The following is a 55317-nucleotide window of genomic DNA, read 5'->3' on the forward strand; positions in this document are numbered from 1 at the left end:
CGATATCGTAGCACTCCACCTCGAAGCGGGTGCCGTTATTGGCGCAGGTCGTCAGGATATATTCGATATCGGCCAGCGTGTTCTTGAACATGCCGGAGCGCGAACCCTCGAGATAGGTGCGCTCCCAGTCATATTTGAAGTCCTTGTAGCGATCGAGCATCGGGTAGAGGCCGAAATTCATTGTGCCCATGTTGAGGCTCGCGACTTCCGGCGCGTAGTGGGCGGCAGGCTTCACCCGCTCCTCCACCGTCATGGTCATGGCGCCGCCCGACGTGATGTTCACCGCCACGTTGGAGCGCTGCTTGATCACCTTCAGGAACGGCTCATAGGCCTCGATCGACTGGTCGGGTCGGCCATCCTTGGGGTCGCGGGCGTGAAGATGGACAATCGCCGCACCGGCTTCCGCCGCCGCAATGGCGTTCTCGGCGATCTGCTGGGCGGTGATCGGCAGATATTCCGACATGGTGGGCGTATGGATCGAGCCCGTGATGGCGCAGGTGATGATGACTTTCTTCGACTTCGCCATGGGGCGTCTCCTTGGAGCGGTATGAAACGGCGATGCGGCAGCAGGCCTGATCGCTTGATCAGTCTGGCTTCTTCTTCGCCTTTTGCTTGTGAGCCTTCAAGGCCGCCAAACGGCCGTCACGCCATTTCGACAGGCGGGCTATGCGTTCCGGTGTCTGCTCGCCGGGCCACTCGGCCATGATCGCCTTCTGGTTCTTCTTCGTGAACACATCGCGGCCGGTGAGCTTGGTCAGGCTCGGGCCATAGCGCGTGTTGTAGTCGGGAATGCCGGCGGGCGCGTTGAGCTCGATGGTCTCGAACGGCCCCATGAACGACCAGCGGAGGCCAAGGCCATCGCGGATCGTCTTGTCGAGATCCTCCGGGCTGACCACGCCGGAGCCGACCAGATCGAAGGCTTCCGCCATCAACACCGCCTGCAGGCGGTTCAGCACGAAGCCATCGACCTCCTTCTTCACGGTGATCGGCACCTGGCCGACCTTCTCGTAGATCGCGCGCGCCTTCTCGACCATTTTCGGATCGGTCCAGGGCGAGGGGCAGAGTTCGACGATCGGCACGAGATGCGGCGGGTTGACCGGGTGGGCGACAAAAACCCGGTTGCGATGCTTCAGGCTCTTGGCCCAGAGCGAGGCGAACAGGAACGAGGTCGAGGACACGACGATGGCCGAGGGCGGGGCAAGCGTGTCGATCTCCGTATGGATGGCGATCTTCGCCTCCACCGTTTCCGGACCGTTTTCCTGCACGAAGGCGCAGCCCTTCAGGGCATCCGCCAGATCCTTCGGCACGATCAGATTGGCGGCAGAAGCCTTGGCATCCTTGACCAGGCCAAGCGCTGCCAGCTCCTTCAAGTTCTTCGTTATATGCGCCTTCGCTGCCTCGCCCTGGCCGGGGGCGGGGTCATAGAGCGCGGTCTTCCAGCCATGGCTTGCAAAGACGGTCGCCCAGGCGCGGCCGATCAGGCCCGATCCGACAATGGCAACTTTCGGCATGTCATTCCTCGCTCGGATTGAGGTCGTTGATCGTCACAGCCACAGCACCTTGCGCCGGAGATCCTGGTCGTCGCGCAGGTCCTTGGACGCTCCAGTCCAGGTCACCGTCCCGCGCTCCAGCGCGATCGTGCGGTCCGACAGAGCCAGCGCAAGATCGAGATGATGGTCGACCAGCACAATCGCCACCTCGTGGCGGAGCTTGTCGAAGGCCTCGAACAATTCCTCGGTAATCGCCGGCGACAGACCCTCGAAAGGCTCGTCGAGCAGCAGCACGCGGGTATCACCGACGAGAGCCCGGGCAACCGCCACCATCTGCTGTTCGCCGCCCGAGAGGAAGTCTGCCGGCGTCGACCAGCGCTCCTTCAGCCGCGGGAAGAAGTCGAGCACGCGATCTTCGTCCCAGTGCCGGCCAGCACCGGTCAGCCGCTTGAGACGGCCGAGCATCAGATTGTCCTTCACCGACATGCCGGCAAACAGGCCGCGGCCCTGCGGCACATAGCCGATGCCGAGCCGGGCGATGCGGTCCGGTGCCAGGCCCGACAAGGTTTCGCCGGCGAGCGTCACTGTGCCGGTGGCGGGCGGCGCGATGCCGGTGATGGTCTTGAGCACGGTCGACTTACCCGCGCCATTGCGCCCCAGGAGCGCTATGATCTCGCCCTCGCGCATGGCGATCGAGACATCGTTGAGGATGTGGCTCTTGCCGTAGAACGTGTTGACCTTGTCGAGGGTGAGCAGCGGTTCTTCGGTGGCGGCAGAGGCCCGCACCTTCGCGGTGATCGCGTGGGTGCCGGACCCGAGATAAACCGCCTGCACGCGATCGGACGAGCGCGCTTCCTCCACCGAGCCGTCAATCAGCACCTCGCCGTCATTCATCACGGTCACATGGTCGGCGAGCTGGAACACCCGGTCGATGTCGTGCTCGACCAGCAGGACCGGGATGTCGCCGGAGATCGTCTTGATGATGTCGCCGACGCGCTTGCGCTCGGCGGCCGCGAGGCCCGCCAGCGGCTCGTCGAGCAGCAGCACGCGCGGCCTCGTCGCCAGCGCCAGTGCCATGTCGACCAGCCGCTGGCCGCCATAGGACAGCGAACCCGCCTCCGCCTTCTCGATGCCGGCAAGGCCGAGATAGCGCATCAGCGTGGTGGTGTCGGCCTGGATGCCGGGAAGCGCCGTCGCCTCCGCCCAGATGCCGAACCGGCCGGAATGGCGCGCCTGGATCGCGAGGCGCACGTTTTCCTCGATGGTCAGCGCCGGGAACAGGTTGGTGATCTGGAACGAGCGCCCGATACCCGCCGCCGTGATCGCCTGGGGTGAGAGGCCGCCGACCTCACGGCCGTCGAGCCGCACCGAGCCCTTGTCGGGCGCGAACATGCCGGAGATCAGGTTAAACGCCGTGGTCTTGCCCGCGCCGTTCGGGCCGATCAGTGCGTGGAGCGTGCGGTCCTGCACCTGGAAGGAGACGCCGCGCACCGCGCGGATGCCGCCGAAGCTCTTGACGATGCCGTCGGACACCAGCACCGGCCCGTCCGCCTTGCCCTCGCGGATGAATTCCGGCGGCACGGGACCAACGGCTTCGACGCGCCTGGCCGACATGGCCGCGTCTGTCTCTTCAACCTTTCGGAACGGCCGCATCACGCGTTCCGCCACACCGACGAGGCCGGTCGGCGAGAACACGATGAAGCCGACGAACAGGAGGCCGAAGAACAGGAGCCAGCTTGAGGTGAACAGCGAGAGGTACTCGCGGAACAGCATGAAGAACAGCGCGCCCAGCGCCGGCCCGAGGAACGAGCGCATGCCGCCAATCACCACCATGGCCAGCAATTCCCCGGAGAACTGGATGGCGATCGGATCGGCCGAGGTGAAGCGGTGGTGGAAGGCCGACAGCACGCCGGCAAGGCCGGTCAGCGTCGCCGAAATGGTGAAGGCGATCAGCTTGTAGCGGTCGGTGTCATAACCGACGAAGCGGGCACGCACCTCGTTCTCGCGGATCGCCACCAGCACCGTGCCGATCGGCGAGCGGTGGAAGCGGGCAAGCACCAGCACGATGGCGAAGCCGATGATCGCAACCAGCGCGTAGAACAGCCAGCCATTGTTGAAGTCGAGCCCCGGCCAGACCGGGCGGACCACGCCGCCAAGACCGTTCTCGCCGCCGGTCAGCTCCGTCCAGCGGAACGACACGGTGTAGAGCATGGCGGTCAGCGCCAGCGTCAGCAGCGAGAAATAGACGCCGCGACGCCTGAGGATCAGCAGGCCCGCCAGCGCCGAGGTCACGGCGACGAATCCGACAGCGAACAGAGCCGGCAGCAGGAATTGCGCCGGGAAGAGATGACGTTGCGCCAGAACCATCGCATAGGCGCCAAGCCCGAAGAAGCAGCCATGGCCGAACGAGACGAGGCCGGTATGGCCGACCAGGATGTTCAGCGCCATGGCGGCGATGGCGTAGATCACCACGTCGGTGGCGGACGTCAGCGTCAGGCCGATCGCCAGCATCGCGAAGGGCAGGACGACCAGCGCTGCCAGGGCGGCGAGGAGGGGGCGGAGTTCCGCTGGCATCGGGATCACTCGAATTTCTGAATGCGCTCGCCGAACAGGCCGCGGGGCCTGAGCAAGAGGACGAGCACCATGAGCAGGTAGACGGAGGCCTCCGTCGCAGCCGGATAGAAATGGGCGGCAACGCCGCGCGTCATGCCGACGATGGCGGCTGCCGCCACCACGCCCCAGAACGAGCCGAGGCCGCCGATCACCACCACGACGAAGGCGAAGGTGATGACCTCCTGGCCCATGGCCGGATGGACGCCTGCAATGGGGGCCACCAGCACGCCTGCAAGGGCCGCAAGCCCCACACCGATCATCACGACCGCGGTCATATAGGGCTTCAGGGAAATGCCGAGCGCGCCGACCATGTCGGGGTTCTGCACGCCCGCCCGCACAACCTTGCCGAAAGCGGTCTTGGTCAGCAGCAGCCAGAGGCCGGCAACACAAGCTACCGCAATGGTGAGGATCATCAGCCGGTAGCGCGAATAGATGAAGTCGCCGATGAACACCTGGCCGCGCAGCGCCTGCGGTATGGAAAAGGGCACCGGGGCCGCGCCATAGAGGATGCGCAGGCTCTGTTCTGCCACCATGGCAAGGCCGAAGGTGAGCAGGAGGCCAAGGATCGGGTCGGCATTGTAGAAGCGCCGGAGCAGGTAGCGCTCCACCACCATGCCGATCAGGGCTACCGCGAGCGGCGAGACCACCATGGCGCCGCCAAAGCCGATCTGCGGGGCAAGCGTCACAGCAAGATAGGCGCCGATGGCATAGAAGGCGCCATGCGCCAGGTTCACGATGCCGCCGAGCGAGAAGATCATCGACAGCCCGAGCGCGATCATCAGGTAATACGCGCCGACCAGCAGGCCGTTGAGGATCTGGGACAGGAGCGGGATGAAATCGAACAAGGGGCGGGGCTTTCGGTGGGGAGGGTCAGTCCAAGCGGCCTTCGTCGATCAGAAGGCCGCTTCCGTCATGTGCGGAACTGTCACCCCCGGCGAGCCTGAAAGGCGAGGGAAGGGGGTCCAGGAATTCTACCGCTCGGCGAAACAAGGAAGTCTGGATCCCCTTCCCCTCCTTCGCTTGCGCTCAGTCGGCCGGGGATAACGCGATGTGCAGAGCGAGTTCCGGCAGCGCTGCGGAGCGCCGCCGGAGAGACGAGGCGGCGAGCCGGCGGAACGGCCTTTTCGACCATCCCGCCTGCTCGATCAGTACGTCACGCCTTGAACGTGCAGGAGTTCTCCGCCTCGGTGGCGGCGATCGCCTCCAGGCTCTCGTTCGGACCCGGCACTGCCGGCGACGACGAGAAGATGTCCCACTGGTTCTTCACCTGCGCCTGGGGCAGGGCGGTGATGGCATACATCTCCATCATCATCTGGTGGTCGCGGGCGCGGAAATAGCCCTCGCGGGTCTTCAGAAGGTCGAATTTCGCGCCCTTCTCGAAATGCTCGACGATCTTGGCCGGCTCGATCGACTTCGTTTCCGTCATCGACTGGGCGATCACCTTCAGCGAGCAATAGTCGCCCCACGCCTGGTTCTCCGGCGGGCGGCGGTACTTAGCGGTGAAGGCCTGCACGAACTTCTTGGTGTTCGGCGTGTCGATCAGGTGATGCCAGACCACCGGCCAGATGCCGCCGAAGTTGCCGGGACCGGCGCCCCAGGCGAGCGCGGTATCGAAGCCGAAACCGGCGACCGGGAAGTTCAGGCCGAATTCGGCATATTGCTTGAGGAAGTTGGTGATCTGGGTGCCCGCCAGATTGAGGATCACCACGTCCGGACGGGCCGCGCGGATCTTCAGCATGAAGGGCGAGAAGTCGTTGAGGTCGGTCGGGATCAGGTCGTCGCCGGCATGGTTGGCGTTGGCGCCGCTCATGAAGCGCTTGGCGACATTGAGCAGGTCATGGCCGAAAGCATAGTCGGCCGTCAGCGAATACCATTTCTTGCCAGTGACCAGGCCGTCGCGCACCAGCGAGCGACCCACGGCCTTCACATACATCGAGTTCTGCGCCTCGATGTGGAACATGAATTTCTGGCAGTCCGAGCCGCGGAGCGCATCGGAATTGGCGCCCGTGTTGATGAACAGCACCTTCTCGCGCTGAACCACCTGGGCAATGGCGAGGGCGGAGGCCGACGAGATCTCGCCGATGATGGCGGCGACCTTGTCACGCTGCACGAGGCGCTCGGCCTTGGCGGAGGCCTGCTGCGGGTTCGGGCTGTCGTCCATGACGAGCTCGACCTTGCGGCCATTGATGCCGCCGGCGGCATTGATTTCTTCCGCAGCGAGCTGGATCGCCTGCACGGCATATTCGCCGAGCGGGCCGAGGAACCCCGTGCGCGGCGTGATATGGCCGAACTTGATGGCTTCCGACTGCGCATAGCTGATGGCGGGTGCGCCCAGCGTGCCAAGCGCCGCCGCGCCTGCGGAGGCCTTCAGCAGGGTGCGGCGGTTCAGGCTCTGGTCGAACGGGAATTTGCCTTGCGACATGGCGACGTCTCCTTGGTCGGTCCCTAATGACGGCGGGAGCGTTGGCCGCTCCTCGCCCACGGCGCCTTTGGCTTGCCGTGATCTGTGATCACAGATATGGTTGATCAAAGGCGCGGCTTTGTCCAGCCCTTCCGTTGCGTGCCCTTTGCCATGAGCCTTGCCGAAGCCCTCACCACGATTGGCCCCATCGAGCGTTTGACGCTCGGCGACCGCGTTTACGGGCACATGCGCGAGCTTTTGATGTCCGGCCGGCTCGCGCCGGGCGAGAAGCTGTCGTTGCGCGCGACTGCTGAAATTCTGGGCGTCAGCATCATGCCGGTGCGCGAAGCCGTCAGCCGGCTGGTCGCCGACCGGGCGCTGGAAGTGACGCCGAACCGCGCCGTGCGGGTGCCGATCCTTGATGCCGCGCAGTTCCGCGAGCTCACCACGGTACGTGTCGAGATCGAGGGCTTCGCTGCGGAGCGCGCGGCCGCTTTGGCGGGCCCCGATGATATCGAGCGGATCGCGGCGGCCGAGCGTGCCTTCCGCGACCTGTCCCATGCGCCGGCGCCGGATCTCGCCGAGGCGGTCCGCCTCAACAAGGAATTCCATTTCGCCGTCTATGCCGCGACCGGCCTGTCGACCCTGATGGAGATCGTCGGCGGTCTCTGGCTGAAAGTCGGCCCGGTGATCAATCTCGACCTGCGCGCCAATCCCGAGCGCCTCGCGACCGGTGGCGCGGTCCGGTTCCATGCCGATGCGCTGGCCGCCATCCGGCGCGGCGATGGCCCGGCGACACGCGCGGCGATTGCCGGCGACATCGCTGGCGCGGCCGACTTCATCCTAGCCAAGGGCGGCCTGTCTGAAGGCGCCGCCGACAAGACCTGAGGGAGACGACCATGGATCTCGGCATCAAGGGCCTGCGCGTGCTGGTCACGGCTGGCGCCAACGGCATCGGCCTCGAAATCGCCCGCGCCTTCGTCGAGGAGGGCGCCAAGGTCCATGTCTGCGATGTCGACCGCGAGGCGATGTCGGAGCTTGCCCGCACCGACCCGGAGATCAGCTGCACGCCCTGCGACGTCTCCAACCGTGCCGAAGTGAAGGCGCTGTTCGACATCGCGCTGGAGCGGCTCGGCGGCCTCGATGTTCTCGTCAACAATGCCGGCATTGCCGGGCCGACCGGCCGGGTCGAGGAGATCAACCCGGAAGACTGGGACCGCTGCCTCGAGATCTGCATCACCAGCCAGTTCAACTGCGTCAGGCTTGCCGTGCCGCACCTGAAGCAGAGCGACAACGCCTCCATCATCAACCTGTCCTCGGTGGCTGGACGCTTCGGCTTCGCGCTGCGCTCGCCCTATTCGGCGGCGAAATGGGCGGTGGTCGGCTTCACCAAGTCGCTGGCCATCGAGCTTGGCGAGTTCGGCATCCGCTGCAACGCCATTCAGCCGGGCCTGGTCGAGGGCGACCGCATCCGCCGTGTGCTGGAGGCCAAAGCCCAGGCGCGCGGCATCTCGTTCCGCGAGATGTCGGACCAGGCCGTCACCTATACCTCGCTCAAGACCTTCGTCACCGCCCGCCAGCTCGCCGACCAGATCCTGTTCCTCTGTTCGCCGCGCGGCCGCACCATCTCGGGCCAGGCGCTGTCGATCTGCGGCGACATGCAGGTGCTGAGCTGAAGGGATCGGTTGCATCGCGAGGGTGGCGCGGCTTTCCTCCGATGATGCCGCTTGAGTCGTCGATGTGACCCTGATTGCCCATATCTCCGACCTGCATTTGGGGCCGGTACCCTTTCCGGTGCCCGGCCCTCTCGCGCTGAAGCCGGTGCTTGGCTGGATCAACTGGGCGCGCCAGCCAGGCCAGCACGACAATGCGCTCTGGCTCAAGGCGGCCGCCGAGGCGATGGCCGCGAAGCCCGACTTCACGCTGATGACCGGCGATCTCGTCGAGCTGGGGCTCGATAGCGAATGGCGTGTCGCCGCTGAGGCTCTGGCCCTGCTGGGGCCGGCCGATCGCGTCACCTGGGCGCCCGGCAACCACGACCTCTACACCCGAGACGGTGAGGTGCGGGCGCGAGCGCTCATGGCAGACTGGCTGCCGGCCGGCAGCGGGCGCGATCTCCGCGACAGCTTTCCCCGTCTGGACCTTGTCGGCGAAGCCGCCATCGTCACCTTGTGCTCGGGCACGCCGACCTGGCTGTTCTCGGCGGAGGGCGAACTCGGGGCCGCGCAGCTCGAGCGGCTGGATGTCCTGCTCGCCGGCATCGATCGCAGCCGCCACCTGCCGGTCATCGCCGTCCACCATCCGCCCCACACGCCGAAGTTGTCCTGGCTCAAGCGGCTGCGCGATGGTGAGGCGCTGATCGACCTGATGAGCCGGAGAGAGTGCTCTCTCCTGTTCCATGGGCATCTGCATGAGGCCTGCCGCGTGGAGATCGTCCGCGAGGGGCGGACGATCACGCAAATCGGCGCGCCGTCTGCCTCCGCGACCGGCCGACACGGCGACGGGCCCGCCGGGTTCAATCTTGTCGAGATCGCGCGGCAGGAGACCGGTCTCCGCTGGTCTTGCCGACATGTCCGCCTGCCGTGAGCGCCGCAAGGCCGCCCATTCCGAATGGCAGTTGTCGCTCGCCGCACTTGATGTCTTGATGCTCGCCCTTCCGTTCTGGAGCCTTGGTCGATGACTGCCGCAGCCTTTCCGCCCGCCCTGCTGGATGCCCTGAAGGCGCTTCTCGGCGACCGCGTCTCGACCTCTGAATCTGACCGCGCCCAGCATGGTCGCGACCAGTCGCGCCATGAAATGCACATGCCCGACGCGGTCTGCCGCGTGCTTTCGACCGAGGAAGTGGCCGGAATCGTCAAGCTGTGCGCCGCCCATTCGGTGCCCATCGTGCCGTTCGGGGCCGGCTCCTCGCTCGAAGGCGCGCTGATTCCGCTCCATGGCGGCGTGTCGGTCGACCTCACCGGCATGAACCAGATCCTCGACGTGCGCGCCGAGGATCTCGACGTCACGGTCCAGGCCGGCGTCACCCGCAAGCAGCTCAACGCCTATCTCCGCGACACCGGACTTTTTTTTCCTGTCGACCCCGGCGCCGATGCAACCATCGGTGGCATGGCCGCGACCAGGGCCTCCGGCACCAATGCGGTGCGCTACGGCACCATGCGCGAGAATGTCGTCAGCCTGACCGTGGTGTTGGCCGATGGTCGGATCATCAAGACCCGCTCGCGGGCCAAGAAGTCGTCGGCCGGCTATGACCTCACCGCCGTCTTCGTCGGCTCGGAGGGCACCCTTGGCATCATCACCGAGGTCACCGTGCGTCTCTATGGCATCCCCGAGGTGATGGCGGCGGCGATCTGCGCCTTCCCCTCCGTCGATGCGGCCGTCGACACCGTCATCCAGACCATTCAGATGGGCCTGCCGATTTCGCGCATGGAACTGCTCGACGACCGCACCATCGAGGCGGTCAACGCCTATTCCAAGCTCGACTTGCCGGTGACGCCGACCCTGTTCTTCGAATTCGCCGGCAGCCAGTCGAGTGTCGACGAACAGGCGGAAATCGTTGAGGAACTCGCCAAGGGCGAAGGCGCGACCAACTGGAAATGGTCCAAGGATGCCGACGAGCGCGCCAAGCTCTGGCAGGCCCGCCACGATGTCCATTGGGCAATCCGCGCGCAAAATCCCGGCAAGGTCGGCTTCGGCACCGATGTCTGCGTGCCGATCTCGGCGCTTGCCGACGTGTTGCGCGAGACCCGCAGGGACACCGCGCAGCACAGTTTCTCGACGACCCTTGTCGGCCATGTCGGGGATGGCAATTTCCACCTCGGCATGCAGATCGATCCGGAGGATCCGGACGAACTGAACCAGGCGCTGAAGGTCTATGACCGCATGGTCGAGCGCACTCTGGCGGCCGGCGGCACCTGCACCGGTGAGCACGGCGTCGGCATCGGCAAGATGAAATATATGCGTGCCGAGCACGGCGATGCGATCGACGTCATGCACCTGATCAAGAACGCGCTCGACCCCAAGAACATTTTGAATCCCGGCAAAGTCCTGCCGGCGTGACCGCAACGCAGATGAAGGAGCTGACCACCGAAGGCCTGCTGGAGGCCGTCCGCCAATGGGTGATGGTCGAAAGCCCGACGCAGGACGTCGCCGCCGTCAACCGGATGGCAGATCATGCCGAGGGGCTGCTGCGGGCGATCGGGGCCAGGATCGAGCGCATTCCGGGTGAGGGCGGCTATGCCGATATCCTGATCGGCCGGGTGCCCGGCGAGACCGGGGGACCGGGCATCCTGCTGCTTGGCCACATGGACACGGTCCATCCGGTCGGCACGTTGGCGGGCCACCTTCCCTGGCACGTCAACGGGGATAAGGTCTTCGGCCCGGGCATCTACGACATGAAGGGCGGCAACTCGATCGCCCTATCGGCGCTCGCCCATCTCCATGCCACCGGCCGCAAGCCGCGCATGCCGGTCTCGGTCATGTTCATTCCCGATGAAGAGGCGGGCAGCCCATCGTCGCGGGCGCGGATCGAGCAGGAGGCGCTGAACCATGCCATCGTGCTGGTGGCCGAGCCGTCGGGCGATGGCGGGCGGCTGACGGTCGCGCGCCACGGCATCGCGCGCTACTACCTCAAGACCACCGGCAAGCCCGCCCATGCCGGCGCCTATCACGCCAAGGGCCGCAGCGCGATCCGCGAGATGGCGCGCCAGGTTCTCACCGTCGAGGCGATGACCGATTACGACCGCACGATCACGCTGAATGTCGGCACGATCAGGGGCGGCACCCATGAGAACATGGTGCCGATCTCGTGTGAGGCCTGCGTCTATGTGCTCGTGCCCACCGCCGATGCGGAGGCCGAAGTGCGGGCGAAGCTGCTGGCGCTGAGGCCGCACGATCCCGATGTCCAGTTGGACGTGACGCTCGGGCTGTTCCGGCCGCCCTTCGTCAAGACGCCGGCGATCCAGAAGCTCTACGACCACGCGGCGGGGCTTGCCCGGGACCTCGGCTTCGAGGTGGCGGGCGAGCGCGTCGCCGGTGGCGGCAGCGACGGCAACTTCACCGGCGCCCTGGGCGTGCCGACCCTCGACGGCCTCGGCGTCATCGGTGACGGGCCGCATACCCACTACGAGCACCTGCTGGCTTCCTGCCTGGTGCCGCGCACGCAGCTCTATGTTAGCCTGTTCGAGACGCTGGGCTCCGATCTGATCGCCGGTTAGGCGGCGGGGGCCGACGCCTCGACCGACTGCCACCAGGCGTCAACGGCGGATCGCTGGCAAGCAACCTTGACGTCAAGTCCACCGGCAAAGGCGTTCCAGGCCTCCAGAAACCGCTGCGGCACGCCGATCACCAAGGGCTGTTCGGCGGCGACCACCTGACCGATCTCGCCCGCAAGCCCACCGCCATCCGCCTCCATGCGGCCGAACTTGTTGATCACGACCAGGTCCAGCGGCTTGTCGATGGCCGCGCGCAAGGCGCCGGCGGCTGCCGCAAGGCCGGTCGGGTCGAGCCGGCAGGCGCCGACACTGCCGGAGCCGAGGTCCTGACAGATGTTGATCCGTCGGCCCGTGTCGAGGTCCTCGAGCTCCATGTCCTGCGTCTCGCAGGAGGCGTTGATCCCGTTGATCTGGACGAGCCCCGCCACCGCCACACCGCCTGCGGCCAGCCGATGGGCAAAGTCCGCCAGCAGGGCATCGCAATCGTCATCCGGGCCGTAGACGACGGCCGCTAGCTTCACCATCGGGCTTGTCCGTTCATGTCGTGTCGCGTGTGGCAGGATGGGGCTGCAACGCCCCGGCGTAAAGTGGCGGCTGCACGCCGGAAGCTCTCGGCAGGAGCAGGGGACTCATGGCAGAGTGGCCGAAGTCCGGTCATGCGGGCGCGCCCAGGCCGCGCCCAGGAGCTTTGTCGATGTTGAAATGGGTCATGGTTGCCGCTCTTGCCACCGCCGCTCTCGGCCTCAGCCCTGATGCGGCCGAGGCGCGCCATCGCCGCCATCACATCTCCGCCGAGGGCTGGTGCCGCGCCGACGCAGCCCAGATGATGGGCATCAGCCGCCGCGCCATTCGGCTGGACCGGCTCGCGGCGACGCCCGGTGGCCGTTACGAGATCCGCGGTATTGCCAACCATGGCCGCCACGGGTTTCGCGCCTTCACCTGCCATTTCGACGAGCGCCGCGTGCTTCAGGGCGCGATCTGAGGGCTCGGGCCCTTCTTGCGGATGCGGAACACCAGAATCGTGTCATCACGATCCTGCGATTCCAGGCTGTCGCCGGTCTCCCGGATGAGATTGGGAATGTCGATCGCGGCCATCGGATCGGTGCAGGTCACCGTCAACAGCGCGCCCGGGGCGACGCGGGTCAGCGCCTTGCGGGTCTTCAGCGCGGGCAGGGGGCATTTCAGCCCCTTCAGGTCGAGATCGGTGTCGGACATTCTGGGCGCCTGACTGTCTGTCGCAGGAGATCTGGCTGCTGCGATCTCCGTATATCGTTCGGGTCCCTGGCTGTCTCGTCATGTCATTCCGTTCCGTTGTCGCACTGCTGGCCACCGTCCTGACGCTCGGCGCGCCGGCCTCCGCACAGGAACTGCGCGGCCACGGTGGACCCGTGCGGGCGCTGGCTGTCACGGCGGATGGCGCCGTCGCCCTGTCGGGCTCCTTCGACACCTCGGCCATTCTCTGGGGCATCGAGGCCGGTGCGGCGCTTGCCGTGCTCCGCTTCCACGATGGTCCGGTCAATGCGGTCGCCGTATTGCCCGAGGGTCGTTTCGCGACCGGCGGCGAGGAGGGCAGGGTTGCCATCTGGCGGCTGGGTCGCCCAGAGCCCGAGCGGGCGCTCGAAGGCCATGCTGGTGCCGTGTCCGGCCTTGCTGTGTCGCCCGACGGCCGCGTCCTGGCATCGAGTTCCTGGGACGCGACGGTGCGCCTGACGGCGCTTGCGGGCGGCGAGACTCAGGTGCTCTCCGGGCATCGCGGCCCGGTCTCGGCACTCGCTTTCTCGCCGGACGGCCGCACGCTCGTTACCGCAAGCCACGACATGAGCGTGCGGTTCACGCCGCTCGACGGGTCGCAGGCGCGCATGGTCGAGCTGGGCGTCGCGGTTGCCTCGCTGGCGATTGCGCCCGACGGCGAGATCCTGGCAGGCGCCGCCGATGGCAAGCTCTACATCATGGGTCCGGACGGCACGCGGCGCGGTGAGATGGCCCTCGGCGGACCGCCGCTGATCGCCGTCGCCGTTTCGGCCGATGGCGTGATGGTGGCCGCTGCCGCCATCAACGGCGCCGTCGCTCTGATCTCCCGGGCCAACCGGCGGGTCGAGCGCACCCTGGTCGGTCCCGGCCTGCCGGTCTGGTCGCTGGCCTTCCGGCCCGGCAGCGACGAAGTGCTCACCGGTGGCGGCGACCGGCTCATCCGGCGGTGGCGTGTCTCGACCGGCGAGCATCTGGGCCCGGTCATCATGGCGCGCCCGGCCGATCTGCCGTCGCGCTACGCCGGCGACCGCGGGGCGGAGGTCTTCAAGGCCTGCATCGCCTGCCACACGCTGGAGCCGGACGGTGGCAACCGCGCCGGGCCGACGCTCCATGGCGTGATCGGTCGCAGGATCGCGACAGCCCCCGGCTATGTCTATTCCGAAGCGCTGCGCGGCATGGACATCGTCTGGACGAAGGACACGATCGCCCGCCTGTTCGAAATCGGTCCGAATGCCTATACGCCCGGCACCAAGATGCCCGAACAGACCCTCGGCGATGACGAAGACCGGCAGGCGCTGGTCGACTTCATCGCACGCGCAAGTGCGCCCTAGTTCAGCGTGTCCTTGCCCTCGGACGCCTCGCGCAGATAGTCCTCCGCGGTCCTGACCTTCGGCCGGCTGGGGCCGCCATAGGGGTCGAAGCTCTCGTTGACGACCTTCTCCACCCGGCAATCCTCGCACATGAACAGCGCCTCGCGCCGATGCGCATTGGCGCCGGTGAACATCCAGTGGCCCTCAAGCTTGGCGGCGATCCGGTCGATGGTCGACTTGGTGCCGAAGGCCTTGCCGCACGACGTGCAATGGAACGGCTCTTCCTGCTTCACCACCCGCTTCGGCTCATTCCAGGCGATGAAATCGACCTGCGGCTTCAGGCTGATCGCGTCCTCGGGGCAGGTCTGTTCGCACAAGCCGCACTGGACGCAGAGGCTCTCGGTGAACCGTAGCATCGGCAGGTCGGGGTTGTCCGAGAGAGCACCGGTCGGGCAGGCCGAGACGCAGGCGAGACACAGCGTGCAGGCATCCCCATTGACGTCGGCCTTGCCGAAGGGCGCCCCCTTGGCGAGCGCCACCACATCGACGGGGGAGGGCGCTGCCCGGTGCAACTCGCGGAATGACAGCTCCAGCAGTCCGCGCTTGGCGCCGAGCGGCTGGAACGTCGATGGCGTCGGGGCGACACGCGCCACAACAGGCTCGCGCAGCAGCGCCGACAGGGCATCGGGATCATCGGTCGAGAGGATGGCGACCAGACCGTCGCCATAGCCGAGCCCCGAAAGCATGGTGTTGGCTGTCGCGACGACGGCGTCCAGCCCACCGAGATCGTGCTTCGGCCGGGCTCGCGCCAGGAACCGTACGCCGGCCGCCCCATAGGCGAAGGCGCTGGCGAGCGCTTCCGGGCCGAGCTGGCTGATCTCGTTGACGCCGAGCGGCAGGACATGGGCCGGAAGGCCGTCACCGTACCGCGCCAGGGCATCGATCAGCGGACGGCCGTGGTCCTCGTCATGGACGAGAACGACCGGCCTGGCCCCGCCGGCAGCCCGGAATGTGGTGAGGAGCGTGCGCAGGCGGGCCAGAACGGCTTCGACAGGCGGCAGCGCATAGCTCGCAGCGCCCGTCGGACAGGCGGCGGCACAGGCGCCGCAGCCGGCGCAGACGGCCGGGTCGATCGCCACATGATTGCCATTCGGCGTGATCGCGCCGGTCGGGCAGAGATCGAGGCAGCGGGTGCAGCCGGTGATCTTCGAGCGCGAATGAGCGCAGAGGTCCTCGTGGAAGGTGATGTAGCGCGGCTTGTCGAAGGTGCCGACCAGCGCCCGAGCCTCCCCGATCAGCCGCTCGACGGCGGCCGGATCGCCGGGATCGACGCGCAGATAGCCGGGACGCAGCTCCGGGCTTGGAAACAGCGGCTGACCACCCGTGAGGTCGATGACGATGTCGGAACTGGAACTCGCGCCATTGCGCGGCACCTGCCAGACGAGGTTACGGCGCGAGGCGGGGGATGCCAGCGCGTAATCGTCGATGGCGAGCTCGAAGGCGCCGAGATGGCCTTTGGCCGATGTGATCGTGCCTTTGACCACCGGGAAATCGGTCACCGCCGGCGGCATGATGGCCGAGGGCTTCGTCAGCAGCACGGTGATGTCGAGCGCGTCGGCCAGCCGCCGGCCGACCTCCAGCGCCAGGTCATCGCGGCCATAGACCAGCGCGACGCCGTCCGATTCGAGCGTCACCAGATGGATTGGCGGCATGTCGACCGCCGCCGCGGCCAGAAGTGCCGCCGTCTTCGGTCCGGCGGCCTTCGCCTCGCTGGACCAGCCCGCCTGTTCGCGGACATTGGCGAAGGTCAGCCGGCCGGCAAAACCCATCTCCTCGGCGGTTTCCTGGAACAGCGGCGCTTCCTGGGTGCAGCCAACGGTGACGTCGCCGCCCTGGCCGATCACCGCCTTGAACAGGTCGAGCTCCTTGCGGCAGAGCTGGTCGGCTGTCCTGACCTTGGTCAGGCAGGCGCGCGCAACGGTCTCGCCGTGCAGCGGCATTGTCTCTTCGCACGAACAGACGAAGGTGGTTCCGCCGGCCTGCATGGCATTCCTCTTCCGGGTGAGTGGCCGGCTTTTCCGGACACGACAGCGCACTTCCGCACGCTCCCCTTCCCGCGACCCTGTTCCCTCATATATTGGAAGCAATCCAAAGAACCAATGCGACCGCCGATACGACGGTGTCGCATCGCCCGAGGTGCCATGTCTCCCCTGATCGCCATCAAGGCGCCATCCACGCTCACCTTGCCGCCGGGCTTCGAACTCGAGCCCCTGCGGGAATCCGGCGATGCCTTTGCTCATGCCTGCCGGATCGCGGCCGAAAAGGGCGCGGGCACGCTCGTCTGGGTGCGTCGTTTCGACGTCGCCGAATACGCCATCGTCCTCGAGCCGGAGGAGCCGCTGGCGGTTGCCCGCAAGGCGTTCTTCATGGGCATGAATGCCACAGCCGAGGCGATTGCCGCACACTGCCCGCCCGAACGCGACGTTTCGTTCCGCTTTCCCGACGCGATCACCTTCGACGCAGGACTTGTCGGTGGCGGCCGGATTGGCTGGCCAAAGGGCACGGCAGAGGATGCGGTACCGGCTTGGCTGGTCTTTTCCGCGGTCATCCGCGTGACCTTCGACGGCATGATCGAGCCGGGCAAGGCGCCAAATGCGGCCGCCCTCGACGATGAAGGATTCGACGGTGTCGGCCCTTCCGATCTCGTTGAGAGTTTCGCGCGGTTCTTCCTGCGGCAGGTCGATATCTGGCAGAGCCAGGGCTTCAAGACGATCGCCGCCGACTATCTCGGCCGCGTCGTCAAGGAGCGACCGGGCGATCGCCGCGGCCTCGACGCCAATGGCGACCTGCTGACGCGCCGGGCTGTGGGCGAGGAGGAACACCGCTCGATCTTCCTCGACGGCCTCAAGGCTGTCGCCTGGCTCGACCGGAAGACCGGAGCGCCCAGGCTGTGAGATTGCTCCGCACCATCCGCCTCGATCCCTCCGATCGCTTCGTGTTCCCCGTTGCGGCCGAGCCTGGCGAATGGGCGGTCACGGGCACATTCCTGTTCTGGGGGCGCCCGATCGACCAATTGGAGGGAAAGGACCGCGCTGCTTTCCGCTCTGGCTTCGTCGGCGTCGAGAGCCTCGGCTTTTCCACGCTGGTGGTGGTTGAGGAGATCCGGGAAGACGAGCACCGCGCAGCGGTCGAGGCGCTCGCCCGCCACATCCACAGCCATCTCGGAGCGCCGACGCTCGATGCCGCGACCGCGGCTGCCGCCGAAGAACTGGCTTTCGCGGCATCGCTCGCCGATCACGACATCGGCACGCTGGTCGCCATGCACCGCTTGTTCGAGAAGGGCGAGATCCACGAGCAATATCGCACTCTGAAACCGCGTGAGCGGACGCTGGGCGCTGATGGCCTGCATGCCCAGGCGCGTGCCTTCACCTTCCACGAAATGGTCGATGACGAGGCACCCGAGGAACGGGTGGACCTCATCGGCATGATGGGTCCCAAGCCATGAGCGATGCCATGACCGACACGCCCCGTCTGGCCAAGGAATTCTGGGTCTCGTCGGGCCACCACATGACGACGAAGACCGCGGGCGGCGGGCTTGCCGTCAGCGATGAGATGATCCTGGCCTATCTCGCCCGGCCAGAGTTGATCCCGCCGGAGGAGGCCTGCGATGCGGAGCGCGAGCTTCATGCGCTCCTGATGGCAGAGCCGCGCCGGCCGGTGACGGCCGCCATGATTGGCGCGATCCAGGACGAGGATGCCCGCGAGAACTGGGGTTTCATGATCGGCTTCCGGGACCGCCTCATGGCGCATCCGAGCCTGGAGGCAGCCTATCTCGCGATCGTCCGCAACCACGCGGGTTCGGTGCCGCCGCTGTTCCTCAACCAGCTGGTCCATCTCATCCTGCGCAATGCGCTGGACGGTTGCGAGGACCCCTTCGTTCTGAGAGCCGCCGAGTGCTTTTTCCGGACCCAGAAGGGCAGCCTGCGTGACGACACCCTGCTGCTCGCCGATGCCGAACTGGTTGAGGGACTGGAAGCCGACCGCAAGGCGCTGATGCACTCATCCCCGCTCACCGCCATGCTGGGCGGCGATGCCGCCTCCGAGCTTGAGGTGATGACAGACGAGACGGCGGACACCTATTGGTCCTGCTCGGACGCCTTCTCGATGGTGATGAATCTCGGCGGCAATCCGCGCGTGCGCGACGCGCTGGCGCGGGTCATCGAGACCTGGCTTGCGCATATGCTCGGCGTCGAGACCGAGGTGAAGCCGATCGAGCGCATCGAGGATGCCGACTGGCGATGGTTCGTCGGCCTCGATGCCGAGGCAACCGCTATCGGCAACAGGCTGTGGCGTGGCGAGCCGGTCGATCCGGTGGACCAGTCGCGCGTCTGCGGCCTGTTCAGCCTCACCTTCGCCGATCCCCGACAGGTGGATGCCAAGGTCGGCGGCAAGCCGGTCTACCTGATCATGGCGCTCGACAATGATATGATCCTGCGCATCAAGCCGCAGAACCTGCTGCTCGGCCTGCCGCTTGCCGGCCGGCTGGCAGCCTGAGGAGAGGGCGATGGCAGTCCAGCACATGATGGTCGGGGTTGTTGCCGTCAAACGGAAGCTCAACAACCCCTGGATCGATTTCGAATGGACGCCGGAGGCGATCCTGCCGGGTCTTCCCGCAGTCGAACCTGGGACCGTGATCGCGCGCGACGGCCCGCATGAGAGCTATTATCTCGGTCCTGCCGAATTGACGTTCCATTCCGGCGAGACCGCCCATTACCGCGACAACCTCACCTCGGGACGGCCGTCCGTCTGGGTGGCGCTCCGCGACAACGGCGATGGCATCTGGCGTGTGGCCGGCGTCACCGTCGATCCCTACGAGGGCGAGGCCTATGCCGATACCGTCGACGACCGGGTCGAGCCGGTGCCCATGCCCCACGACGTGATGGTGGAGTTGAGCGCCTTCTTCGACAAGCATCACGTCGAGCAGACCTTCTTCAAGCGCAAGCGTGACCGCCATGTGCAGGAGCCGACCTACGGGCTCGGACATCCCAATCTGCGGCGACCGGGGGACAAGGGATGAGCGGCAGCGATGAAGGGTTTCTCTCGCGCTGGTCGCGGCTGAAGCGCGAGCCGGAACCGGAGGCCCCGGAGGTCGTCGAGCCGCCGCCGGCGCCTGCGAGTGATCTCGCGAAATCCGTCGAGGAGATCGTCGCGGCCCTGCCGCGTATCGAGGACTTGCTGCCCGGCCAGTCGCTGTCCGGGTTCATGCAGGCTGGCGTGCCGGTCGATCTGAAGAATGCCGCGCTGCGCCGCATGTGGACCATCGATCCGGCGATCCGCGACTTCGTCGGTGAAGCGCTGGACTATGCCTATGACTACAACACGCCCGGCGGCGCGCCTGGCTTCGGTCCGATGATCACCAGCCCCGATCAGGTCAATGAGGTGCTCGCCATGTTCGACAAGGCGATGCCGAAACTCACCCCGGATTCGCGCATGACGGGTGATTCCGACAATTTGCCGCAGCACGATGACGTGACACGGAAGGCGGACCTTGCCGATGCTGCGTCGCAGCAAAATCGCGCGGGGTTGGCGTCACAAGAAGCCTCATTGCCGACGCCTATGACCGTGGCCGCGACAGAACCCGCGCCCGCGCTGGATTTCGCAAGAGCCAAGGCTGACCACGGTCCTGTTGCACTGCAAGAAAAGTCAGTGAATTCAGCCGCTTTGCCCTCAAAGTCGCGCCGCCACGGGAGCGCATTGCCGCACTGAGGAAGAGGCTATGACCAATTGCATCTCGGGCACATAGCTTGTAGCTATTCCAGACTGGGTTTGGAAAAGTGCGTGTGCCAAGAGCGAATGCGCCCGGCCACGGCAAGGGTTCGATGAGAATGAGCGCTCAGTCGCTTCGGGACGGGGGATTGCAGGAAGCCATCAAGGCTGTCGGCGGCGTGGGTGCGCTTGCGCGCGCGCTCGGCATTTCCCAGCCCTCGGTCTCCAATTGGCAGAAGGTGCCTCCTGAGCGCGTCATTGCGATCGAGCAGATCTCGGGCGTTGCGCGCGGTGTGTTGAGGCCAGATCTCTATCCCGAGATGCGCGCCTCGCTGGCCGCCGCCATGGAAGCGGCCAAGGCCGAACAGGCGGCTGCCGCCGAGCCCGATGATATGGATCGCCTGCGGGCCGCCGAATACGGCCTGCTGGCGCTCTTGCTGTTCAAGGCGCCCACCGCCGCCGTGCTCGCCGAGGTCAGCAACCTCAAGGGCGATGCCTCGCCGCTGGGGCTTGCCCATCTGGCGCTCGCTGAAGCTGCCAGAGACACCACGCTGGAAGCCGCAAACCGACAGTTCTTCGACCTGTTCGTCGGACTTGGTCGTGGCGAACTTCTGCCCTACGCGTCCTACTATCTCACCGGCTTCCTGCACGAGCGGCCACTGGCCGAGGTACGTGCCGATTTCATCCGCTTCGGCATCGTCCGCGAGGACGAATCCAAGGAGCCTGAGGATCACATCGCGCTGCTGTTCGACGTGATGGCCGGCCTGGCGCTGGGGTCCTTCGGTGACGGTTACGCCGACGAGAAGACCTTTTTCGAGACGCATCTGAAGCCATGGGCGGCGCGGTTCTTCGCCGACCTGGAAACGATCGAGGGTCGCCCGCTCTATGCCACGATCGGCAGGGTGGGGCGGCTGTTCATGGATATCGAGACGGAAGCTTTCGCCTTTGCCGGCTGAGCCGGCGAAGCGATGAATGGGAGGACAGGCAATGGCTGACACCAACGACAAGAATGGCGCATCCCCCGTCGCCGATCGGCGTGGGTTCCTGAAGGCCCTGACCGGCGCATCCGCGGTTGCCGCGACCGCCGTCGTCGCCGCGGAGCCGGCCGAGGCGCAGTCCACGGGCCGCGAAAGCCGCGATGAGCGCGTCAAGGCGCGCTACCAGGCGAATTCGGCTGAAGTCCAGAATTTCTATCGTACCAACCGTTACTGAGGGCCGCCCCCATGCTGATCAAGCGCAGGACTTCGGACGCCTCCCGGCCGCGTCTCGGCGGGCTCGCTGCTGGCCTCACCTCCGGGGTGATGGACCGCCGCACCTTTCTCGCCCGTTCCGGCATCACGGCCGCCGGTGCCATTGCCGTTGGCGCGTTGACGCTCGGCGCGGTGCGCAAGGCTGACGCCGTCTCCGCCCCCCAGCCGGGGGTGCCGACCATCGTCAAGAAGAACATCTGCACCCATTGCTCGGTCGGCTGCACGGTGCGCGCCGAGGTGCAGAACGGCGTTTGGACCGGTCAGGAGCCGGCCTGGGAAAGCCCGATCAATCGCGGCACCCATTGCGCCAAGGGCGCTTCCGTCCGCGAGATCGTCCATGGCGAGCGCCGGGTGAAATACCCGATGAAGCTCGTCAACGGCCAGTGGCAGCGCATCTCGTGGGACCAGGCGTTCAACGAGATCGGCGACAAGATGACCGAGATCCGCGGCAAGTCCGGTGCGGATTCGGTCTACATGCTCGGCTCCGCCAAGTTCACCAACGAGGCTGCCTATCTGTTCCGCAAGTTCGCGGCCTTCTGGGGCACCAACAACGTCGACCACCAGGCCCGCATTTGCCACTCGACCACGGTCGCCGGCGTTGCCAACACCTGGGGTTACGGCGCGCAGACCAATTCCTACAACGACATCCGCAATGCCAAGACCATGATCATCATGGGTGGCAATCCCGCGGAAGCCCATCCGGTCTCGCTCCAGCACGTGCTGAGCGGCAAGGAGCTCAACCGCGCGAACATGATCGTCATCGATCCGCGCATGACCCGTACCGCCGCCCACGCGACCGAATATGTCCGCATCCGCTCCGGCACCGATATCCCGGTCATCTGGGGCATCATGTGGCACATCATCAAGAACGGCTGGGAGGACAAGGACTTCCTCGCCAAGCGCGTCTACGGCATGAGCGAGGCGCTCAAGGAAGTCGAGAAGTGGGATCCCAAGACCGTTGAGGATGTCACCGGCGTCCCCGGCGCGCAGCTTGAGCGGGTTGCCAAGCAGTTCGCCACCGAGAAGCCCTCGACCCTGATCTGGTGCATGGGTGCGACCCAGCACTCGGTCGGCACGGCCAATGTCCGCGCCTATTGCACCCTGCTGCTGCTCACCGGCAATGTCGGCGCGCCCGGCACCGGCGCCAACATCTTCCGCGGCCACACCAACGTGCAGGGCGCGACTGACCTCGGCCTCGATGTCGGCAACCTGCCGCTCTATTACGGCCTGGTCGAAGGCGCCTGGCGCCATTGGGGCCGTGTCTGGGACGTGCCCTACGACTATTTCGTCTCGCGCTTCGACGATGTTCCGGCCAAGGGCGGCCGTGCCGCCCGCACCGGCAAGCAGAACATGGAAGTGTCTGGCCTGCCGTCGACCCGCTGGTTCGACGCGACCCTCCTGCCGGCCGAACAGGTCGACCAGAAGGACAACCTCAAGGCCATGTTCGTCTTCGGCCATGGCGGCAACACGATCCCGCGCATTCCCGGCGCGGTCGAGGGCCTCGGCAAGCTCGACCTCCTGGTGATCGCCGATCCCCATCCGACCAACTTCGTCTCGCTCGGAAACCGCCAGAACGGCACATATGTCTTGCCGATCTGCACCAATTTCGAGTGCGATGGGTCGCGCACAGCCTCCAACCGCTCGATCCAGTGGGGCGAGAAGATCGTCGAACCGATCTTCGAATCGGCATCCGACTACTGGGTCATCTACAAGTTCGCCCAGAAGCTCGGCTTCGCTGATCAGATGTTCAAGAACATCCAGCTGGTGAAGGGCAAGTTCGGCGACGAGCCGCAGGCCGAATCCATCCTCCGCGAGATCAATCGCGGCGGCTGGTCGACCGGCTATACCGGCCAGTCGCCGGAGCGGATCAAGGCCCATATGGCCAATCAGGACAAGTTCGACATCGTCACGTTGCGCGCGCCGGCCGATGCTCCGGCCGAGATCCGCGGTGACTTCTACGGGTTGCCCTGGCCGTGCTGGGGCAAGCCGGAACTGCGCCATCCCGGCACGCATATCCTCTACAACACCAATGTGCGGATGATGGACGGCGGCGGTGCTTTCCGTCCGCGCTTCGGCGTCGAGCGTAATGGTGAAACCCTGCTGGCGCAGAATTCCTGGAACCTCGACAGCCCGATCCAGGATGGCTACCCGGAATTCACCTATGCGATCTTCCAGCGTCTCGGCTGGGATGCTGATCTGACCGCCGACGAGAAGGCCTCGATCGAGCGGCAGGGCGGCGCCAATCCCGGCGCGGTCAACTGGGCCAACGACATTTCAGGTGGCATCCAGCGCGTCTGCCTGGCCAAGAATGTCTGCCCCTTCGGCAACGGCAAGGCCCGTGCGATTGCCTGGAACCTGCCCGATCCGGTTCCGGTTCACCGCGAGCCGATCTACACGCCACGCGCCGATCTCGTCGCGAAATATCCGGCGCGCGCCGACGAGCGTTCGCTGCGCATGCCGAACCTGCACACGACCTATCAGAAGGGCGCCGTCGACAAGGGCGTTGCCCGCTCCTTCCCGATCATCCTCACCTCCGGCCGTCTGGTCGAATATGAGGGCGGCGGCGAGGAAACCCGCTCGAACAAGTGGCTGGCCGAACTCCAGCAGGACATGTTCGTCGAGATCAATCCCCGCGATGCCTCGGCTCGCGGTGTCTCGGATGGCGGCTGGGTCTGGGTGTCTGGTCCGGAAGGCGGCCGCGCACGCGTCAAGGCGCTGGTCACCGAGCGTGTCGGCCCGGGCGTCGCCTGGATGCCGTTCCACTTCGGCGGCTGGTACCAAGGCCAGGACCAGCGCAAGGCCTATCCGGCCGGCACCGATCCGATCGTTCTCGGCGAGAGCGTCAACACCGTCACCACCTATGGCTACGACCCCGTGACCGGCATGCACGAGGGCAAGGCCACGCTCTGCCAGATCGCAACGGCGTAAGAGAGGACCTGAACCATGGCCCGGATGAAATTCCTCTGCGACGCCGACCGCTGCATCGAATGCAACGCCTGCGTCACCGCCTGCAAGAACGAGCATGACGTGCCCTGGGGCATCAATCGTCGGCGCGTCGTCACCATCAATGACGGCAAGCCCGGCGAGCGCTCCATCTCCATGGCGTGCATGCACTGCACCGACGCGCCCTGCGCGGCGGTCTGCCCGGTCAACTGCTTCTACACCACGGCCGACGCCGTCGTTCTCCACTCCAAGGAGACCTGCATCGGCTGCGGTTACTGCTTCTACGCCTGCCCGTTCGGCGCGCCGCAATATCCGCGCGTCGGCAATTTCGGCTCGCGCGGCAAGATGGACAAGTGCACCTACTGCGCCGGTGGTCCCGAGGCCGACAACAGCGTGGCCGAATATGCCCAGTACGGAGCGAACCGCCTCGCCCAGGGCAAGCTGCCGCTCTGCGCCGAGATGTGCTCGACCAAGGCGCTGCTGGCCGGCGACAGCGACATGATCGTGACCATCTACAAGGAGCGCGTGCTGAAGCGCGGTTACGGCTCCGGCGCCTGGGGCTGGCAGACGGCCTACAAGGAAACGATCGCGATCTGACCGCTTTTGTCCCTCCCGGTGGCAGAACCTCTGCCGCCGGTCCGCTCACACGACATCAATTCGGGCGCGCCATGAAAGCGCCCAAGAGGGAGGACCACCCGATGCGCGTCTCGCTTCGGTCTCTCGCCGCCGCAGTCCTGCTGGCCTTTGCCGTTGCGGTCTCCGCACCGGTCCTGGCGCAGCAGCCTTCCTCGGTGAACCCGACCGCTTCGTCGGTCAAGGAACAGCAGCTTCTCGAGGCGCTGCGCGCCGGCACGCCCGGCACCGGCACCACCCTGTCGGGTCGGATCACCATTCCCGATCAGCGCGCCGCAAACCTCATCCAGCCCCAGGGGCAGGCCTGGCGGGTGTTCCACCAGGGCACGATGCACTGGGTCGGCGGCATCGCCATTCTCGGCATGCTGGCCGTGCTCGTCGCATTCTACCTGTTCCGCGGCCGGATCATGATCCACAAGGGCCCCGCGGGCATCCGGATCCTGCGCTTCACCACGTTCGAGCGCCTGGTTCACTGGATGACGGCGGGCTGCTTCCTGGTGCTGGCGCTGACCGGCCTCAACATCACCTTCGGCAAATATCTGCTGCTGCCGCTCTTCGGTGAAGGCGGCTTCCATGCGGTCGCGAGCCTTGGCAAATATGCCCACAACTATCTCGCCTGGCCGTTCATGCTGGGCCTGGTCTTCATGTTCCTGGTCTGGGTTGTCCATAACATCCCGAACAGCATCGACATGGAATGGCTGAAGCAGGGCGGTGGATTGCTCAAGCCGGGCGTCCATCCTCCGGCGAAGAAGTTCAATGCCGGCCAGAAGGGCATCTTCTGGGCGGTGATCATCGGCGGCGGCCTGCTGTCGGTCTCGGGCTTCTTCCTGATCTTCCCGGCAACCGCCGATGGCGTGCTGGCGCTTCAGTTCTGGAACATCGTCCATGGTCTCGTGGCGGTGCTGCTCATCGCCATCATGATCGCGCACATCTATATCGGCTCGGTCGGCATGGAAGGCGCGGCCGATGCCATGACCTCCGGCGAGGTCGATCTCAACTGGGCCAAGGAGCACCATTCGCTCTGGGTCCAGGAGGAGGCCTCCAAGGGCCGCATCAATCCGGGCGCGCTCGGCCAGCCTGCCGAGTGAGCTGATTTATCGATCGTCGTGACAACGCCCGGCTCAGGCCGGGCGTTTTCTTTTGCGCGGCATTGCCGCTACAGGACATGCAGGGCGCTGGCATGGCGCCGCTGCGGGGAACGATCTGAAATGAAGGTCATCGGTCTTGCCGGGTGGAGCGGAGCGGGCAAGACGACCCTGCTGGTCAAGCTCATCCCTGCATTGATCGGCCGGGGCCTGACCGTCTCGACGCTGAAACACGCGCACCATGCTTTCGATATCGATCATCCCGGCAAGGATTCGTTCGAGCACCGGACAGCCGGCGCGTCCGAGGTTCTGGTGGCCTCGGGGCGCCGCTACGCGCTGATCCACGAACTCCGCCAGGAACCCGAACCGCCGCTCGCCGACCTGCTGGGCAAGCTTTCGCCTGTCGATCTGGTGCTGGTTGAAGGGTTCAAGCGGGCGCCCCATCCGAAGATCGAGATCTATCGCGCCGCCAACGGCAAGCCGTTCCTGTTCCCCGACCTGCCGAATGTCCGCGCCCTCATCTCCGATGTTTTGCCGCCGCAATGGACAGGGCCTCACACCGGCCTGAACGAGATCGAGCGGGTCGCGGATCTCGCCCTCGATCATGCGAGGCCGCTGGCCGACGTGGTCGCCACCCTCCGCATCGGCGCCTGAGCCCACCAGCATTCCCGTCCCGCCCGTCCGCGTGCTAAGCCCCAACCATGGCGCAGCTTTCCTCCGATCATTTCGCCTTCGGCCCCGGCCTCCTGTCGATCGAGGAGGCGCTGGCGCGCGCTTCCGCCAATCTCAAGCCTATTGCCGAGGTCGAGAGCGTCTCGCTGGTCGAGGCCGATGGCCGCATCCTCGCCCATGATCTGATCGCCGGCGTCGATCTGCCACCCTTCTTCAACTCCGCCGTCGACGGCTATGCGGTGCGCCATGCCGATCTTCAGCCTGGTGGCGAGACGATCATGCCGATCACCGGGCGCATCGCGGCGGGCGGCGAGGGGGCTTTCTCGGTGCCGGCTGGAGCCGCCGTGCGCATCTTCACCGGGGCGCCGATGCCGGATGGCGCCGATACGGTCTTCATGCAGGAGGATGTGCGGCTGGATGGCAACCGCGTGACCTTGCCGACCGGCCTGAAGCCTGGCGCGAATTGCCGCCCAGCCGGCGAGGATCTCCCCAGGGGCCAGGTGGCATTGACCGCCGGCCGCCGGATGACGCCCGAGACAATCGCGCTGGCGGCCGCTCTCGGCATCGATCGTCTGACGGTGCGCCGACCCATCAGGGTCGCCATCTTCTCGACCGGCGACGAGTTGGTTTCGCCGGGACAGGCGCTACCGCCCTCAAGCCTCTATGATTCCAACCGCTTCACGCTCGCAGCCCTGGTGCGCAGGCTGGGCGCCGATGTCACAGATCTCGGTATCCTGAAGGACAATCGCGAGGCCGTTGCCGCTGCCCTTGCCGGCGCCGCCGCCGATCATGATCTGATCCTCACCTCCGGCGGCGTGTCGACCGGCGAGGAGGATCACGTCAAGGCGGCTGTAGAGCAGGAGGGAAGCCTGGCGTTCTGGCGGCTGGCGATCAAGCCCGGCCGTCCCGTGGCGATGGGCGTGGTTGGGGGCACGGCCTTCATCGGATTGCCGGGCAATCCGGTGGCGGTCTTCATCACATTCGCGCACGTGGTCAGGCCGTTCCTGACGGCGCTCGCCGGCGGCAAGCCCGAGCGGCCGCTGGCGCTGCCGGTGCGCTCAGGTTTTGCCTATCGCAAGAAAGAAGGCCGCCGGGAATATGTCCGTGTGTCGCTGAACCGTGGCGCAGATGGCGTGGTCGAGGCACACAAGCACCCGCGCGAAGGCGCGGGCGTCATCACGTCGCTGACCGAGACTGATGGTCTGGTGGAGTTGACCGAAGACATCACCCGGATCGAGCCGGGCGCGATCGTCGGCTTCCTCAGCTATGCGCTGCTGCGCTGACCGCGCTCAGTGGCTGGCGCCGCCGCGATTGGTGCCGCTCCAGTCCTTGCCGACCAGATTGCTGCCGGCTTCGCCATGGCGCAGCACGGCGCCTGACCCGACATAGCGCGCGTCGGCAGTGGTCTGCAGCTCGGTGTTGAGGACAAAGCCAGCGCCGGCCGCCAGCAGGATCGCGATGCCGAATGACGCAAGAATGGCTTTCATCTGTTCCCCCACGCTTCCTCAGAAGCTGTTGTTTCTTCTTTCAATTTACCACTTTGCTGGAACCGTTCAAGCGTCGTGGTGACGCATCAGCACGGCGTCTGCCTCGGCAAGATCCTCCGGGCTGTTGGCATTGAAGAACGGATCGAACGGCTCGGCCGGCCAGACGGCCTCGGCGCAGCCATGGCGGGCGGTCCAGCGGTCGATCTTGCGGATATCCTCGACCACCAGCGCATGGCGCAGGTTCTCGCGCAGCGCCACCGGCCAGAGACCGATCACCGGGTGAACCTGATCCCCCGATTTCGCGCAGGCGAGCGCCTTGCCTTCCGCCAGCCGCGCGGCATGCAGGCGTGCGACGAGGTCGCGCGGCAGAAACGGCGCATCGGTGGCAACCGACAGCACCCATTGGATGTCGGGACGGTGTGTGGCGGTCCAGTCGAGTGCTGCCAGAATGCCGGCAAGCGGTCCCGCAAAGCCCGGCACATCATCGGCGACTACCGGGCGACCCAGAAAGCCGAAGCGCAGCGGATCGCCATTGGCATTGACGATTAGCGCCTCGCATTGCGGCGAGACCCGTTCGACGACCCGGTCGAGGATCGTCCGGCCGCCGACGGTCTTCATCGGCTTGTCGCCGCCACCCATGCGGCGCGCGAGGCCGCCGGCCAGCAGCACGCCCAGGGTCGGCGGCGGCTCAATCATCGGAACCACCATCGAAGCCACCTTTGCGCCGGCTCTTCGAACTTTCCTCGGCGACATAGGCGAGGTCCTGGTCGAAGATGATCCGGTCCTCGCCGGCCAGCGCCACGAACCGCTTGCCCTTTGCCCGCCCGATCAGGGTCAGGCCGCATTGGCGCGCAAGCTGCACACCCCAGGCTGTGAAGCCGGAGCGCGAGACCAGCACGGGAATGCCCATCCGCACCGTCTTGATGACCATTTCCGAGGTCAGCCGCCCGGTCGTGTAGAAGATCTTGTCGGCGCCGGTCTCGCCGTGCCGGTACATCCAGCCGGCAACCTTGTCGACGGCGTTGTGGCGGCCGACATCCTCCATATAGACCAGTGGCTCGTCCTCGCGGCAGAGCACCGATCCATGGATCGCGCCGGCCGTGAGGTACAGCGACGGCATGGTGTTGATGGCGCTGGTCAGCCGGTAGAGCCAGGACGTCCGGAGTGGCGTCTTGGGCAGTTCGATATCGCCCAGCGCCTCCATCAGGTCGCCGAAAGCCGTGCCCTGGGCGCACCCCGACGTCTGGGTCCTCTTCTTCAGCTTTTCCTCGAAATTGGTGTTGGTGTCGGTGCGCACCACCACCACTTCGAGGTCCTCGTCATAGTCGACCCCGGTGACCACATCGGTCGGCTTCAGCATGTTCTGGTTTAAGAGATAGCCGATCGCCAAATATTCAGGGTAATCGCCGATCGTCATCATCGTGACAATCTCCTGGGCGTTCAGGTAGAGCGTCAGCGGCCGCTCGACCGTGACTGCCGTTTCGATCGTCTCGCCACGCTCATCAACGCCAGTCACGCGCTCGGTGAGCCGTGGATCGTGCGGATTGGGAACGATGCGGGGGCCGGTCACGCTGCTCACTCGATCACGATGGCCGGCGGCGGCTTGATCGTCACGTCACCGACACCGGTCAGGCTCGCCCAGACCTGGGCCGCGATGTCGCGATAGACAAGCGCATTGGGGCTGCCGGGATCGGTCGCGACAATCGGCTGGCCACTGTCGGAACGCTCGCGCAGCTTCATGTCGAGCGGGATTTCGCCGAGGAACGGCACGCCGAGGCGTTCGGCTTCGCGTCTCGCGCCGCCATGGCCGAAGATGTCGTAGCGATTGCCGGTATCGGGAGCGATGAAATAGCTCATGTTCTCGACAATGCCGAGGATCGGCACTTCGGTCTTGCGGAACATGGCGACGCCGCGCCGAGCGTCAATGAGGGCGAGATCCTGCGGCGTCGAGACGATGACGGCGCCGGCGAGCGGGGTCGCCTGCGCCATGGTCAGCTGCGCGTCGCCAGTGCCGGGCGGCATGTCCACCACCAGCACGTCGAGATCGCCCCAGGCAACCTCGCGCAGCATCTGGGTGATGGCGCTCATCACCATCGGTCCGCGCCAGATCATCGGCGTCTCTTCCTCGACAAGGAAGCCGATCGACATGACCTTGACGCCGAAATTCTCAAGCGGCGCCAGCGTCCGGCCCGAGATCACGCGCGGCTTGCCATGCAGGCCGAACAGCTTCGGCAGCGACGGCCCATAGATATCCGCGTCCAGGATGCCGACACGCTTGCCGAGACCGGCGAGCGCTAGAGCGAGGTTGCAGGCCGTCGTCGACTTGCCGACACCGCCCTTGCCGGAGGCGACCGCGATGACATGGGCAACGCCGGGAATGGTGGTGGCCTTGGGCGAGGGGGGCTGGCTCGGCCGACCCGGTATCACATGCGGCTGGGTCGAAGGCGGCACCCGCTGGGGGGCCTTGGCATCCGGACGGTCGGCGGTCAGCGACACCAGCGCCTGGGTCACGCCGGGCAGGCCGCCAATCGCCGATTGCGCGGCAAGACGCACCGGCTCCATGGCGGCGGCTTCGGTCGGATCGATGGCGATCGCCACCATCACCTTGCCGTCATTGACGATGATGTCGGAGAGCCGCCCGGATGCCGTGAGCGACTGGCCGCTGGCCGGCAGCTTCACGAGTTCGAGCGCGCGGGCGACCTGTTGCTGACTGACCATGGAACCCCTCGGGTGAGGGATGTGACATAGGCCATCGCCGTGCCGTGCGGAAGGGCAGGCCTTACGGAGTGACAGTCAGACGCAGAACATAGCCGTCGAGCGGTGTCGGGCGGCCGGCGCTGGTCAGTTCACGCGGCGGTGTGACGAGCTCTCCGAAGGCGATGAAACGACCCTGCACCGGCACGAAGGGCGCCGCGAGGTGAGCCGCTGGCGACAGGCGAAAGCGCGCGGCCTGACCGCGGGCCGGCTGAACCTGCTCGATCTCCACGACGGGGGCGCTGGTCCGTTGGCAATTGGCCGGCGCGACGCAGCGGCCAACGCTGATGACGCGCGAGAATTTCAACGTGATGGGCGCGCCGTTGGGGCCGGGCACCTCGACCGACTCGCCACCGCGAATCTCGATCCGCTGCGGTTCTGCGGCGGAGCTGCGGCCGGTCATCAGAAGGAAAAGCAGGCTGGCTATCAGGAACATCAGTGTCGGTGCCGCAATGAGGGTGGCGGTTGTCAGCATGCGGGGTTCGAAGAACGAGGTGATAAGGCGCGGTTCGAACAGCAGCATGACAAGCTCCGAGGATGTTTCACCTATGTGTCGCGCCGGCGATCGGGAAGGTTCAACGCGATCACGAGATCGGGTCAGGCGTTCAACACAGCGAGATCATGTCTTGGATGCACAATCGCGGCTTGGAGCCCTTGGCGACCCGTGGTAGCAACTTTCGTCAACCCGAAACTCGAAGCCGAGTCGCGCCTTCCACCTTTTTCAGGGCCTGGCCACGCTTTACCCACCAGGAGTTGGCACATGGCCGTTCTGAAGACTTTCGACGAAGCCCTGACCTTCGATGACGTGCTGCTGAGGCCGGGTCTGTCGGATGTCATGCCGGGCGAGGCCGATACCAAGACGCGGATCACCCGCACCATCAGCCTGAACATCCCGATCATGTCGGCCGCCATGGACACGGTCACCGAAGCGCGCATGGCGATCGCCATGGCCCAGGCCGGCGGCATCGGCGTCATCCACCGCAATCTCGACCCCGAGGCCCAGGCCGAGCAGGTTCGCCAGGTCAAGCGCTTCGAGAGCGGCATGGTGCTGAACCCGGTCACCATCGCGCCCGAGGCGACGCTTGCCGAGGCCCAGGCGATGATGAAGAAGCATGGCTTCTCGGGCTTTCCGGTGGTCGAACGCGGCCCCGACGGCAAGGCCGGCCGGCTCGTCGGCATTCTCACCAACCGCGACGTGCGCTTCGCCACCCATCCGAACCAGCCGGTCTCCGAACTGATGACCAAGGACCGGCTGATCACCATCCGCGAGGGCGTGGTGCAGGACGAGGCCAAGCGCCTGCTCCACCAGTTCCGCATCGAGAAGCTGGTGGTTGTCGACGATCAATATCGCTGCGTCGGCCTCGTCACCGTCAAGGATATGGAAAAGCAGGTCGCCAACCCCAATTCCTGCAAGGACGAGCAGGGTCGCCTGCGCGTTGCCGCCGCCACCACGGTCGGCGAGCAGGGCTATGAGCGCACCGAATTGCTGATCGATGCGGGCGTCGATCTGGTCGTCGTCGACACGGCCCATGGCCATTCCCAGAAGGTCCTCGACCAGGTCGCGCGCATCAAGCGGCTGTCGAACAAGGTCCAGGTCGTGGCTGGCAATGTCGCCACGGCCTCCGGCACCAAGGCCCTGATCGATGCCGGCGCCGACGCCATCAAGGTCGGCATCGGTCCTGGCACGATCTGCACCACCCGCATGGTGGCCGGCGTCGGCGTACCCCAGCTCACCGCCATCATGGAGAGCGTCGAGGCGGCGCAGGCGACCGGCACACCGGTCATCGCCGATGGCGGCATCAAGTTCTCCGGCGATCTCGCCAAGGCGCTGGCTGCTGGCGCCGAAGTCGCGATGATCGGCGGACTTCTTGCCGGCACCGACGAGGCGCCAGGCGAGGTCTATCTGTGGCAGGGCCGCTCCTACAAGAGCTATCGCGGCATGGGCTCGGTGGGCGCCATGGCGCGGGGCTCGGCCGACCGCTACTTCCAGGCCGAGGTGAAGGATACGCTGAAGCTGGTGCCGGAGGGCATTGAAGGCCAGGTGCCCTACAAGGGCCCGGTCTCGACCGTCGTCCACCAGCTGGTCGGCGGCTTGCGCGCAGCCATGGGCTATACCGGCGCCCGGACCCTCGAGGAACTGCGCACCAAGGCCGAGTTCGTGCGCATTTCCAGCGCCGGCCTGCGCGAGAGCCACGTCCATGACGTGACCATCACCCGCGAAAGCCCGAACTATCCGAATGGCGGCCGGGTGTGATTGCACTCGGACACTGACGTCACCCACAAAAATGGCCCGGAGCGATCCGGGCCATTGTCGTTTGTACCGAGATTCAGCTCAGTAATTGTTGCAAATGCGGACGCGGCGCACTTCCGGTCCCCAGGGACCGTCGACCCAGCGGCGCTCGACCCAGCAATCGCCGTAGCCAACCGCTGCTGCTCCAACGGCCGCGCCGCCCAGCAGGGCCCAGCCATAGCCCGGATAGAAATTGTAGCCGGGATACCAATAGCCGTAGCCGGGATAGAAGATGAAGCCCGGGCGCGGATAGCGCACGAAGCCGGGACGAACCCAGCCGCCGGGCGGCCGGAAGCCCGGTGCGATGGGGCCCCGGCGAATGAAGCCCGTGCCGGCGAGCGCGGGGCCGGCAAAGCCCGGCCTTGCTATGCCCGGCCTGAACCCGCCAGGCGCTGCCCGGAACGCCGGGCCGCCTCCAAATCCGCCAGCACGGAAGCCACCGCCGCCGCCCGCGAAGGCGCCCCCACGGAATCCGCCGCCTCCGCCAGCGCGGAATCCGCCGCCGCCACCTCGGCGCTGCATCTCCACAGGCTCACTGGACGCGGCCGGTATCGTTGCGGCCGGATGAGCCTCACTGGCGCGGGCCGCATTCATCGGCCCCACCGAACCAAGGCCGAGTGCCAGGATGCCTGCGGCGATCGCGAGGCCGTTCCGCTTGTTGGCGAGTGTCATTGTCGTCTCTCCCTTCATGCCGCTGGTGCTTATAGCGGCAGGCGCGACCGGGTCGAAGGTCGCAGCGATACGGATCAGTGAGAGCCTGGAATCCGGTATTTCCTTGACCGCTCTGCGACACCTGGAATCAAATCGGCCCCAATCCGGGGATCGGGGCCGACAAGAGCAAGGACCTTCGGTCCTATGGCGTCAGATCAGTTGCAGACGCGGATGTTGCGGCGCTCCGGACCATACGGGCCGTCGACCCAGCGGCGCTCGACCCAGCACTCGCGGTATTCTTCGCGACGCTGCTGCGAAGCGGCGGCAGCTGCGCCGCCGATGATCAGGGCTGCGGCACCGATGCCGATGGCAGCACCGAGATTGCCGTTGCCGCGACGCGGGCCACCACGATACGGACCGGGCCGGAAACCACCGCCCGGACGGCCGGCGATGCGCGGGCCGGCGCGGAAGCCGCCACGGCGCTGCATTTCGAGCGGGGTCGCATCGGAGACGATCGCCGAGCGATCAACGATCTCCGCAGCGCGGGCCGTCGGCGCGGCAGCGGTCAATCCGATCATCAGAGCGCCCGCCGCAAGCGCGGCGATCCTGGTCTTGATGGCAATACGCATGACATTTCTCCCCAGTTCATCCGCAGCAGAGAGGGAGACCGCTACGGAAGGTTCCGCAGAATTGCGTCCTTCTCCTTACCATACATGGAATTAGGCAGAATCTATTGATCCATTTAAAAAAGGTTAAGGCTGTGCCGCCAAGGCACACTGCCGCAGGAGGATGACCCGATGGGAACCATGAATGCGGGCGGCTTGTCGCTCATCTGGCCGCTGCTGGTGCAGATCGCGCTCACGCTGGCGGTGCTCGGCGTGATGGGGAGGCTGCGGCTCAAGGCCTTGAGCGCGCGCGAGGTCCGGCTGGGAGATGTCGCCGTGTCGTCGACCGCCTGGCCCGAGCGTGCCAAGCAGGCCGCGAACAATTTCTCCAACCAGTTCGAAACACCGGTTCTGTTCTATGTCCTGATCATGGTGGCGATCCATGTCGGCGCCACTGGTCCGGTTATGACGGTGCTGGCCTGGGGCTATGTGGCAAGCCGGATCGCCCATGCCATCGAGCATATCGGGACCAACAATGTGCGCCGCCGGTTTGCGATCTTCTCCGGTGGCGTTGTGGTTCTGGCAGCCATGCTCGTCGGAATCCTGATCGCCGCCCTGTGACGACAAAGGCTCCGGTCTTGCGACCGGAGCCAAGTCGGGAAGGGGAGGTCATGCACGGCGGGCGGTGATCAGTCGCAGATGTTCACGCGCTGGCGAACGAGGCCGTAGGGAGTGTCGACCCAGCGGCTGCGGTAGCAGCTGTCGGCGATGACGGCCGCGGTGCCGATCACGCCCACGCCGACCGCGTAGGGCAGCCAGCGGCCACCGCGCCAGTAGCCACCGTGACGATGGCCCGCGAAATGATGGCCGCCGAAGTGGCGGGCGCCGCCATGGAAGCCACCGGCGCGGAAACCGCCACCGTGGAACCCGCCGCCGCGTCCGCCGAAGCCACGGGCTTCCGCATCGGTGGTGGCGAACAGGCCGAGGCCGGCGACGGCGGCGGCAGCGAGAGCAAGCGTCTTGATGGAGGTCATGGCAGTGATCCTTGGGCTCGGGTTGGGCTGCCGGCTCGGCCGCCCTGTCCTCCATGGGTCTCCCGGCCAGGACAAAAGGTTCAGCGGGGATCGCGGATTTTTTTGAAGCCGCCATCAGAACGCGAAACGGCAGCCCGAGGGCTGCCGTTCCTGATTGACCGAGGGCGGTTGATCCAGCCCTCCCGTCCTGAATTGTCCGAAATTACCAGACGCGCCGGCAGACAGTCTCACCCCAGCGATTGATCCAGCAACGCCGCGGAGGGCCGAAACCGAAGCGCGGTCCGCCACCCCAGCGCGGTCCACCACCCCAACGCGGTCCACCGCCGAACCGTCGGAAGCCGCCTCCGCCACCACGGAACCCGCCACCGCGGAAGCCGCGTCCGCCACCGCGGAAGCCGCCGCGCCGCTGCATCTCCGTCGGCGCTTCACCCGCCGCACCAGGGCTCATGGCCTTGAGGGCGTCCAGCATCGAACCGGTCGGTGCCGTGGTCTCGATGACCGAAGCCTCCGCCACTTGCGACCCGGCAAGCGCCACCGCGCCACCAACTATCGCCGTCAGGAAAGATCGACGTCCAAGCATGGCGTTTTCTCCCATTTGCCTCGAAAGGACTCTCATTATGATGCCGCCCGAGAAGATTAGATACCTCGGGTGCCGTACTGGCAAGCTTGAAAAAGCGGAGCCTCCGCACGTACGGAAAGCCATGATGTGTGCAGTGCAACAGCATAGTTTGTAAAATAACAGGCAAGAAAATCGAGGAATACTCAAAAATCAGTGTGATTTGGACTGGTGGATTTGGAAGAAGGCTGCGGCCGGAGCAGGCGAGATCGATAGAAATTGGCAGATATCAGTGTCCATGGAGACCTGCTGATTGTCCGAGGCGGCCGATCCTCCTCCTCCAACACAGCCCTCCGACCGCCGGAACAGCAACGGCCCCGGTCAATGACCAGGGCCGCCTCTGTTCCGATGGCTCGGATCAGACCGATCAGTCGCAAATGTTGACCCGCTGGCGGACAAGGCCATAGGGCGTGTCCACCCACCGGACGCGGTAGCAGCTCGCGGCGATCACAGCGCCGGTGCCGATCACGCCCACGCCGACCGCATAGGGCCACCAGCGGCCACCCCGCCAGTATCCACCGTGACGGTGGCCGATGTGACGATGGCCGCCGAGCCTGAGGCCGCCAATATGGCGGTGTCCGCCGCCATGGAAGCCGCCGGCGCGGAACCCGCCGCCGTGGAACCCGCCGCCGCGCCCGCCGAAGCCGCGGGCCTCTGCGTCGGTGGAGGCGAACATGCCGAGGCCGGCAACAGCGGCTGCGGCGAGAGCGAGTGTCTTGATGGAAGTCATGGGTCTGGTCCTTGGGTTTGAGACAGTGGCTGGTGTCACCCCATCGGCCATGTGTGGCGGCGGCGCCTGAAAAGGTTCGAACGCGCAACGAGAATGTTTGCGGGCACCTCGCGAGTCCGCAATCCGGGTGACCTTTGGTCAACCATTCTGGATTCAATGCGCGCCAATTTACCGGCTTTCCGCGGCCGGATTATTCATCCGTTCAGGGCTTCCTCCGCATCGTTCCGCTTGGTCAATCTGGAACTCCCGGCAAGCCGGCCAGCAACCTGGAATATCCTTACGGATGATGATCGAGGCGAGCCTATCAGCGGACGATGTCACGCGCGCCCAGCGCTCGCGGCGTTGGGACCTGATGTTCCCCGTTGAGGTGGAGGCGCGTTTCGAGGCCGATACCGGCAACCGCCACTTGCATGCACTGCGCATCGTCATGCTGCGCACCGTGGTGATCTACAATCTGTTCCTGGTCGGCGACTACCTGCTCGCCGGCGATGCGTTCAGCCTGGCGCTTGTCCTGCATGTCGCCTTGGTCACACCCTGGATCTTGATCGCCATGGCGCTGATCCGAAGGCCGGTCGGGCCGACGGCGCGCAACCTGCTGATCTCCAGCATTCCCCTGACGATGACCGCCGGCGTTCTCGCGGTCTTCTCAGTGTCGCGCGATCCGCTCGTGGCGCACTACCAGTATTTCGCCGTCATTTGTGTGATGCTGGGCAACGTCGTGCTGCGTCCCGCCTTCAGCTATGCCGTCGTGCAATCGGTCGTGGCGGTCGCGGCGCACGTCGCCATATGCCTGTGGCACCCTCTGATGCCCTCGGCCGTGGGCGTCATGGCGGCCTTTGGATTCGTCGTCTGCGCCGGCATGACATTATTGGCCGGCTACAGCATCGAGCGCGACATGCGCCGGGCCTATCTGATGCGGCTCAAGGATCAGCTCGCCCAGCGCCATCTGCAGAAGATGGCCACCGAACTTGAGCTCATGTCGCATGTCGATCCGCTGACGGGCCTCGCCAATCGGCGCGGAGTCGATTCCCGGGTCGCTGCCCTGCTCGAGCATGGCGGTGCGGGCCGCGGCTTCGTGGTGCTGATGATCGATGTCGACCATTTCAAGCTCTTCAACGACCAGTACGGCCATCTCCAGGGCGACCGCTGCCTGACCCTGGTGGCGAAGGCCGTGGCGAGCGCGGTGCGCGAGGGCACCGACATCATTGGCCGCTTCGGCGGCGAGGAATTCATTGCCATCCTGCCGGAAGCGTCGATCGAGGCCGGCCTGCGCGTTGCCGAGCGCATGCGGCGCGCGCTGGAGCGCATGGCCGTGCCCCATGCCGGTTCGCCCTTCGGTCTCGTGACCATGAGCATCGGCATTGGCGCAGGTGAAACCGGTGATCCTGCCCACCTCGGCGCGGCGATCGATTCCGCCGATGCTGCCCTCTATGCGGCGAAGGCCGCCGGTCGCAATCGGGTTCAGGGCTCGCCGGCGGCCCCGACCGACGGCCGGCCGGCAAAGCCTGCCGATGGCGGCGACTTCCACCGCGCGGCGTGAGCGCCGGACCCAAGATTCCCTTGCCCAATGGCGCCCTGAGCGCGTACCAGAACGGCCTTCCAAGGAGCCGCCGTGACGCCGTCCGCCCGCCTGTCTGCCGCCATCGAGGTGCTCTCCGACATCGAGACCCGCCGCCGCCCCGCGCCCGACGCGCTGAAGGACTGGGGCCTGGCGCATCGCTTCGCCGGATCCAAGGATCGCGCGGCCATTGCGAGCCTCGTCTATGATTGCCTGCGCAGGCGGGCCTCCAGCGCCCATGTGATGGGCGAGGCGACCCCGCGCGCCATCCTGCTGGGTGCGCTGGCGCTGGCCCGCGGCCAGTCGCGCGCCGAGATCGCGGCGCTCTGCACCGGCGAACGTTTCGCGCCCGAGGCGCTGACGGCGGCCGAGGCCAAGGCGCTCGACAAGCTCGATCTCTCGAAGGCTCCCGCGGCGGTTGCCGGCGACTTCCCCGACTGGCTGAGCGACGATCTCGCCGCAGCCTTCGGTGACGAGGTCGTTGCCGAGATGACGGCGCTTTCGGCCCGCGCGCCGATCGACATCCGCGTCAACACGCTGAAGACCGAGCGCATGCGGCTTGTGCCGGAGCTTGCCCATCTCCATCCCGAACTCACCCCCCATGCCCCCACCGGCCTGCGCTTCGGCCATGGCGACGACGGCCGTGGGCCCACGCTCCAGGTCACGCCGGAATTCCTCAAAGGCCTGTTCGAGATCCAGGACGAGGGCTCGCAGCTGGTCGCCTCCATGACCGGCGTCGGCCCCGACATGCAGGTGGTCGATCTCTGCGCTGGCGGTGGCGGCAAGACGCTGGAACTCGCGGCCCTCATGGACAATTCCGGCCAGATCTACGCGACCGATTCCGACGCGCGCCGGCTTGCCCCGATCCACGACCGGCTGGCCCGCGCCGGCGCCCGCAATGTTCAGGTGCGCACCCCGAAAACGCGCGGTGACGAGCCGCTCGCCGATCTCGCCGACAAGATCGATCTTGTTCTGGTTGATGCGCCCTGCACCGGCGTCGGCACCTGGCGGCGCAATCCCGACACCAAGTGGCGGGTCCGGCCCGGTGCGCTCGACGAGCGCATGAAGGAGCAGGATTTCGTGCTGGCCCGTGCGGCGAAGCTGGTGAAGCGGGGAGGGCGCATTGCCTATGTCACCTGCTCGGTCCTGCCGCGCGAGAACGACGAGCGGGTGAAGGCGTTTCTGGCCTCAAATCCCGCCTTCGCCTCGGTCGATCCGCAGGAAATCCTGGCACTGGCGCCGGATACCCTTTCCGAGCGTGACGATCTCGTCTCGCCTGGGGGCTACGGCATCCAGCTGACGCCGCGGCGCACGGGCACGGACGGCTTCTTCCTGGCCATCGTCGAACGGGTGAAGTGAGGCGCGCCCGAGCGCAATCGCGCATCCGCATGGGGACGTCGTGACGGACGGGGTTGCACCTTGCTTTGCAAGGCCTTAACCGAAGGCATGACCCACGACACGATCCTCATCATCGATTTCGGTTCGCAGGTAACCCAGCTGATCGCGCGGCGCGTGCGCGAAGCCGGTGTCTATTGCGAGATCCACCCCTTCCAGTCGGCGGAGGCTGCCTACAAGCGCCTGAAGCCCAAGGGTGTCATCCTCTCCGGCAGCCCGGCCTCGGTGACGGAAGATTTCTCGCCCCGTGCGCCCCAGCTGATCTTCGATGACAAGCTGCCGGTCTTCGGCATCTGCTATGGCGAGCAGACCATGGCCGAGCAGCTCGGCGGCAAGGTGGAAGCCGGCCACCACCGCGAGTTCGGCCGCGCCTTCCTTGACGTGCAGAAGCCGACCAAGCTGTTCGACGGCGTCTGGGAGCCGGGCACCCGCCATCAGGTCTGGATGAGCCACGGCGACCGGGTGACGAGGTTGCCTGAGGGCTTCGAGGTCGTCGCGACCTCCGACAATGCGCCCTATGCCGCGATTGCCGACGAGAAGCGCAATTACTACGCCGTTCAGTTCCACCCGGAAGTGGTGCACACGCCGGATGGCGCCAAGCTGATCCAGAATTTCGTTGGCAAGATCGCCGGCGCCAGGGCCGACTGGACCATGGCGGCCTACCGCCAGGAGATGATCGCCAAGATCCGCGCCCAGGTCGGCAAGGGCAAGGTGATCTGCGGCCTCTCCGGCGGTGTCGATTCCTCAGTGGCCGCCGTGCTGATCCATGAGGCGATCGGCGACCAGCTCACCTGCGTCTTCGTCGACCATGGCCTGATGCGCCAGGACGAGGCGCGCGAGGTGGTTGACCTGTTCCGCGGCCACTACAACATCCCGCTGGTCCATGTGGACGCGGCGAAACTGTTCCTCGGCGAGCTCGCCGGGATCAGCGACCCCGAGACCAAGCGCAAGACCATCGGCCGCCTGTTCATCGAGGTGTTCGAGAAGGAGGCCAAGGCTGTCGGCGGCGCCGAGTTCCTGGCCCAGGGCACGCTCTATCCCGACGTGATCGAGAGCATCTCGTTCACCGGCGGCCCCTCGGTCACGATCAAGAGCCACCACAATGTCGGCGGCCTGCCCGAGCGCATGAACATGAAGCTCGTCGAGCCCTTGCGCGAATTGTTCAAGGACGAGGTCCGCGCGCTCGGCCGCGAGCTGGGGCTTCCCGAGAGCTTCGTTGGCCGCCACCCATTCCCGGGGCCAGGCCTCGCCATCCGCTGCCCCGGCGAGATCACGGAGGAAAAGCTCGACATCCTGCGCAAGGCCGATGCGATCTATCTCGACGAGATCCGCAAGGCTGGCCTCTACGACATCATCTGGCAGGCCTTCGCCGTGCTGTTGCCCGTGCGCACCGTCGGCGTGATGGGCGACGGCCGCACCTACGATCACGTCTGCGCGCTGCGCGCCGTGACCTCGGTCGACGGCATGACCGCCGATTTCTACCCGTTCGACATGAACTTCCTCGGCCGTGCCGCGACTCGCATCATCAACGAAGTCCGCGGCATCAACCGAGTCGTCTATGACGTGACGTCGAAGCCGCCGGGCACGATCGAGTGGGAGTGAGGGAGCGCCGCTCCCTCAAGCCTGGCGCTCCCAGAAGGGCGGCACCACATGGCCGCGCCGCACGGCCATGACCAGCAGCACCACGCCGGTGGTGGTGCAGAGCAGGAACGCGATCACCGAGGATTCCAGGCCGAAATTGCCGCCGGTCAGCAGGACAGGCCCCTGGATCGTGTTCCGGATCAGGCCGGGCTCGCTGACGCCACCGGACACGATGCCGGAGAAGATAGCGGATTGCGTGTAGTTCCAGGCCATGTGGAACCCGAAGCTCATCCACAGGCGGCGCGTCACCATGTAGGCGGCGGCGAGCAGCAGGCCGGCCTCGACGCTGATGAACAGGGCGCCGAGCAGCGTGGCCTGCGGATTGATCAGATGGGTGATGCCGAAGACGAGCGACGACACGACGAGCGAGATCCAGCTGCCGAGCCATTCCTCGACGATGCGAAACAGCGCCCCCCGGAACACCAGTTCCTCGAAAATGCCTGAGCTGAGCGCCATGACCACGGCCGGCAGCATGAAGGACCAGGGGTTCAGTCCCTCGATCCGGTAGATGCCGAGCAGCATCAGGATCAAGACGCAGGCCGTGTAGAGGCCGGCGCCGATCAGGAGGCCTATCCCCAGTTCGCGCGGCATGGCCGCAAGGGACAGTTCGCCGACCGCGCGGCGTTCCACCAGCAGGACGAAACCGGCATAGATCGCCAGCGCCGCAGCTACCATGGCGACCGTCACGGCCAGACGCAGCCACGGCATGCCGGCAAGCTTGATCATGAAGCCACCGTGGACGGCCATCAGGAAGAACAGGCCTCCGCCGAGCACGAGCAGCCGAACCAGCGGAAACTGCGCTATGCGCAGGACAAGGGGAGGCTTGGGTGATGCGAGGCTATCCATGTCGGATCTCGTGCCAGGTAGGGTGTGGCACCACGAACGATGGTGCTGGCGCATCATGGACGAGGGTCAAACCGTCCGACAAGGGCGATTGCCGTTACGTCAGGCCAATCGATAGCCGGGCCGCCACGGCGTCTCCGTCGACATGAATGTCCTCGGCTGCGCTCCCGTCTGCACCGCTAGCGAACTTGGCCTCACCAACAGCATCGGCCAGTCCCGCAAGATCACTCGGTCAGGACCTTCAGGGCCGCAGCGCCCTGGTAGCCATAGACGTCGTGAAGCAGGGTGAGAATCTCACGTGCCAGCGCGACGTCGTCGAAGACCTCGATCGAATAGCTGCGGGAATGGTTGGGGCCTCGGCCAGGCGGCGCATAGCCCGCGCGCCTGAGGCGCCCCAGCCGATCAGGCGTCAGGATGGCCGCCAGAGCGGGCCAGCTCTCTGCCGACTGAGCCTCGCAATAGATCGCGGCAGCCTGCCGCTCCGGCATGCATTGGATATAGCCGATGCCGGCGTCGAAGACGGTGTGAACCCGGCGCGCCGCGTTGATCCGAAGCCGCTGAATCTCGGCTGCGACGCTCACGCTGTAGAGATCGACCAGTTCGGCGGCCGACGTCACGGTCTGGGGCGGCGCCGCCGCCGCATAAGAACAGGCGAAAATGGCGGTCGGGCGCATCGACGGCGCGTCGTTCACCAGGCCTGCGAGGTTCTGGCTGGGGCCATTCCGGGGCGGGCAGGGCATGTCGAGAACCCAGGCCGTCTGGACCTGGAGCGCTGCAGGATCCGCGCCGTAAATGTCCTGCAGCACGGCGAGGATGGCCTGCGCGGCTCGGTCCGTCGGCTCACTCGGCACAAAGACCCGCACGTGATGGCCAAAACTTGCATCCAGCACCCAGCTGGCCTGGGCGAGCGCGGCCAGCCGATCGCCGGTCAGCACATGGCGAAGCGAGGGCTGCAGCAATGTGCCGGCTGCCTCGCAGCGGAGGCTTCGGTCGGGAAGTCGGCGGCACTGAACATAGATGTTGCCGTCCCAGATCGTTGCGTAGCCGACCCGGCCGCTGCGCAGCAATGTCGTGATGTTGTCGAGCGCTTCGGCGATCCGCCCTCGGGCGGGCTGGGCCTGACTGTTGCCGGAAAGGCCTATCGTCATGAGCGCGATGGCGAGCACCCGCGTCACCAGAGTCCGCCGAGATTTTCCCATGCTAATCTCCTGCAACATTGCCCGCAGCGGACGAAGGCCCGTCCGTAACTGGCGGCTGGAGTAAAATAATCGGAACAAAAAAAGAACATACCAAAAATTTGAGTCAAGATGCAATATTAATACGGTAAATGCCGGAGTGAGGTCGCATCGATGTCGGTGCGAAGGCAGGGCTCTTCCGCCTCTTCGGCGCCTTGAGGCCGCCACGCTGGTCCTTGTCGCGGAGCGCGTCCGGCTTCAAGGTCGCGGCACCACACAGCTAGAGTGCAGCCCCATGACCACCACTATCTACGGCATCAAGACCTGCGATACCGTGCGCAAGGCGCGCACCTGGCTCGACAGCCATCACATCGCCCACCGCTTTCACGACTTTCGCGCCGAAGGCCTGGATCGCCCGACACTGGAGGCCTGGGTGGCTGCACTTGGCTGGGAAACCGTGCTCAACCGCCAGAGCACGACCTTCAAGGAGCTTCCCGAGGCTGAGCGTGCCGGCATCGACCGCGACGCGGCGATCCGGCTGATGCTCGCACACCCGACATTGGTCAAGCGCCCCGTGCTCGACCGCGACGGGCGCTATTCCGTGGGCTTCAAGCCGGACGTCTATGCGGGCCTGTTCGCCTGACGCCGCTCAGTTCGCGGCCAGCAGCCGCTTGAGCTTGTCGGCCGCTGAATCATGTGGCTCGCCATAGGCGATGGTGGACGTGAGCTGGCCCTGCCGGTTCATCAGATAGACGATGGCCGTGTGGTCCATCGTGTAGCCGCCCTCGGTCGGCACTTTCCGGTAGACAGCGCGGTAGGCGCGCGTCACGGCAGCGATCTCCTCGGCCGTGCCGGTGAGGCCGATGATCCGGGCATCGAAGGAATCGGTATAGGCCTTGAGCATGTCAGGCTTGTCGCGCTCGGGGTCGATGGTGACGAACAGCACCTTGAAGTCGCGCGCCGGCTCGCCGATCTCCCGCATCACATTGGCCATTTCCAGCATGGTCGTCGGGCAGACGTCCGGGCATTGGGTGAAGCCGAAGAAGATGGCGAAGGGCTTGCCGGCAAGCGTTGCCGACGAGAAGCGGTTGCCGTCCTCGTCGGTCAGTTCGAACGGCCCGCCTATGCTGGACGTGTTGCCGGTCGGCGCCCGGTCGGTATCCGGGCCCCGGCTTGCCTCCCAGTAGAGCCAACCGGCGCCGGCCAGCGCCACGACGACAAGGGCCCAGAGAACAAGGCGAAGCGTGCGCAGGCGCTGCATGGGTCGGTTCCGGTTGGACGATGCTGGCGCTCATATGGGCCTGTTGGCGCTCAATCCCAAGTGAGCGCACCGCCGTTCTGATATTCGATAACGCGGGTCTCGAAGAAGTTCTTCTCCTTCTTCAGGTCCATCGCTTCCGACATCCAGGGGAACGGGTTCTCTGTCTCGGCAAAGACGGGAGCGAGGCCCAGCTGCGCGCAGCGCCGGTTGGCGATGAAGTGCATATATTGCTCGCAGAGCGCCGCGTTGAGACCGAGGAACCCGCGTGGCATCGTGTCCCGGCCATAGGCTGCCTCGAGCTCGGCTGCATCCTTGAGCATGGTCCTGACTTCTTCCTGGAAGGCATGGCTCCACAGGTGCGGGTTCTCGGCCTTGATCTGGTTGATCACGTCGATGCCGAAGTTCAGGTGGATGCTCTCGTCGCGCAGGATGTACTGATATTGCTCGGCAATGCCGACCATCTTGTTGCGCCGGCCGAGCGACAGGATCTGCGCAAAGCCCGTGTAGAACCACATGCCTTCGAACACGACATAGAAGGCGACAAGGTCGCGCAGGAAGGCCTGATCGGCTGCCGGTGTGCCGGTCTGGAACGCGGGATCGTCGAGGTTCTGCGTGTGTTTCAGCGCCCAGGCCGCCTTGTCGGTGATCGAGGGCACCTCGCGATACATGTTGAACAGTTCGCCCTCGTCGAGGCCAAGGCTCTCCACGATGTACTGGAACGTGTGGGTGTGGACCGCCTCCTCGAAGGCTTGGCGCAGCAGATATTGCCGGCATTCCGGATTGGTCAGGTGGCGGTAGATCGCCAGCACGATGTTGTTGGCGACCAGGCTCTCGGACGCGGCGAAGAAGCCGAGATTGCGCTTCAGCATGCGCTGCTCATCCTCGGTGAGCCCATCCTTCGACTTCCACAGCGCGATATCGGCCTGCATCGAGACCTCCGTCGGCATCCAGTGGTTGTTGCAGCCGGCGAGATATTTCTCCCAGGCCCAGCGATATTTCATCGGCAGCAGCTGGTTCACATCGGCGCGGGCATTGATCATCCGCTTCTCGTCGACCGAGACCCGGCCGCCGGAGCGGTCGATGGTGCCGAGGCCGGTGATATCGGCGGGGGCGGCAGGCGGCAGGGGGAGGGCAGGGGCGGACACGGGTTCGGACCAGTCGAGCATGGCGATGTTCTCCAGAGATTGTTCGGGTCTGTGGCCCCTCATCCGCCCCGTTGGGGCACCTTCTCCCCGCAGGCGGGGAGAAGGAAACAGCGGCACCATCTCTCTTGGCGGGGAGACAGAGCGTCTCAGCTGCAGAGCGGGTGTCCGCAAGAGAGGGCGGAGACGTCCCCTCTCCCCGCATGCGGGGAGAGGGTTAGGGTGAGGGGCTCAGGGCAGGAATTCGGAAACGGGCGCTACTGGCACGCCTCGCAGGTCGGATCGTCGACCGCGCAGGCCTGGCCCCAGGCCTCGCCGAGCACGATCGGGGCGGCCGCAACCGGAATGCTGGCCGAAACCGCGTTCAGCTTGCCGTCGGTGCCCTTCAGCGTCGATTTCTCCACATGGGTCGCCGAGCGCGAGCGCAGGTAATAGGTGGTCTTCAGCCCCCGCTCCCAGGCGAGCCGATAGAGCTGGTCGAGCTTCTTGCCCGAGGGGTTGGCGATATAGAGGTTGAGCGACTGCGCCTGGTCGATCCACTTCTGGCGGCGCGCGGCCGCCTCGATCAGCCAGGATGAATCGATCTCGAAGGCGGTGGCATAGAGCGCCTTGAGATCGTCCGGGATGCGGTCGATCTGGCCGACCGACCCGTCGAAATATTTGAGATCCGAGACCATCACCTCGTCCCACAGGCCACGCGCCTTGAGATCGTGGACCAGCGCCGCATTCACGACCGTGAAGTCGCCGGACATGTTCGATTTGACGAACAGGTTCTGGTAGGCGGGCTCGATCGACTGGGCGACGCCGCAGATGTTCGAAATGGTCGCCGTCGGCGCAATCGCCATGCAGTTGGAATTGCGCATGCCGATGGTCATCACGCGTTGGCGCAAGCCCGCCCAGTCGAGGGTTTGTGAACGGTCGCAATCGAGCCCGCCACGGGCCTCCGCGACCAGCTCGATGGAATCGACCGGCAGGATGCCGCGCGACCAGAGCGAGCCCGCAAAGCTCGGATAGCGCCCGCGCTCGGCGGCGAGATCCACCGAAGCCGAGATCGCCTCATAGGCGATCGCCTCCATGCTCTCGTCGGCGAAGCGCACCGCCGCGTCCGAGGCATAGGGCAGCCGCAGCGCCTGCAGCGCATCCTGGAAGCCCATGATCCCGAGGCCCACCGGCCGGTGCTTCAGGTTGGAGCGGCGCGCCTCGGGGATCGTGTAGAAATTGATGTCGACCACATTGTCGAGCATGCGCATCGCGGTTTTCACCGTCGCCGCCAGCCGGGCCCGGTCGAGCCCGCGGGGCGTCACATGCTGGGCGAGGTTGACGGACCCCAGATTGCACACCGCCACCTCGTCGTTCGACGTGTTGAGGGTGATCTCGGTGCAGAGGTTCGACGAATGGACCACGCCGACATGGCCCTGCGGCGAGCGGATGTTGCAGGGATCCTTGAAGGTGATCCAGGGATGACCGGTCTCGAACACCATGGTCAGCATGCGCCGCCAAAGATCGGCCGCGCGCACCTCGCGGGTGACCTTCATCTCGCCGCGCGCGGCCTTGGCCTCATAGGCCTCGTACGCCGTCTTGAAGGCCTTGCCGTAGAGATCGTGGAGATCGGGCGTCTCGTCGGGTGAGAACAGGGTCCACGGGCCGTTTTCCGCCACCCGCTGCATGAACAGGTCCGGCACCCAGTTCGCCGTGTTCATGTCATGGGTCCGGCGGCGGTCGTCGCCGGTGTTCTTCCTGAGATCGAGGAATTCCTCGATGTCGATGTGCCAGGTCTCGAGATAGGCGCAGACCGCGCCCTTGCGCTTGCCCCCCTGGTTGACCGCGATCGCCGTGTCGTTGGCGACCTTCAGGAACGGCACCACACCCTGGCTCTCGCCATTGGTGCCCTTGATGTGGGCGCCAAGCCCGCGCACCCGGCTCCAGTCATTGCCGAGTCCGCCGGAATATTTGGCGAGCAGGGCATTGTCCCGGATCGACTTGAAGATGCCGTCGAGATCGTCCGGCACGGTCGTCAGGAAGCAGGAGGAGAGCTGCGGGCGCAGCGTGCCCGCATTGAACAGGGTCGGCGTCGAGGCCATGAAATCAAAGGAGGAGAGCAGGTCGTAGAATTCGATGGCGCGGGCGTCGCGGTCGATCTCGCGCAGCGCCAGCCCCATCGCCACCCGCATGAAAAAGGCCTGCGGCAGCTCGAAGCGGCGTCCCTCGACATGCAGGAAATAGCGATCATAGAGCGTCTGCAGGCCGAGATAGTCGAATTGCAGGTCACGCTCCGGCTTGAGGGCTGCGGCGATCCGCCCGAGGTCGAAGCGCTGCAGCTCCGGGTCGATCAGCTCGGCGGCAATGCCCTTGGCGAGATAGGCGTGGAAATAGGCGCCGTAGCGCCCGGCCATCTCGGCCTGCGTCGCCTGCTCGGGGCAGCCATCGATGAAGGTCAGGACCTCGCTGCGCAGCTTGTCGAGCAGCAGACGCGCGCTCGCCTTGGCATAGTTCGGCTCGGTCTCGATGAAGGTGCGGGCCGCCAGGATCGGCGCCTGGGCCAGTTCGTCGGCCGAGATCCCGTCATAGAGATTGCGCCCCGTCTCGGTCAGGATCGCGGTTGCTGACACGCCGTCGAGGCCGGCAGAGGCTTCCTCGACCACGGCGGCGAGCCGCGCGCGCTTGATCGGCACAAGCGACCCATCGGCCGCCGTCATGCGCAACACCGGCGCGGGCTCGGCGAGAACGGCCGCCGGAGGCGCACTCCGCGCCCGCTCGCGGGCCCGGTCTTCGCGATAGAGCACATAGGCGCGCGCCACCTTGTGGTGTTCGCCGCGCATCAGCGCCAGTTCCACCTGGTCCTGGATATCCTCGATATGAAAGGTGCGGCCTGCATCGGCCCGGCGGGCGAGGCTGGCTGCGATCTGCGCCGAGAGCTCCGCCACGATGTCGTGGACGCGGCGGGAGGCGGCGGCGCTGTTGCCTTCCACCGCCAGGAAGGCCTTGGTTAGCGCGACCGAGATCTTGGCAAGGTCGAACGGTGTGACGAGGCCGTTGCGCCGGATCACCTGATAGCCGGGCGTCGCGGCGGCCGTTGCGCCGCCGGCCGTTACGGGATGAGGCCGCGCGGCCTGCGATTCGGATTGGACTTCGAGAGACATGGCTGGGCCCCGGCGCTGGTTGCAGGCGGGGGGAACAGGAAACGCCCGTGCGGGCGGACGGCACACCGTCCCCCGCAAGTCCAAGCGCACCTCTGGGACACCCCGCCCATGGTTGATCGTCGCGTCGGGGCAGGTCTCCTGGCTCGCGGGTCGCGGCTCTCGTCCGGTCTTCCCAGGGCCTGGCCCCAGTGACACGAAGTGGACGAAAGCTCGCCGCTTACAGTTGCGGGGACAGCTTCGGCTTTGGCCCGCTGCGAGCGGACCACACCGAATTCCCTCTTAGCTTCCGACGGGAATCGGAAGACCTCGACGCCCATATGTAGTGGGTGGGGTGCCTGAACTGTCAATCCGTCGTGGCTGTGGACAGCGTGGACGATATAGCAATTAAGGACATAAACATGTCTTTATATCATTCTTGACATCGCCGCCGTTTCCCCCATGCTGAGCGCGTCGTGGTTCTTCGGGCCTGCTTGCCCGAAGCTAAGAGGGAATCCGGTGCGCCCCAGGGCAAGGCCGGAGCTGCCCCCGCAACTGTCAGCGGCGAGCCGTCGTCCATTCAGCGTCACTGGAACCGTCAGGTTTTGGGAAGACCCGGACGAGGGCCGTGACCCGTGAGCCAGGAGACCTGCCTCGACATCAACGTCCACGGGCGGGGTGTCCCAGTGTGTCGCTTGCCAACGGCTGGTCCGCGCGACCGGCCGTCGTCCCGCATGCGTGCGCTGATCGAGGCCTCGCCCCATCAATCGGGGTAAAGCCATGTCGACCATCCGTCACTCCACTCTTTCCACCGCCACGCTCGGCGTGCCGCGCATCGGCCCACGACGCGAACTGAAACTCGCGCTCGAACGCTATTGGTCCGGCGAATCCAGCCAATCGGCCCTCATGGAGGCGGCGAGTGCGCTGCGCATCGCCAACTGGGCCCGCCAGAAGGCCCTCGGGATCCGTGTCATCCCGTCCAACGACTTCTCGCTCTACGACCACATGCTGGATCTCGCCTGCATGGTCGGCGCGATCCCTGACCGGTTCGGCTGGGACGGCGGCCCGGTCACCCTCGACACCTATTTCGCCATGGCGCGCGGGCGGCTTGGCGGGAAGACAGACGATTGCGGCTGCGCCACCAGCCACGCTGATCAAGCGGGCGTGCCGGCGCTGGAGATGACCAAGTGGTTCGACACCAATTACCACTACATGGTCCCCGAATTCGAACGGGGCCAGGAGTTCCGGCTCGCCACCCTCAAGCCGCTGGACCAGTTCCTGGAGGCCAGGGAACTGGGTTACCAGACGAGGCCCGTCCTTGTCGGTCCCGTCACCTTCCTCAAGCTCGGCAAGGCCAGGGACGGCTCCTTCGAGCCGCTGGCACTGATCGGCGATCTGCTGCCGGCCTATATCGACATGCTCCGGCGTCTCCATGCCAATGGCGCCGAATGGGTGCAGATCGACGAGCCCTGCCTCGCGCTCGACCTGACCGAGGCTGAAGCCACCGTGCTCCGGCAGACCTACCAGGCGATCGCCCGGGCGCTTCCCGGCCTCAAGATCATGCTGACGACCTATTTCGGCGGGCTCGGCGCCAATATCGATACGGCCTTCGGCCTGCCGGTCGCGGGCCTGCACATCGATCTTGCCCGCGCGCCCGACCAGCTCGACCGGGTTCTGGCCAAGGCGCCGCGCGGCCTCGTCCTGTCGCTCGGAATCATCGACGGCCGCAACATCTGGCGCGCTGATCTCGGCGCCATTCTCGACCGGCTGGAACCGGTGGTGGCGCGGCGCGGCACCGACCATATCCAGATCGCCCCGTCCTGCTCGCTGCTGCACGTGCCGGTCGATCTGGTGCAGGAACGCGACCTCGATCCGGACCTCGTCAATTGGCTCGCCTTCTCGGTGCAGAAGATGGAGGAACTGGCGATCCTTGGCCGGGCCCTCTGCGAGGGGCGGGCGGCCGTCGGCGAAGCCATTGCGGCATCGGCCGCGGCTCTGGCCGCGCGGCGCATCTCGCCGAAGGTCCACGATGCCGCGGTCGCCGCGCGGCTGGCCACCGTCACGCCCGCCATGGCGAGCCGCGCCAGCGCCTTCGCCATCCGCGCCGGCAAGCAACGCCGCCGCTTCGGCCTGCCGGCCTTCCCGACCACCACGATCGGCTCGTTCCCGCAGACGGCGGAAGTCCGCAAGGCCCGCTCCGCCCATGCCAAGGGCACCATCGACCAGGCCGCCTATGACGGCTTCCTGCGCGAGGAGACCGAACGCGCCGTGCGCTGGCAGGAGGAGATCGGCCTCGACGTGCTGGTCCATGGCGAGTTCGAGCGCAACGACATGGTGCAGTACTTCGGCGAACAGCTCGCAGGCTTTGCCTTCACCCGCCACGGCTGGGTGCAGAGCTATGGTTCCCGTTGTGTGCGGCCGCCAATCCTGTTCGGCGACGTCGCGCGGCCGACCCCGATAACAGTCGGCTGGTGGCGCTATGCCCAGTCGCTCACCACGCGGCCGATGAAGGGCATGCTCACCGGCCCGGTCACCATCCTCAACTGGTCCTTCGTGCGCGACGACGTGCCGCGCAGTCAGGCCTGCCGGCAGATCGCACTTGCCATCCGCGACGAGGTGTCCGACCTCGAACAGGCGGGCGCCGCCATGATCCAGATCGACGAGGCGGCGCTCCGCGAAGGTCTGCCGCTGCGCCGTGCGGAATGGCCGGCCTATCTCGACTGGGCGGTGGAGTGCTTCCGGCTCTGCGCCTCGGGCGTCGGCGACGAAACGCAGATCCACACCCACATGTGCTATTCCGAGTTCAACGACATCATCGATGCGATCGCGGCCATGGATGCCGACGTCATCTCGATCGAGACCTCGCGCTCTCGGATGGAGCTGCTCGATGCGTTCCGCACCTTCCAGTACCCGAACGAGATCGGCCCCGGCGTCTATGACATTCATTCGCCGCGCGTGCCGGCGGTGGCCGAGATGGTCGATCTCCTGAAGCTTGCGCGCCGGCGGCTCGCCGATGAGCAGATCTGGATCAATCCCGACTGCGGTCTGAAGACCCGCGGCTGGGCCGAGGTGCGGCCGGCGCTGGTCAACATGGTCGAGGCCGCGCGCCAGATGCGGCTTGCCGCACGCTAGGCGACAGAGGTCGGCGGGCGGGTGCGCCCGCCGATCCATCCGCCGAGCGCCGCGCTAACGAGGGCCACCAGCACGGGGATCCACGAGGCGACGAGGGCTGCGGCATAGGTCGTGTAGAAGTGCGAGCCGCGGATGAGGTCGAAAGCCTGGATCAGTGCGAGGCCCGCAGCATAGCCGACAATGAGGCCGGTCGCGATTCCAACGGCAATCCGGGTTTTGAGCGGCCAGGCGCCGCGAGGAGGCAACTCACCCAGCTGGCGGAGCCGGGCGCGGCGCGAGGTCGCGACACCGGCCCACACCGCGCCGATCAGCGCTGAGACAAGCGCCACCATCGGCGCGATGACGAAGACGACCATCATTCCCGCTCCGCCCTCGACATCCGGCGCATGGGACAGCTCGACGGCAAGCAATCCGATGCCGATTCCCAGCGCGAAGCCGCCGATCAATCCGGCAAGCCCGCCGGCGATGGTGAAGCTAAAGGTTCTCATGATGAACAGGGTCCCGAGCGCATGGGCTCAGGTGCTAGAGGCCGCTGGTTTCCGCGCGATGGCCCGGCAGGGGCGGGCCTGTTTCGGCAGCTGCCGACCTCCGCCGGCAGCGATCACGGCGCTCTGTTCGGCCGACGCGGCGGCAGTGGGGCCGTTGCTGCCATGGGCTGGGTGGGTTCGACTGCGGCGACGGCAGGCGAGGCGGGCTGTTCGCCCTGTGCCGGCACTAGCGCGCGCCCGCCGGCGGCCAGCGGGATGCGCCGGATACCCTCCGGCGTCGTGCCGTTGCTGTCAGTTGGGGGCGAAAAGGCGCGGGCGGCTCCAAGGGGCTCAGGCGTGGCGGGCGTCGCCGTTGCGATCCGCTCCTGCAGCTTGTTCGGATCGCTGGCTGGCGGGGTCACCAGCCGGGCCGGTGTCGAGCTCGCGGACGAGAGCACGGGCGGCGTATCAGGGGAGGCGGCGGGCTGCGGGCCGACCTGAAGGATCGGGGCCGTGACGGGGGCGGGGGTTGTTGTCGCGACCGTTTCCGTGCGTACCGAGCCCTGGACGGCATCGCGGCTGGCAAGCGTCAGGCCGGTGGCTCCTGCGGCGGCAAGGGCGAGAGCGCCCCCGGTCACCATCAGGCGCCGCCATCGGACACCGCGCAGGCGACGAGCGACAGCTCTCTCCTGTTCCGGATCGTATAGGCGATCCTCGAAGCCTTGAACGGGGAAATCCGTTCGGCCATCGAGAGCCGCAGCGGTGGCCGCTTCGGCAGAATGGCTCATGCGATCGAGGGTGGATGACGGGGACAAACCGATACCGCTTCCGTTGCAAACTGGCCCAGTGGTACGGTCATCGAGTCGCCAGTTCGTATGAGGGATATAACCTCTGCCGCTGAATTGTGGCGCAGATGGGGAGCATCATGACGTTTTTGATTGTCGGCCTGGGGATATTCCTCGGCGTGCATGGTCTCACCATGATGCGCGCGCCACGCGCCGCCTTGATCGGAAAGGTGGGGCCCGGACCCTATAAGGGGCTCTATACGCTCGCAGCCTTCGCCGGACTGGCCCTGATCATCTACGGCTTCGGCGCCGCGCGGGCCGCCGGCTATGTGCAGATATGGAACCCGCCGCGGTTCCTTGGGCATGTGACGGCGCTGCTCGTCACAATCGCCTTCATCAGCCTGGCAGCGGCCTATGCGCCGAATGGCAAGATCAAGTCGACGCTGAAACACCCCATGCTGGTTGGCGTCAAGGCCTGGGCCTTGGGGCATCTCCTGGCGAATGGCGATCTGGCGTCGATCCTGCTGTTCGGCGGTTTCCTTGCCTGGGCAGTCGCGAGCCGCATTTCGCTGAAGTCGCGGCCCGACAAGGTCGAGCCTGCGTCCGCGCCCTGGGGCATCGGCGATGCCATCGCCATCGGCGGCGGCCTTGTCGCGACCGTGGTCATGGCCATTTGGCTGCATCCGTTGCTCATCGGGGTGCCCGCCATCCTGCGGTAAGCCCGTCGCGGCGGGTGCGGTTTTTCTTCCCGTTGTGCCCCGCTGCCGCCGCGTTTGCGTCGGATAGGGGGAGTTGATAGGTTCCGCGCCTCTTATCGCGGCCCCGTTCCCCCAAGGGACGGGGTGCGCCGCCTTTTGGATCCAGTGATGTCCGACATTTTTGATGAAGTTGAAGAGGACCTGCGGCGCGCCAGGTTCGAGGCGCTCTGGTCGAAATACTGGCCGTCGATGCTGACAGTCGCCGTGCTGGTTGTCGCCGTTGTCGGCGGCTGGCGCTTCTATGACTGGCAACAGGAACAGAAATCGGCGGCCGCCGGCGCCCGGTTCGAAGCAGCCATGCGGGTCTCGCGCACTGATGGCCCGGAAGCCGAAAAGCAGTTCGCCGCCATCGCCGCCGATGCCCCTTCGGGCTATCGCATCCTCTCCCGCTTCCGCCAGGCGACAGAACTGGCGGTCCGCGACAAGGATGGCGCCGTCAAGGCTCTGGACGCACTCGCCGCCGATCCGGCGATCGGGCCGTTGCTGCAGGACGTCGCCCGCGTCCGTGCCGCCTACCTGCTGGTCGATACCGCCCCCCAGGCCGACATCATCAAGCGCATGGAGCCGCTCGCCGGTCCCGGTCAGGCCTATCGCCATTCGGCCCGTGAAGTGCTGGCGCTCGCTGCGATGCGGGCCAACGACAAGGCCGGCGCCGAGCGCTGGCTGCAGGCGATCCAGCTGGATACCGAGACGCCGCAGGGTGTCCGAGGCCGCGCCGAATTGATTGCGACCATCGTTGCCGGTCTCGGCAATTGATGGCAATGACGCCCGTTGAACCAACCGAACGGACCACAGCCATGACCCATTTCCGTCTCGATCGCCGGTTCCTGCTGCGTGGCGGCCTCGTCGCCCTTGCCGGCGTGGCGCTTGGCGGCTGCGAGTCGCTGCAGGACATCCCGTCCATGTTCGAGCGCCGCAATCCGCCGATTCCCGGCAATCGCGAGGACGTGTTCCCCGGCGGCGTGCCGGGCATCGACCAGGGCATCAACCAGCCGGCCAATTCTTCGCCGCCGCCGGCCCAGGCTCCCGAGGCCCAGCAGGCACCGGCCGAACAGCCCACATCGCGCCGCCGGCGCAGCAGCGCCGCTGCCGCGACCGCAACCAACTGACAGGCAGCCAGGCCGCCATCATGCCCTTCACGCTCGCTATCGTCGGCCGGCCCAATGTCGGCAAGTCGACGCTTTTCAACCGGCTCGTCGGCAAGCGCATCGCGCTGGTCGATGACCGGCCCGGCGTGACCCGCGACCGTC

Annotated in this window: 55 protein-coding genes and 2 riboswitches (2 of these 57 cut by a window edge); of the genes, 30 read left to right on the plus strand and 25 right to left on the minus strand. The window is 66.2% G+C overall.

All coding sequences use genetic code 11. The features are described 5' to 3' along the window. The 5 genes from E8L99_RS14805 to E8L99_RS14825 form a co-directional block, all read right to left on the minus strand. Positions 1-526 carry the 5' portion of a BKACE family enzyme gene (locus E8L99_RS14805; RefSeq protein WP_137100266.1) on the minus strand. The gene continues 407 nt to the left of window position 1, outside the view, so the window shows 526 of its 933 coding nt (coding positions 1-526); the start codon lies at positions 524-526; its stop codon lies off the left edge, out of view. Between the two features lie 58 nt (positions 527-584). Next, the gene (locus E8L99_RS14810; RefSeq protein ID WP_137100267.1) at positions 585-1511 is read right to left on the minus strand and encodes a 3-hydroxyacyl-CoA dehydrogenase; all 927 of its coding nucleotides are present in this window, start codon (positions 1509-1511) and stop codon (positions 585-587) included. Positions 1512-1544: 33 nt separating this feature from the next. Next, complete coding sequence (locus tag E8L99_RS14815) at positions 1545-4064, minus strand: branched-chain amino acid ABC transporter ATP-binding protein/permease (RefSeq protein WP_137100268.1); 2520 nt, start codon at positions 4062-4064, stop codon at positions 1545-1547. A 5-nt stretch (positions 4065-4069) separates the two neighbouring features. Further along, positions 4070-4948, minus strand: coding sequence for a branched-chain amino acid ABC transporter permease (locus E8L99_RS14820; RefSeq protein WP_137100269.1), 879 nt, complete (start codon positions 4946-4948; stop codon positions 4070-4072). Between the two features lie 308 nt (positions 4949-5256). Next, on the minus strand, positions 5257-6525 hold the full coding sequence (locus E8L99_RS14825) for an ABC transporter substrate-binding protein (RefSeq protein ID WP_137100270.1): 1269 nt from the start codon (positions 6523-6525) through the stop codon (positions 5257-5259). Between the two features lie 96 nt (positions 6526-6621). Between E8L99_RS14825 and E8L99_RS14830 the strand changes: the two genes are divergently transcribed. From E8L99_RS14830 to E8L99_RS14850, 5 genes are all read left to right on the plus strand, one after another. Then, positions 6622-7392, plus strand: a complete 771-nt coding sequence (locus E8L99_RS14830; RefSeq protein ID WP_315862540.1) for a GntR family transcriptional regulator — start codon at positions 6622-6624, stop codon at positions 7390-7392. A gap of 11 nt (positions 7393-7403) precedes the next feature. Further along, a complete protein-coding gene (locus E8L99_RS14835; protein WP_137100272.1) occupies positions 7404-8180 on the plus strand; it encodes an SDR family oxidoreductase in 777 nt (258 codons plus the stop codon). A gap of 64 nt (positions 8181-8244) precedes the next feature. Then, on the plus strand, positions 8245-9090 hold the full coding sequence (locus E8L99_RS14840) for a metallophosphoesterase family protein (protein WP_137100273.1): 846 nt from the start codon (positions 8245-8247) through the stop codon (positions 9088-9090). Between the two features lie 90 nt (positions 9091-9180). Continuing rightward, complete coding sequence (locus tag E8L99_RS14845; protein ID WP_137100274.1) at positions 9181-10563, plus strand: FAD-binding oxidoreductase; 1383 nt, start codon at positions 9181-9183, stop codon at positions 10561-10563. Next, on the plus strand, positions 10560-11720 hold the full coding sequence (locus tag E8L99_RS14850; RefSeq protein WP_215907003.1) for a M20 family metallopeptidase: 1161 nt from the start codon (positions 10560-10562) through the stop codon (positions 11718-11720). Before E8L99_RS14845 ends, E8L99_RS14850 begins: the two co-directional genes overlap by 4 nt. On the opposite strand, the gene E8L99_RS14855 is transcribed toward E8L99_RS14850, so the two are convergent. Further along, entirely contained in the window at positions 11717-12241 is a 525-nt protein-coding gene (locus tag E8L99_RS14855; RefSeq protein WP_137100275.1) for a DUF2478 domain-containing protein, read from the minus strand. The genes E8L99_RS14850 and E8L99_RS14855 overlap by 4 nt on opposite strands. 170 nt (positions 12242-12411) lie before the next feature. Between E8L99_RS14855 and E8L99_RS14860 the strand changes: the two genes are divergently transcribed. Continuing rightward, entirely contained in the window at positions 12412-12699 is a 288-nt protein-coding gene (locus E8L99_RS14860; protein WP_137100276.1) for a hypothetical protein, read from the plus strand. Here E8L99_RS14860 and E8L99_RS14865 read toward each other — a convergent pair. Beyond that, positions 12684-12932: a sulfurtransferase TusA family protein gene (locus tag E8L99_RS14865; protein ID WP_137100277.1), complete on the minus strand. Its 249-nt coding sequence runs from the start codon at positions 12930-12932 to the stop codon at positions 12684-12686. The genes E8L99_RS14860 and E8L99_RS14865 overlap by 16 nt on opposite strands. 80 nt (positions 12933-13012) lie before the next feature. On the opposite strand from E8L99_RS14865, the gene E8L99_RS14870 reads away from it, so the two are divergent. After that, positions 13013-14299, plus strand: a complete 1287-nt coding sequence (locus E8L99_RS14870; RefSeq protein WP_137100278.1) for a c-type cytochrome — start codon at positions 13013-13015, stop codon at positions 14297-14299. Here E8L99_RS14870 and E8L99_RS14875 read toward each other — a convergent pair. Next, positions 14296-16323 (minus strand): 4Fe-4S binding protein, encoded by a 2028-nt coding sequence (locus tag E8L99_RS14875; RefSeq protein WP_252511116.1) that lies wholly within the window; start codon positions 16321-16323, stop codon positions 14296-14298. The genes E8L99_RS14870 and E8L99_RS14875 overlap by 4 nt on opposite strands. 156 nt (positions 16324-16479) lie before the next feature. On the opposite strand from E8L99_RS14875, the gene E8L99_RS14880 reads away from it, so the two are divergent. The 12 genes from E8L99_RS14880 (at position 16480) to E8L99_RS14935 (ending at position 27910) form a co-directional block, all read left to right on the plus strand. Next, positions 16480-17232 carry a biotin/lipoate--protein ligase family protein gene (locus E8L99_RS14880; RefSeq protein ID WP_137100279.1) on the plus strand — a complete coding sequence of 251 codons (753 nt, stop codon included), beginning with the start codon at positions 16480-16482 and terminating at the stop codon, positions 17230-17232. Next, on the plus strand, positions 17229-17783 hold the full coding sequence (locus tag E8L99_RS14885; RefSeq protein ID WP_252511117.1) for a DUF6505 family protein: 555 nt from the start codon (positions 17229-17231) through the stop codon (positions 17781-17783). Before E8L99_RS14880 ends, E8L99_RS14885 begins: the two co-directional genes overlap by 4 nt. A gap of 8 nt (positions 17784-17791) precedes the next feature. Further along, positions 17792-18832 carry a DUF6352 family protein gene (locus tag E8L99_RS14890; protein WP_137100281.1) on the plus strand — a complete coding sequence of 347 codons (1041 nt, stop codon included), beginning with the start codon at positions 17792-17794 and terminating at the stop codon, positions 18830-18832. A 10-nt stretch (positions 18833-18842) separates the two neighbouring features. Further along, positions 18843-19355: a DUF3305 domain-containing protein gene (locus E8L99_RS14895; RefSeq protein ID WP_137100282.1), complete on the plus strand. Its 513-nt coding sequence runs from the start codon at positions 18843-18845 to the stop codon at positions 19353-19355. Beyond that, the gene (locus E8L99_RS14900; RefSeq protein WP_137100283.1) at positions 19352-20044 is read left to right on the plus strand and encodes a DUF3306 domain-containing protein; all 693 of its coding nucleotides are present in this window, start codon (positions 19352-19354) and stop codon (positions 20042-20044) included. Before E8L99_RS14895 ends, E8L99_RS14900 begins: the two co-directional genes overlap by 4 nt. Before the next feature lie 119 nt (positions 20045-20163). Then, a complete protein-coding gene (locus E8L99_RS14905; RefSeq protein ID WP_137100284.1) occupies positions 20164-21000 on the plus strand; it encodes a Cro/CI family transcriptional regulator in 837 nt (278 codons plus the stop codon). A 31-nt stretch (positions 21001-21031) separates the two neighbouring features. Next, positions 21032-21256, plus strand: a complete 225-nt coding sequence (locus E8L99_RS14910) for a twin-arginine translocation signal domain-containing protein (RefSeq protein ID WP_252511118.1) — start codon at positions 21032-21034, stop codon at positions 21254-21256. 11 nt (positions 21257-21267) lie between these two features. Continuing rightward, positions 21268-24222 carry a formate dehydrogenase subunit alpha gene (locus E8L99_RS14915; RefSeq protein ID WP_137100286.1) on the plus strand — a complete coding sequence of 985 codons (2955 nt, stop codon included), beginning with the start codon at positions 21268-21270 and terminating at the stop codon, positions 24220-24222. 15 nt (positions 24223-24237) lie between these two features. Further along, positions 24238-24834 (plus strand): formate dehydrogenase FDH3 subunit beta, encoded by a 597-nt coding sequence (fdh3B, locus tag E8L99_RS14920; protein WP_137100287.1) that lies wholly within the window; start codon positions 24238-24240, stop codon positions 24832-24834. A 101-nt stretch (positions 24835-24935) separates the two neighbouring features. Next, positions 24936-25958, plus strand: a complete 1023-nt coding sequence (locus tag E8L99_RS14925; protein WP_137100288.1) for a formate dehydrogenase subunit gamma — start codon at positions 24936-24938, stop codon at positions 25956-25958. Between the two features lie 120 nt (positions 25959-26078). Next, positions 26079-26609 (plus strand): molybdopterin-guanine dinucleotide biosynthesis protein B, encoded by a 531-nt coding sequence (gene mobB, locus E8L99_RS14930; RefSeq protein ID WP_137100289.1) that lies wholly within the window; start codon positions 26079-26081, stop codon positions 26607-26609. A gap of 47 nt (positions 26610-26656) precedes the next feature. Beyond that, positions 26657-27910 (plus strand): molybdopterin molybdotransferase MoeA, encoded by a 1254-nt coding sequence (locus tag E8L99_RS14935; RefSeq protein WP_137100290.1) that lies wholly within the window; start codon positions 26657-26659, stop codon positions 27908-27910. A gap of 6 nt (positions 27911-27916) precedes the next feature. On the opposite strand, the gene E8L99_RS14940 is transcribed toward E8L99_RS14935, so the two are convergent. From E8L99_RS14940 to E8L99_RS14960, 5 genes are all read right to left on the minus strand, one after another. Beyond that, positions 27917-28114: a hypothetical protein gene (locus tag E8L99_RS14940; RefSeq protein ID WP_137100291.1), complete on the minus strand. Its 198-nt coding sequence runs from the start codon at positions 28112-28114 to the stop codon at positions 27917-27919. Positions 28115-28180: 66 nt separating this feature from the next. Further along, complete coding sequence (mobA, locus tag E8L99_RS14945; RefSeq protein WP_137100292.1) at positions 28181-28810, minus strand: molybdenum cofactor guanylyltransferase MobA; 630 nt, start codon at positions 28808-28810, stop codon at positions 28181-28183. After that, the gene (locus tag E8L99_RS14950) at positions 28803-29693 is read right to left on the minus strand and encodes a formate dehydrogenase accessory sulfurtransferase FdhD (protein ID WP_137100293.1); all 891 of its coding nucleotides are present in this window, start codon (positions 29691-29693) and stop codon (positions 28803-28805) included. The genes mobA and E8L99_RS14950 overlap by 8 nt, the downstream gene beginning before the upstream one ends. After that, positions 29690-30832: an Mrp/NBP35 family ATP-binding protein gene (locus tag E8L99_RS14955; RefSeq protein ID WP_137100294.1), complete on the minus strand. Its 1143-nt coding sequence runs from the start codon at positions 30830-30832 to the stop codon at positions 29690-29692. The genes E8L99_RS14950 and E8L99_RS14955 overlap by 4 nt, the downstream gene beginning before the upstream one ends. Positions 30833-30893: 61 nt before the next feature. Further along, a complete protein-coding gene (locus tag E8L99_RS14960) occupies positions 30894-31391 on the minus strand; it encodes a hypothetical protein (RefSeq protein ID WP_137100295.1) in 498 nt (165 codons plus the stop codon). Positions 31392-31628: 237 nt separating this feature from the next. Here E8L99_RS14960 and guaB point away from each other — a divergent pair, with 237 nt between their 5' ends. Next, positions 31629-33122, plus strand: coding sequence for an IMP dehydrogenase (guaB, locus tag E8L99_RS14965; protein ID WP_137100296.1), 1494 nt, complete (start codon positions 31629-31631; stop codon positions 33120-33122). Positions 33123-33200: 78 nt separating this feature from the next. On the opposite strand, the gene E8L99_RS14970 is transcribed toward guaB, so the two are convergent. Both E8L99_RS14970 and E8L99_RS14975 read right to left on the minus strand, forming a co-directional pair. Next, a complete protein-coding gene (locus E8L99_RS14970) occupies positions 33201-33830 on the minus strand; it encodes a hypothetical protein (RefSeq protein WP_137100297.1) in 630 nt (209 codons plus the stop codon). 194 nt (positions 33831-34024) lie between these two features. Continuing rightward, a complete protein-coding gene (locus E8L99_RS14975; protein ID WP_137100298.1) occupies positions 34025-34438 on the minus strand; it encodes a hypothetical protein in 414 nt (137 codons plus the stop codon). Positions 34439-34606: 168 nt separating this feature from the next. Between E8L99_RS14975 and E8L99_RS14980 the strand changes: the two genes are divergently transcribed. Then, the gene (locus tag E8L99_RS14980) at positions 34607-35035 is read left to right on the plus strand and encodes an MAPEG family protein (protein WP_137100299.1); all 429 of its coding nucleotides are present in this window, start codon (positions 34607-34609) and stop codon (positions 35033-35035) included. Positions 35036-35103: 68 nt separating this feature from the next. Here the strand turns inward: E8L99_RS14980 and E8L99_RS14985 are convergent, their stop codons facing one another. The 3 genes from E8L99_RS14985 to E8L99_RS14995 form a co-directional block, all read right to left on the minus strand. Further along, positions 35104-35448: a hypothetical protein gene (locus E8L99_RS14985; protein ID WP_137100300.1), complete on the minus strand. Its 345-nt coding sequence runs from the start codon at positions 35446-35448 to the stop codon at positions 35104-35106. A 202-nt stretch (positions 35449-35650) separates the two neighbouring features. Then, positions 35651-36028: a hypothetical protein gene (locus E8L99_RS14990; RefSeq protein ID WP_137100301.1), complete on the minus strand. Its 378-nt coding sequence runs from the start codon at positions 36026-36028 to the stop codon at positions 35651-35653. 403 nt (positions 36029-36431) lie between these two features. Continuing rightward, a complete protein-coding gene (locus E8L99_RS14995) occupies positions 36432-36794 on the minus strand; it encodes a hypothetical protein (RefSeq protein ID WP_137100302.1) in 363 nt (120 codons plus the stop codon). A gap of 283 nt (positions 36795-37077) precedes the next feature. Between E8L99_RS14995 and E8L99_RS15000 the strand changes: the two genes are divergently transcribed. From E8L99_RS15000 to guaA, 3 genes are all read left to right on the plus strand, one after another. Beyond that, the gene (locus tag E8L99_RS15000) at positions 37078-38334 is read left to right on the plus strand and encodes a GGDEF domain-containing protein (RefSeq protein WP_137100303.1); all 1257 of its coding nucleotides are present in this window, start codon (positions 37078-37080) and stop codon (positions 38332-38334) included. 72 nt (positions 38335-38406) lie between these two features. Further along, the gene (locus E8L99_RS15005) at positions 38407-39711 is read left to right on the plus strand and encodes an RsmB/NOP family class I SAM-dependent RNA methyltransferase (RefSeq protein ID WP_137100304.1); all 1305 of its coding nucleotides are present in this window, start codon (positions 38407-38409) and stop codon (positions 39709-39711) included. A gap of 87 nt (positions 39712-39798) precedes the next feature. Beyond that, positions 39799-41349 carry a glutamine-hydrolyzing GMP synthase gene (gene guaA, locus E8L99_RS15010; protein WP_137100305.1) on the plus strand — a complete coding sequence of 517 codons (1551 nt, stop codon included), beginning with the start codon at positions 39799-39801 and terminating at the stop codon, positions 41347-41349. Between the two features lie 15 nt (positions 41350-41364). Here guaA and E8L99_RS15015 read toward each other — a convergent pair whose 3' ends face one another. Together E8L99_RS15015 and E8L99_RS15020 are read right to left on the minus strand one after the other, a co-directional pair. Next, entirely contained in the window at positions 41365-42234 is an 870-nt protein-coding gene (locus tag E8L99_RS15015) for a CPBP family intramembrane glutamic endopeptidase (RefSeq protein WP_137100306.1), read from the minus strand. Between the two features lie 221 nt (positions 42235-42455). Next, on the minus strand, positions 42456-43430 hold the full coding sequence (locus tag E8L99_RS15020) for a TY-Chap domain-containing protein (RefSeq protein WP_252511120.1): 975 nt from the start codon (positions 43428-43430) through the stop codon (positions 42456-42458). Between the two features lie 271 nt (positions 43431-43701). On the opposite strand from E8L99_RS15020, the gene E8L99_RS15025 reads away from it, so the two are divergent. After that, positions 43702-44049, plus strand: coding sequence for an arsenate reductase (locus tag E8L99_RS15025; RefSeq protein ID WP_137100307.1), 348 nt, complete (start codon positions 43702-43704; stop codon positions 44047-44049). 6 nt (positions 44050-44055) lie between these two features. Here E8L99_RS15025 and E8L99_RS15030 read toward each other — a convergent pair whose 3' ends face one another. From E8L99_RS15030 to E8L99_RS15040, 3 genes are all read right to left on the minus strand, one after another. Continuing rightward, the gene (locus E8L99_RS15030) at positions 44056-44667 is read right to left on the minus strand and encodes an SCO family protein (protein WP_252511121.1); all 612 of its coding nucleotides are present in this window, start codon (positions 44665-44667) and stop codon (positions 44056-44058) included. Positions 44668-44717: 50 nt separating this feature from the next. After that, positions 44718-45833, minus strand: a complete 1116-nt coding sequence (locus E8L99_RS15035) for a ribonucleotide-diphosphate reductase subunit beta (RefSeq protein ID WP_137100308.1) — start codon at positions 45831-45833, stop codon at positions 44718-44720. A 233-nt stretch (positions 45834-46066) separates the two neighbouring features. Then, positions 46067-48949 (minus strand): ribonucleoside-diphosphate reductase subunit alpha, encoded by a 2883-nt coding sequence (locus E8L99_RS15040; protein ID WP_137100309.1) that lies wholly within the window; start codon positions 48947-48949, stop codon positions 46067-46069. A gap of 111 nt (positions 48950-49060) precedes the next feature. After that, a riboswitch (cobalamin riboswitch) is annotated at positions 49061-49273 on the minus strand. A gap of 112 nt (positions 49274-49385) precedes the next feature. Then, positions 49386-49596, plus strand: a riboswitch (cobalamin riboswitch). Positions 49597-49705: 109 nt separating this feature from the next. Between E8L99_RS15040 and metE the strand changes: the two genes are divergently transcribed. Then, positions 49706-52057, plus strand: a complete 2352-nt coding sequence (gene metE, locus E8L99_RS15045; protein WP_137100310.1) for a 5-methyltetrahydropteroyltriglutamate--homocysteine S-methyltransferase — start codon at positions 49706-49708, stop codon at positions 52055-52057. Here the strand turns inward: metE and E8L99_RS15050 are convergent. Both E8L99_RS15050 and E8L99_RS15055 read right to left on the minus strand, forming a co-directional pair. Continuing rightward, entirely contained in the window at positions 52054-52545 is a 492-nt protein-coding gene (locus tag E8L99_RS15050) for a hypothetical protein (RefSeq protein WP_137100311.1), read from the minus strand. The two genes, metE and E8L99_RS15050, sit on opposite strands and share 4 nt — an antisense overlap. A 113-nt stretch (positions 52546-52658) precedes the next feature. After that, positions 52659-53312 (minus strand): hypothetical protein, encoded by a 654-nt coding sequence (locus E8L99_RS15055; protein WP_137100312.1) that lies wholly within the window; start codon positions 53310-53312, stop codon positions 52659-52661. A gap of 137 nt (positions 53313-53449) precedes the next feature. Here E8L99_RS15055 and E8L99_RS15060 point away from each other — a divergent pair, with 137 nt between their 5' ends. From E8L99_RS15060 to der, 4 genes are all read left to right on the plus strand, one after another. Then, on the plus strand, positions 53450-54028 hold the full coding sequence (locus E8L99_RS15060) for an NnrU family protein (protein ID WP_137100313.1): 579 nt from the start codon (positions 53450-53452) through the stop codon (positions 54026-54028). Positions 54029-54175: 147 nt separating this feature from the next. Then, a complete protein-coding gene (locus E8L99_RS15065) occupies positions 54176-54823 on the plus strand; it encodes a tetratricopeptide repeat protein (protein ID WP_137100314.1) in 648 nt (215 codons plus the stop codon). Positions 54824-54864: 41 nt separating this feature from the next. After that, positions 54865-55176: a hypothetical protein gene (locus E8L99_RS15070; RefSeq protein ID WP_137100315.1), complete on the plus strand. Its 312-nt coding sequence runs from the start codon at positions 54865-54867 to the stop codon at positions 55174-55176. 20 nt (positions 55177-55196) lie between these two features. Beyond that, positions 55197-55317: the beginning of a ribosome biogenesis GTPase Der gene (der, locus tag E8L99_RS15075; protein WP_137100316.1), read on the plus strand. 1262 nt of this gene lie beyond the right edge of the window; 121 of the gene's 1383 nt are visible here — the first part of the coding sequence; its start codon is at positions 55197-55199; its stop codon lies beyond the right edge, outside the window.

Source organism: Phreatobacter aquaticus, assembly GCF_005160265.1.
In the GTDB taxonomy this organism is placed as follows: domain Bacteria; phylum Pseudomonadota; class Alphaproteobacteria; order Rhizobiales; family Phreatobacteraceae; genus Phreatobacter; species Phreatobacter aquaticus.

What these genes read in the sequence shown, in the direction of transcription:
- E8L99_RS14810 (WP_137100267.1), bottom strand. Translation starts at nt 1,511, where the DNA reads ATGCCGAAAGTTGCCATTGTCGGATCGGGCCTGATCGGCCGCGCCTGG.
- E8L99_RS14815 (WP_137100268.1), bottom strand. Translation starts at nt 4,064, where the DNA reads ATGCCAGCGGAACTCCGCCCCCTCCTCGCCGCCCTGGCAGCGCTGGTC.
- E8L99_RS14825 (WP_137100270.1), bottom strand. Translation starts at nt 6,525, where the DNA reads ATGTCGCAAGGCAAATTCCCGTTCGACCAGAGCCTGAACCGCCGCACC.
- E8L99_RS14830 (WP_315862540.1), top strand. Translation starts at nt 6,622, where the DNA reads ATGGTTGATCAAAGGCGCGGCTTTGTCCAGCCCTTCCGTTGCGTGCCC.
- E8L99_RS14835 (WP_137100272.1), top strand. Translation starts at nt 7,404, where the DNA reads ATGGATCTCGGCATCAAGGGCCTGCGCGTGCTGGTCACGGCTGGCGCC.
- E8L99_RS14845 (WP_137100274.1), top strand. Translation starts at nt 9,181, where the DNA reads ATGACTGCCGCAGCCTTTCCGCCCGCCCTGCTGGATGCCCTGAAGGCG.
- E8L99_RS14855 (WP_137100275.1), bottom strand. Translation starts at nt 12,241, where the DNA reads ATGGTGAAGCTAGCGGCCGTCGTCTACGGCCCGGATGACGATTGCGAT.
- E8L99_RS14860 (WP_137100276.1), top strand. Translation starts at nt 12,412, where the DNA reads ATGTTGAAATGGGTCATGGTTGCCGCTCTTGCCACCGCCGCTCTCGGC.
- E8L99_RS14865 (WP_137100277.1), bottom strand. Translation starts at nt 12,932, where the DNA reads ATGTCCGACACCGATCTCGACCTGAAGGGGCTGAAATGCCCCCTGCCC.
- E8L99_RS14870 (WP_137100278.1), top strand. Translation starts at nt 13,013, where the DNA reads ATGTCATTCCGTTCCGTTGTCGCACTGCTGGCCACCGTCCTGACGCTC.
- E8L99_RS14875 (WP_252511116.1), bottom strand. Translation starts at nt 16,323, where the DNA reads ATGCAGGCCGGCGGAACCACCTTCGTCTGTTCGTGCGAAGAGACAATG.
- E8L99_RS14880 (WP_137100279.1), top strand. Translation starts at nt 16,480, where the DNA reads ATGTCTCCCCTGATCGCCATCAAGGCGCCATCCACGCTCACCTTGCCG.
- E8L99_RS14890 (WP_137100281.1), top strand. Translation starts at nt 17,792, where the DNA reads ATGACCGACACGCCCCGTCTGGCCAAGGAATTCTGGGTCTCGTCGGGC.
- E8L99_RS14895 (WP_137100282.1), top strand. Translation starts at nt 18,843, where the DNA reads ATGGCAGTCCAGCACATGATGGTCGGGGTTGTTGCCGTCAAACGGAAG.
- E8L99_RS14900 (WP_137100283.1), top strand. Translation starts at nt 19,352, where the DNA reads ATGAGCGGCAGCGATGAAGGGTTTCTCTCGCGCTGGTCGCGGCTGAAG.
- E8L99_RS14905 (WP_137100284.1), top strand. Translation starts at nt 20,164, where the DNA reads ATGAGCGCTCAGTCGCTTCGGGACGGGGGATTGCAGGAAGCCATCAAG.
- E8L99_RS14910 (WP_252511118.1), top strand. Translation starts at nt 21,032, where the DNA reads ATGGCTGACACCAACGACAAGAATGGCGCATCCCCCGTCGCCGATCGG.
- E8L99_RS14915 (WP_137100286.1), top strand. Translation starts at nt 21,268, where the DNA reads ATGCTGATCAAGCGCAGGACTTCGGACGCCTCCCGGCCGCGTCTCGGC.
- fdh3B (WP_137100287.1), top strand. Translation starts at nt 24,238, where the DNA reads ATGGCCCGGATGAAATTCCTCTGCGACGCCGACCGCTGCATCGAATGC.
- E8L99_RS14925 (WP_137100288.1), top strand. Translation starts at nt 24,936, where the DNA reads ATGCGCGTCTCGCTTCGGTCTCTCGCCGCCGCAGTCCTGCTGGCCTTT.
- mobB (WP_137100289.1), top strand. Translation starts at nt 26,079, where the DNA reads ATGAAGGTCATCGGTCTTGCCGGGTGGAGCGGAGCGGGCAAGACGACC.
- E8L99_RS14935 (WP_137100290.1), top strand. Translation starts at nt 26,657, where the DNA reads ATGGCGCAGCTTTCCTCCGATCATTTCGCCTTCGGCCCCGGCCTCCTG.
- E8L99_RS14940 (WP_137100291.1), bottom strand. Translation starts at nt 28,114, where the DNA reads ATGAAAGCCATTCTTGCGTCATTCGGCATCGCGATCCTGCTGGCGGCC.
- mobA (WP_137100292.1), bottom strand. Translation starts at nt 28,810, where the DNA reads ATGATTGAGCCGCCGCCGACCCTGGGCGTGCTGCTGGCCGGCGGCCTC.
- E8L99_RS14955 (WP_137100294.1), bottom strand. Translation starts at nt 30,832, where the DNA reads ATGGTCAGTCAGCAACAGGTCGCCCGCGCGCTCGAACTCGTGAAGCTG.
- E8L99_RS14960 (WP_137100295.1), bottom strand. Translation starts at nt 31,391, where the DNA reads ATGCTGCTGTTCGAACCGCGCCTTATCACCTCGTTCTTCGAACCCCGC.
- guaB (WP_137100296.1), top strand. Translation starts at nt 31,629, where the DNA reads ATGGCCGTTCTGAAGACTTTCGACGAAGCCCTGACCTTCGATGACGTG.
- E8L99_RS14970 (WP_137100297.1), bottom strand. Translation starts at nt 33,830, where the DNA reads ATGACACTCGCCAACAAGCGGAACGGCCTCGCGATCGCCGCAGGCATC.
- E8L99_RS14975 (WP_137100298.1), bottom strand. Translation starts at nt 34,438, where the DNA reads ATGCGTATTGCCATCAAGACCAGGATCGCCGCGCTTGCGGCGGGCGCT.
- E8L99_RS14980 (WP_137100299.1), top strand. Translation starts at nt 34,607, where the DNA reads ATGGGAACCATGAATGCGGGCGGCTTGTCGCTCATCTGGCCGCTGCTG.
- E8L99_RS14985 (WP_137100300.1), bottom strand. Translation starts at nt 35,448, where the DNA reads ATGACCTCCATCAAGACGCTTGCTCTCGCTGCCGCCGCCGTCGCCGGC.
- E8L99_RS14990 (WP_137100301.1), bottom strand. Translation starts at nt 36,028, where the DNA reads ATGCTTGGACGTCGATCTTTCCTGACGGCGATAGTTGGTGGCGCGGTG.
- E8L99_RS14995 (WP_137100302.1), bottom strand. Translation starts at nt 36,794, where the DNA reads ATGACTTCCATCAAGACACTCGCTCTCGCCGCAGCCGCTGTTGCCGGC.
- E8L99_RS15000 (WP_137100303.1), top strand. Translation starts at nt 37,078, where the DNA reads ATGATGATCGAGGCGAGCCTATCAGCGGACGATGTCACGCGCGCCCAG.
- guaA (WP_137100305.1), top strand. Translation starts at nt 39,799, where the DNA reads ATGACCCACGACACGATCCTCATCATCGATTTCGGTTCGCAGGTAACC.
- E8L99_RS15015 (WP_137100306.1), bottom strand. Translation starts at nt 42,234, where the DNA reads ATGGATAGCCTCGCATCACCCAAGCCTCCCCTTGTCCTGCGCATAGCG.
- E8L99_RS15020 (WP_252511120.1), bottom strand. Translation starts at nt 43,430, where the DNA reads ATGGGAAAATCTCGGCGGACTCTGGTGACGCGGGTGCTCGCCATCGCG.
- E8L99_RS15025 (WP_137100307.1), top strand. Translation starts at nt 43,702, where the DNA reads ATGACCACCACTATCTACGGCATCAAGACCTGCGATACCGTGCGCAAG.
- E8L99_RS15030 (WP_252511121.1), bottom strand. Translation starts at nt 44,667, where the DNA reads ATGCAGCGCCTGCGCACGCTTCGCCTTGTTCTCTGGGCCCTTGTCGTC.
- E8L99_RS15035 (WP_137100308.1), bottom strand. Translation starts at nt 45,833, where the DNA reads ATGCTCGACTGGTCCGAACCCGTGTCCGCCCCTGCCCTCCCCCTGCCG.
- E8L99_RS15040 (WP_137100309.1), bottom strand. Translation starts at nt 48,949, where the DNA reads ATGTCTCTCGAAGTCCAATCCGAATCGCAGGCCGCGCGGCCTCATCCC.
- metE (WP_137100310.1), top strand. Translation starts at nt 49,706, where the DNA reads ATGTCGACCATCCGTCACTCCACTCTTTCCACCGCCACGCTCGGCGTG.
- E8L99_RS15050 (WP_137100311.1), bottom strand. Translation starts at nt 52,545, where the DNA reads ATGAGAACCTTTAGCTTCACCATCGCCGGCGGGCTTGCCGGATTGATC.
- E8L99_RS15055 (WP_137100312.1), bottom strand. Translation starts at nt 53,312, where the DNA reads ATGAGCCATTCTGCCGAAGCGGCCACCGCTGCGGCTCTCGATGGCCGA.
- E8L99_RS15060 (WP_137100313.1), top strand. Translation starts at nt 53,450, where the DNA reads ATGACGTTTTTGATTGTCGGCCTGGGGATATTCCTCGGCGTGCATGGT.
- E8L99_RS15065 (WP_137100314.1), top strand. Translation starts at nt 54,176, where the DNA reads ATGTCCGACATTTTTGATGAAGTTGAAGAGGACCTGCGGCGCGCCAGG.
- E8L99_RS15070 (WP_137100315.1), top strand. Translation starts at nt 54,865, where the DNA reads ATGACCCATTTCCGTCTCGATCGCCGGTTCCTGCTGCGTGGCGGCCTC.